The organism is Mycobacterium sp. (assembly GCF_044223235.1).
In the GTDB taxonomy this organism is placed as follows: Bacteria; Actinomycetota; Actinomycetes; order Mycobacteriales; family Mycobacteriaceae; genus Mycobacterium.
This window is the reverse complement of the sequence record NZ_JBGAME010000001.1, coordinates 517,581-573,927: the sequence shown is the minus strand read 5'-3', so window position 1 is coordinate 573,927 and position 56,347 is coordinate 517,581. Positions and strand designations below refer to the sequence as shown.

53 protein-coding genes and 2 pseudogenes (2 of these 55 only partly in view) are annotated in these 56,347 nt (G+C 69.3%); 39 read left to right on the top strand and 16 right to left on the bottom strand.

Translation table 11 applies throughout. The features are described from left to right. Positions 1-563, top strand: partial view of an MmpS family transport accessory protein gene (locus ADBZ6K_RS02545; RefSeq protein ID WP_526344229.1) — the 3' portion only. The gene continues 343 nt to the left of window position 1, outside the view; the window shows 563 of its 906 coding nt (coding positions 344-906); its start codon lies beyond the left edge, outside the window; it ends in the stop codon at positions 561-563. Then, positions 563-1,273, top strand: coding sequence for a DUF2561 family protein (locus ADBZ6K_RS02540; protein WP_526344228.1), 711 nt, complete (start codon positions 563-565; stop codon positions 1,271-1,273). The genes ADBZ6K_RS02545 and ADBZ6K_RS02540 overlap by 1 nt, the downstream gene beginning before the upstream one ends. Before the next feature lie 127 nt (positions 1,274-1,400). Here the strand turns inward: ADBZ6K_RS02540 and qcrB are convergent, their stop codons facing one another. From qcrB to ctaE, 4 genes are read right to left on the bottom strand one after another with little or no spacing between them, the layout of a single operon-like run. After that, entirely contained in the window at positions 1,401-3,044 is a 1,644-nt protein-coding gene (qcrB, locus tag ADBZ6K_RS02535; RefSeq protein WP_526344227.1) for a cytochrome bc1 complex cytochrome b subunit, read from the bottom strand. Beyond that, entirely contained in the window at positions 3,041-4,204 is a 1,164-nt protein-coding gene (gene qcrA / locus ADBZ6K_RS02530; protein ID WP_526344226.1) for a cytochrome bc1 complex Rieske iron-sulfur subunit, read from the bottom strand. The genes qcrB and qcrA overlap by 4 nt, the downstream gene beginning before the upstream one ends. Continuing rightward, positions 4,201-5,022 (bottom strand): cytochrome bc1 complex diheme cytochrome c subunit, encoded by an 822-nt coding sequence (qcrC, locus tag ADBZ6K_RS02525; protein ID WP_526344225.1) that lies wholly within the window; start codon positions 5,020-5,022, stop codon positions 4,201-4,203. The genes qcrA and qcrC overlap by 4 nt, the downstream gene beginning before the upstream one ends. 35 nt (positions 5,023-5,057) lie before the next feature. Next, the gene (gene ctaE / locus ADBZ6K_RS02520) at positions 5,058-5,669 is read right to left on the bottom strand and encodes an aa3-type cytochrome oxidase subunit III (protein WP_526344224.1); all 612 of its coding nucleotides are present in this window, start codon (positions 5,667-5,669) and stop codon (positions 5,058-5,060) included. Between the two features lie 125 nt (positions 5,670-5,794). Between ctaE and trpD the strand changes: the two genes are divergently transcribed. Continuing rightward, entirely contained in the window at positions 5,795-6,880 is a 1,086-nt protein-coding gene (trpD, locus tag ADBZ6K_RS02515; protein ID WP_526344223.1) for an anthranilate phosphoribosyltransferase, read from the top strand. A gap of 879 nt (positions 6,881-7,759) precedes the next feature. On the opposite strand, the pseudogene ADBZ6K_RS02510 reads toward trpD, so the two are convergent. Next, positions 7,760-8,725: pseudogene (locus ADBZ6K_RS02510) on the bottom strand (DEDD exonuclease domain-containing protein); the annotation flags it as partial. Between the two features lie 311 nt (positions 8,726-9,036). Between ADBZ6K_RS02510 and ADBZ6K_RS02505 the strand changes: the two are divergent. From ADBZ6K_RS02505 to ADBZ6K_RS02490, 4 genes are all read left to right on the top strand, one after another. Beyond that, entirely contained in the window at positions 9,037-9,231 is a 195-nt protein-coding gene (locus ADBZ6K_RS02505) for a hypothetical protein (protein ID WP_526344362.1), read from the top strand. Between the two features lie 153 nt (positions 9,232-9,384). Further along, positions 9,385-10,548, top strand: coding sequence for a peptidoglycan hydrolase RipC (gene ripC, locus ADBZ6K_RS02500; protein ID WP_526344222.1), 1,164 nt, complete (start codon positions 9,385-9,387; stop codon positions 10,546-10,548). Continuing rightward, on the top strand, positions 10,517-11,362 hold the full coding sequence (locus ADBZ6K_RS02495) for a peptidase (RefSeq protein WP_526344221.1): 846 nt from the start codon (positions 10,517-10,519) through the stop codon (positions 11,360-11,362). Before ripC ends, ADBZ6K_RS02495 begins: the two co-directional genes overlap by 32 nt. A 4-nt stretch (positions 11,363-11,366) precedes the next feature. After that, positions 11,367-12,521, top strand: coding sequence for a glycosyltransferase family 4 protein (locus ADBZ6K_RS02490; protein WP_526344220.1), 1,155 nt, complete (start codon positions 11,367-11,369; stop codon positions 12,519-12,521). Here ADBZ6K_RS02490 and ADBZ6K_RS02485 read toward each other — a convergent pair. Further along, entirely contained in the window at positions 12,506-14,335 is a 1,830-nt protein-coding gene (locus tag ADBZ6K_RS02485; RefSeq protein WP_526344219.1) for an AMP-dependent synthetase/ligase, read from the bottom strand. The two genes, ADBZ6K_RS02490 and ADBZ6K_RS02485, sit on opposite strands and share 16 nt — an antisense overlap. Positions 14,336-14,432: 97 nt before the next feature. On the opposite strand from ADBZ6K_RS02485, the gene ADBZ6K_RS02480 reads away from it, so the two are divergent. The 5 genes from ADBZ6K_RS02480 to ADBZ6K_RS02460 all read left to right on the top strand — a co-directional run bounded on the left by ADBZ6K_RS02480 (position 14,433) and on the right by ADBZ6K_RS02460 (position 17,937). Beyond that, positions 14,433-14,822 (top strand): polyketide cyclase / dehydrase and lipid transport, encoded by a 390-nt coding sequence (locus ADBZ6K_RS02480; RefSeq protein ID WP_526344218.1) that lies wholly within the window; start codon positions 14,433-14,435, stop codon positions 14,820-14,822. Positions 14,823-14,916: 94 nt separating this feature from the next. Then, positions 14,917-15,354, top strand: a complete 438-nt coding sequence (locus tag ADBZ6K_RS02475) for an SRPBCC family protein (RefSeq protein WP_526344217.1) — start codon at positions 14,917-14,919, stop codon at positions 15,352-15,354. 94 nt (positions 15,355-15,448) lie between these two features. Beyond that, positions 15,449-16,729, top strand: coding sequence for an ArsA family ATPase (locus ADBZ6K_RS02470; protein WP_526344216.1), 1,281 nt, complete (start codon positions 15,449-15,451; stop codon positions 16,727-16,729). After that, on the top strand, positions 16,726-17,076 hold the full coding sequence (locus ADBZ6K_RS02465) for a hypothetical protein (RefSeq protein WP_526344215.1): 351 nt from the start codon (positions 16,726-16,728) through the stop codon (positions 17,074-17,076). Before ADBZ6K_RS02470 ends, ADBZ6K_RS02465 begins: the two co-directional genes overlap by 4 nt. Positions 17,077-17,211: 135 nt before the next feature. Further along, complete coding sequence (locus tag ADBZ6K_RS02460; RefSeq protein WP_526344214.1) at positions 17,212-17,937, top strand: lysophospholipid acyltransferase family protein; 726 nt, start codon at positions 17,212-17,214, stop codon at positions 17,935-17,937. A gap of 82 nt (positions 17,938-18,019) precedes the next feature. On the opposite strand, the gene ADBZ6K_RS02455 is transcribed toward ADBZ6K_RS02460, so the two are convergent. Then, positions 18,020-19,375, bottom strand: coding sequence for a glycosyltransferase 87 family protein (locus tag ADBZ6K_RS02455; RefSeq protein ID WP_526344213.1), 1,356 nt, complete (start codon positions 19,373-19,375; stop codon positions 18,020-18,022). Between the two features lie 84 nt (positions 19,376-19,459). Here ADBZ6K_RS02455 and ADBZ6K_RS02450 point away from each other — a divergent pair, with 84 nt between their 5' ends. From ADBZ6K_RS02450 to ADBZ6K_RS02440, 3 genes are read left to right on the top strand one after another with little or no spacing between them, the layout of a single operon-like run. Further along, positions 19,460-20,350 carry a hypothetical protein gene (locus ADBZ6K_RS02450; protein WP_526344212.1) on the top strand — a complete coding sequence of 297 codons (891 nt, stop codon included), beginning with the start codon at positions 19,460-19,462 and terminating at the stop codon, positions 20,348-20,350. A gap of 8 nt (positions 20,351-20,358) precedes the next feature. Next, complete coding sequence (locus tag ADBZ6K_RS02445; protein ID WP_526344211.1) at positions 20,359-20,865, top strand: polyadenylate-specific 3'-exoribonuclease AS; 507 nt, start codon at positions 20,359-20,361, stop codon at positions 20,863-20,865. A 51-nt stretch (positions 20,866-20,916) separates the two neighbouring features. Beyond that, complete coding sequence (locus tag ADBZ6K_RS02440) at positions 20,917-22,314, top strand: class II 3-deoxy-7-phosphoheptulonate synthase (RefSeq protein WP_526344210.1); 1,398 nt, start codon at positions 20,917-20,919, stop codon at positions 22,312-22,314. Positions 22,315-22,336: 22 nt separating this feature from the next. Here ADBZ6K_RS02440 and ADBZ6K_RS02435 read toward each other — a convergent pair whose 3' ends face one another. Beyond that, positions 22,337-23,554, bottom strand: a complete 1,218-nt coding sequence (locus ADBZ6K_RS02435; RefSeq protein ID WP_526344209.1) for a protein kinase domain-containing protein — start codon at positions 23,552-23,554, stop codon at positions 22,337-22,339. A 75-nt stretch (positions 23,555-23,629) separates the two neighbouring features. Here ADBZ6K_RS02435 and ADBZ6K_RS02430 point away from each other — a divergent pair, with 75 nt between their 5' ends. Next, entirely contained in the window at positions 23,630-24,034 is a 405-nt protein-coding gene (locus ADBZ6K_RS02430; protein ID WP_526344208.1) for an Rv2175c family DNA-binding protein, read from the top strand. A gap of 105 nt (positions 24,035-24,139) precedes the next feature. Here ADBZ6K_RS02430 and ADBZ6K_RS02425 read toward each other — a convergent pair whose 3' ends face one another. Both ADBZ6K_RS02425 and idsA2 read right to left on the bottom strand, forming a co-directional pair. After that, complete coding sequence (locus ADBZ6K_RS02425; RefSeq protein WP_526344207.1) at positions 24,140-25,639, bottom strand: alpha-(1->6)-mannopyranosyltransferase A; 1,500 nt, start codon at positions 25,637-25,639, stop codon at positions 24,140-24,142. Between the two features lie 5 nt (positions 25,640-25,644). After that, a complete protein-coding gene (idsA2, locus tag ADBZ6K_RS02420; RefSeq protein ID WP_526344206.1) occupies positions 25,645-26,733 on the bottom strand; it encodes a bifunctional (2E,6E)-farnesyl/geranyl diphosphate synthase in 1,089 nt (362 codons plus the stop codon). Between the two features lie 192 nt (positions 26,734-26,925). Here idsA2 and ADBZ6K_RS02415 point away from each other — a divergent pair, with 192 nt between their 5' ends. Next, a complete protein-coding gene (locus ADBZ6K_RS02415; RefSeq protein ID WP_526344205.1) occupies positions 26,926-27,885 on the top strand; it encodes a methylenetetrahydrofolate reductase in 960 nt (319 codons plus the stop codon). A gap of 17 nt (positions 27,886-27,902) precedes the next feature. Here the strand turns inward: ADBZ6K_RS02415 and ADBZ6K_RS02410 are convergent, their stop codons facing one another. Beyond that, a complete protein-coding gene (locus ADBZ6K_RS02410; RefSeq protein WP_526344361.1) occupies positions 27,903-28,553 on the bottom strand; it encodes an LppM family (lipo)protein in 651 nt (216 codons plus the stop codon). A 106-nt stretch (positions 28,554-28,659) separates the two neighbouring features. Continuing rightward, complete coding sequence (locus ADBZ6K_RS02405; protein ID WP_526344360.1) at positions 28,660-29,292, bottom strand: GNAT family N-acetyltransferase; 633 nt, start codon at positions 29,290-29,292, stop codon at positions 28,660-28,662. A 227-nt stretch (positions 29,293-29,519) separates the two neighbouring features. Here ADBZ6K_RS02405 and ADBZ6K_RS02400 point away from each other — a divergent pair, with 227 nt between their 5' ends. The 20 genes from ADBZ6K_RS02400 (at position 29,520) to ADBZ6K_RS02305 (ending at position 51,456) form a co-directional block, all read left to right on the top strand. After that, positions 29,520-29,930 carry an SCO2097 family morphological protein gene (locus ADBZ6K_RS02400; protein WP_526344204.1) on the top strand — a complete coding sequence of 137 codons (411 nt, stop codon included), beginning with the start codon at positions 29,520-29,522 and terminating at the stop codon, positions 29,928-29,930. A gap of 330 nt (positions 29,931-30,260) precedes the next feature. Further along, positions 30,261-30,692 (top strand): division/cell wall cluster transcriptional repressor MraZ, encoded by a 432-nt coding sequence (mraZ, locus tag ADBZ6K_RS02395; RefSeq protein WP_526344203.1) that lies wholly within the window; start codon positions 30,261-30,263, stop codon positions 30,690-30,692. Beyond that, positions 30,667-31,845 carry a 16S rRNA (cytosine(1402)-N(4))-methyltransferase RsmH gene (gene rsmH / locus ADBZ6K_RS02390; RefSeq protein ID WP_526344202.1) on the top strand — a complete coding sequence of 393 codons (1,179 nt, stop codon included), beginning with the start codon at positions 30,667-30,669 and terminating at the stop codon, positions 31,843-31,845. The genes mraZ and rsmH overlap by 26 nt, the downstream gene beginning before the upstream one ends. After that, a complete protein-coding gene (gene ftsL, locus ADBZ6K_RS02385) occupies positions 31,842-32,981 on the top strand; it encodes a cell division protein FtsL (protein ID WP_526344201.1) in 1,140 nt (379 codons plus the stop codon). Before rsmH ends, ftsL begins: the two co-directional genes overlap by 4 nt. Then, on the top strand, positions 32,978-34,894 hold the full coding sequence (locus ADBZ6K_RS02380; protein ID WP_526344200.1) for a peptidoglycan D,D-transpeptidase FtsI family protein: 1,917 nt from the start codon (positions 32,978-32,980) through the stop codon (positions 34,892-34,894). The genes ftsL and ADBZ6K_RS02380 overlap by 4 nt, the downstream gene beginning before the upstream one ends. A gap of 56 nt (positions 34,895-34,950) precedes the next feature. Then, positions 34,951-36,477: a UDP-N-acetylmuramoyl-L-alanyl-D-glutamate--2,6-diaminopimelate ligase gene (locus ADBZ6K_RS02375; protein ID WP_526344199.1), complete on the top strand. Its 1,527-nt coding sequence runs from the start codon at positions 34,951-34,953 to the stop codon at positions 36,475-36,477. Further along, positions 36,474-37,997 (top strand): UDP-N-acetylmuramoyl-tripeptide--D-alanyl-D-alanine ligase, encoded by a 1,524-nt coding sequence (locus tag ADBZ6K_RS02370; protein WP_526344198.1) that lies wholly within the window; start codon positions 36,474-36,476, stop codon positions 37,995-37,997. Before ADBZ6K_RS02375 ends, ADBZ6K_RS02370 begins: the two co-directional genes overlap by 4 nt. Then, positions 37,994-39,073, top strand: coding sequence for a phospho-N-acetylmuramoyl-pentapeptide-transferase (mraY, locus tag ADBZ6K_RS02365; protein WP_526344197.1), 1,080 nt, complete (start codon positions 37,994-37,996; stop codon positions 39,071-39,073). The genes ADBZ6K_RS02370 and mraY overlap by 4 nt, the downstream gene beginning before the upstream one ends. A 1-nt stretch (position 39,074) precedes the next feature. Then, complete coding sequence (gene murD / locus ADBZ6K_RS02360) at positions 39,075-40,568, top strand: UDP-N-acetylmuramoyl-L-alanine--D-glutamate ligase (RefSeq protein WP_526344196.1); 1,494 nt, start codon at positions 39,075-39,077, stop codon at positions 40,566-40,568. Between the two features lie 4 nt (positions 40,569-40,572). Then, on the top strand, positions 40,573-42,225 hold the full coding sequence (gene ftsW / locus ADBZ6K_RS02355; RefSeq protein WP_526344195.1) for a putative lipid II flippase FtsW: 1,653 nt from the start codon (positions 40,573-40,575) through the stop codon (positions 42,223-42,225). Further along, a complete protein-coding gene (gene murG, locus ADBZ6K_RS02350) occupies positions 42,222-43,379 on the top strand; it encodes an undecaprenyldiphospho-muramoylpentapeptide beta-N-acetylglucosaminyltransferase (protein ID WP_526344194.1) in 1,158 nt (385 codons plus the stop codon). Before ftsW ends, murG begins: the two co-directional genes overlap by 4 nt. A 47-nt stretch (positions 43,380-43,426) precedes the next feature. After that, a complete protein-coding gene (murC, locus tag ADBZ6K_RS02345) occupies positions 43,427-44,857 on the top strand; it encodes a UDP-N-acetylmuramate--L-alanine ligase (RefSeq protein ID WP_526344359.1) in 1,431 nt (476 codons plus the stop codon). After that, positions 44,854-45,801 (top strand): cell division protein FtsQ/DivIB, encoded by a 948-nt coding sequence (locus ADBZ6K_RS02340; RefSeq protein WP_526344193.1) that lies wholly within the window; start codon positions 44,854-44,856, stop codon positions 45,799-45,801. Before murC ends, ADBZ6K_RS02340 begins: the two co-directional genes overlap by 4 nt. 263 nt (positions 45,802-46,064) lie before the next feature. After that, positions 46,065-47,225, top strand: coding sequence for a cell division protein FtsZ (ftsZ, locus tag ADBZ6K_RS02335; RefSeq protein ID WP_526344192.1), 1,161 nt, complete (start codon positions 46,065-46,067; stop codon positions 47,223-47,225). 41 nt (positions 47,226-47,266) lie between these two features. Next, positions 47,267-47,983, top strand: a complete 717-nt coding sequence (gene pgeF, locus ADBZ6K_RS02330; protein WP_526344191.1) for a peptidoglycan editing factor PgeF — start codon at positions 47,267-47,269, stop codon at positions 47,981-47,983. A gap of 7 nt (positions 47,984-47,990) precedes the next feature. Next, entirely contained in the window at positions 47,991-48,743 is a 753-nt protein-coding gene (locus tag ADBZ6K_RS02325) for a YggS family pyridoxal phosphate-dependent enzyme (RefSeq protein WP_526344190.1), read from the top strand. 55 nt (positions 48,744-48,798) lie between these two features. Continuing rightward, positions 48,799-49,443: a cell division protein SepF gene (locus tag ADBZ6K_RS02320; RefSeq protein ID WP_526344189.1), complete on the top strand. Its 645-nt coding sequence runs from the start codon at positions 48,799-48,801 to the stop codon at positions 49,441-49,443. 141 nt (positions 49,444-49,584) lie between these two features. Beyond that, on the top strand, positions 49,585-49,875 hold the full coding sequence (locus ADBZ6K_RS02315; RefSeq protein WP_526344188.1) for a YggT family protein: 291 nt from the start codon (positions 49,585-49,587) through the stop codon (positions 49,873-49,875). A gap of 268 nt (positions 49,876-50,143) precedes the next feature. Continuing rightward, positions 50,144-50,959 carry a DivIVA-like cell division protein Wag31 gene (wag31, locus tag ADBZ6K_RS02310; protein WP_526344187.1) on the top strand — a complete coding sequence of 272 codons (816 nt, stop codon included), beginning with the start codon at positions 50,144-50,146 and terminating at the stop codon, positions 50,957-50,959. 20 nt (positions 50,960-50,979) lie between these two features. Further along, positions 50,980-51,456, top strand: a complete 477-nt coding sequence (locus ADBZ6K_RS02305; protein WP_526344186.1) for a hypothetical protein — start codon at positions 50,980-50,982, stop codon at positions 51,454-51,456. Between the two features lie 30 nt (positions 51,457-51,486). Here ADBZ6K_RS02305 and ADBZ6K_RS02300 read toward each other — a convergent pair whose 3' ends face one another. After that, the gene (locus ADBZ6K_RS02300; RefSeq protein ID WP_526344185.1) at positions 51,487-52,167 is read right to left on the bottom strand and encodes a phosphoribosyltransferase; all 681 of its coding nucleotides are present in this window, start codon (positions 52,165-52,167) and stop codon (positions 51,487-51,489) included. Between the two features lie 150 nt (positions 52,168-52,317). Here ADBZ6K_RS02300 and ADBZ6K_RS02295 point away from each other — a divergent pair, with 150 nt between their 5' ends. Continuing rightward, positions 52,318-53,667 carry a TIGR01777 family oxidoreductase gene (locus ADBZ6K_RS02295; protein WP_526344184.1) on the top strand — a complete coding sequence of 450 codons (1,350 nt, stop codon included), beginning with the start codon at positions 52,318-52,320 and terminating at the stop codon, positions 53,665-53,667. On the opposite strand, the pseudogene ADBZ6K_RS02290 reads toward ADBZ6K_RS02295, so the two are convergent. Together ADBZ6K_RS02290 and ADBZ6K_RS02285 are read right to left on the bottom strand one after the other, a co-directional pair. Continuing rightward, a pseudogene (locus tag ADBZ6K_RS02290) lies at positions 53,649-54,118 on the bottom strand (hypothetical protein). The gene ADBZ6K_RS02295 and the pseudogene ADBZ6K_RS02290 overlap by 19 nt on opposite strands. 67 nt (positions 54,119-54,185) lie before the next feature. Further along, the gene (locus ADBZ6K_RS02285; protein ID WP_526344183.1) at positions 54,186-55,421 is read right to left on the bottom strand and encodes a serine hydrolase domain-containing protein; all 1,236 of its coding nucleotides are present in this window, start codon (positions 55,419-55,421) and stop codon (positions 54,186-54,188) included. A 61-nt stretch (positions 55,422-55,482) separates the two neighbouring features. On the opposite strand from ADBZ6K_RS02285, the gene ADBZ6K_RS02280 reads away from it, so the two are divergent. Further along, a complete protein-coding gene (locus tag ADBZ6K_RS02280) occupies positions 55,483-55,893 on the top strand; it encodes a DUF2784 family protein (protein ID WP_526344182.1) in 411 nt (136 codons plus the stop codon). On the opposite strand, the gene ADBZ6K_RS02275 is transcribed toward ADBZ6K_RS02280, so the two are convergent. Further along, positions 55,875-56,347, bottom strand: the 3' portion of a protein-coding gene (locus ADBZ6K_RS02275) for a response regulator (RefSeq protein ID WP_526344181.1). 199 nt of this gene lie beyond the right edge of the window; only the last 473 of its 672 coding nucleotides appear in the window; its start codon lies beyond the right edge, outside the window; its stop codon occupies positions 55,875-55,877. The genes ADBZ6K_RS02280 and ADBZ6K_RS02275 overlap by 19 nt on opposite strands.

The window sequence follows — 56,347 nt, the reverse complement described above, 5'->3', positions numbered from 1 at the left end:
CTTTGCTGGTGACCAGCCCCGACAGCGACAACCTCGCGACGCCGCAAACCAGCACGACGACGTCCCCGCCGCCGGTTCAGGACGAGATCACCACCACGACTCCGCCCCCCGCGGTGGAGCCGCCGCCACCGCAGCCCCCTCCGCCGACGGAACAGCCGCCGCCACCGCCTCCGCCGGAGACGGTGACGGTGACGCAGGAACCACCCCCACCCCCTCCGCCCCCGCCACCGAGCGAGGAGCCGCCCCCGCCGCCGCCGCCCGCTGAGCCACCGGTGAATCCGGCTCCGGCCGGACCGCGCCAGGTGACGTATTCGGTGACCGGAACGAAGGCGCCCGGCGACATCATCACCATCACCTACGTCGAGCCGTCGGGGCGCAGGCGCACGCTGCGCAACGTCTACATACCGTGGTCATTCACCGTGACCCCGATCTCGCAATCGGACGTCGGTTCGGTGCAGGCGTCCAGCCTGTTTCTGGTGAGCAAACTCAACTGCTCGATAACCGCAAGTGACGGCACTGTGCTGTCCTCCAACACCGCCAACTCCGCACAGACCAGCTGCTGATGGCACCCGACACCGACATCACCTCGGAACGCCCGCGGTCCACCGCCGTCGTCGCGCGCGGCCCGCTGGACAATATGGATAATCTGGACCGCATCCTGCTGGGCGCCTGTGCCGCCGGCTGGTTGGTGGCGCTGGGCGCGGTGGTGGCCGCCACGGTCGCGCTGGTGGACCTGGGCCGCGCGGGGTCCGAGACTCCGCAGACATCGGACACGCCGTGGCTGCTGTACACGGTCATCGCGGTCTCGGCGGTGGTGATCGCCGGCGCGGTCCCTCTGCTGCTGCGTGCGCGACGCTCCGCGATCGCCGAGCCGCCGGCCGTCCAGGCCGCCGCGCCCGCCGCGGATCCGGCGGTTCGCGGGGGAGAGGCGCCCACCGAGAAGCTACAGACGCTGCGGATGAACCAACTTCCCACCGCCCACCGCCCCGGTTACACGCCCGCACCCCGCCGCGCCGGACTCCCCGCCCCGCTGGTGACCGCGATCGACCGCATTTGGCTGCGCTGCGCGCTCGGCATCGGGTGTGCGATGGGCACGGCGATGGTGGCAGTCGGCGTCGGCACCTATCTGATGGCGGTGGACAAGACCATGGCGGCCTGGGTGGTCTACGGGGTCGCAGGAGCCATCATTGTGGGCATGCCAGCCATCCCGTGGTTCCATCTGCGTCAGCTGCGCGACGTGCTGGACGGCGCCAAGACCGAATCGCCTGCCTGATCATCCCGGCGGGATCCGGCCCGGCCGGGCGAGCGGGCCGCCCGCCACACGAATACGACCAACGAAACGGGCCCGCACAGCGTGTGCTGTGCGGGCCCGTTTCGCTTATGCGGAGCGACCGTCGGGATCAGTGATGACCGTTGGTGGTCTTCCCATTGGAGGAGCGGTCCTGATGTTCGCGCAAGGCCGTGACGGCCTTGTGCTCGGCCGCCTGTGCCGACTCGACCAGTGCCTCGTTCTCGATGAGGGGATCGCCGTTGAGGAAGCTGCCGGTGCCCGGCGCGCCCGCCGAACCCAGCTTGTTCATCCGCTTCGGCACGGCCGCGCCCTGGTACTCGAGCGGAATCGCGTGTCCGTGGCCGTCGACCGGCCCCAACGGCTGATGGAGCTCGATGTAGGCACCGTGCGGCAGCCGCTTGATGATGCCGGTCTCGATGCCGTGCTCGAGCACCGCGCGGTCGCTGCGCTGCAGCCCCACCGCCCAGCGGTAGGCGATGACGTAGACGATCGCAGGCAGCACCACCATGCCGATACGGCCGATCCACGTCGTCGCGTTCAGCGAGATGTGGAACTTCAGCGCGATGATGTCGTTCATCGCGGCCAGGGTGAGGATCATGTAGAACGAGATCGCCGCCGCGCCGACGGCGGTGCGCACCGGCACATCCCGGGGCCGCTGCAGCAGGTTGTGGTGGGCGTCGTCGCCGGTGAACTTCTTCTCGATCCACGGCCATGCGATGAGCAGGCCGAACACAATGCCCATGATCAGCGCGACCCAGAACGCCGCGGGAACGGTGTACCGGCCGAACGGGTAGAGCTCCCAGGCCGGGAAGATACGGGCCAGGCCCTCCGTCCACATCATGTAGAAGTCCGGCTGGCTACCCGCCGACACCTGGGACGGTTTGTAGGGGCCCAGCGTCCAGATCGGGTTGATGCTCAACAACCCGCCCATCAGGCCGAGGATGCCGACCGTCACCGCGAAGAACGCACCCGACTTGATCGCGAACACCGGCATGACGCGCACGCCGACGACGTTGGTCTCGGTGCGTCCGGGTCCGGGGAACTGCGTGTGCTTCTGGAACCACACCAGCGCAAGGTGGACGCCGATGAGCGCCAGGATGATGCCGGGGATCAGCAGGATGTGCAGCGCGTAGAGCCGGGGGATCAGGATGTCGCCCGGGAAGTCGCCACCGAACAGTGCCCAGTGCATCCACGTGCCGATCACCGGGACGCTGAGGGTGATCGACGACAGCGCGGCCCGCAGGCCGATGCCCGACAGCAGGTCGTCGGGCAGCGAGTAGCCGAAGTAACCCTCGAACATGGCCAGGATCAACAGCAGTGAGCCGATCACCCAGTTGGCCTCGCGCGGCCGGCGGAACGCGCCCGTGAAGAAGATCCGGGCCAGGTGCACCATGATCGCCGCGGCGAACATCAGGGCCGCCCAGTGATGCACCTGGCGGACGAACAGCCCGCCGCGCACCTCGAAGCTGATGTTCAGCGCAGTCTCGTAGGCGCGTGACATCTGCACCCCGCGCAGCGGCTGGTAGACGCCGTCGTAGGTGACGTGGGCCATCGACGGGTCGAAGAAGAGCGTCAGCCAGACGCCGGTGAGCAGCAGCACGATGAAGCTGTACAACGCGATCTCACCCAGCAGGAACGACCAGTGGGTGGGGAACACCTTGTTCAGCTGGCGTCGCACCGCAGCCGACGGGTGGTAGCGCGAATCAATGGCGTCGCCCTGTTTGGCAAGCCGCTCAGCAGATTTCGAACTCATGAACGCCGCTCCCAGAATGCCGGTCCGACAGGCTCGATGAAGTTTCCGTTGGCGACCAGATAGCCGTCCTTGTCAATCGTGATCGGCAGCTGCGCGAGCGCACGGGCGGCCGGACCGAAGATCGGCTTGGCGAAGTGCAGCGCGTCGAACTGCGACTGGTGGCACGGGCACAGGATGCGGTAGGTCTGCTGTTCGTACAGCGACGACGGGCAGCCCAGATGTGAACACACCTTGGTGAACGCGAACAGTTCACCGAAGTTGAAGCTCTCCTGTCCCTGCCGCTTGACCACCTTGTGCATGTCGGCGGGCTTGATGCGGATCAGCATCACCGGGTTGCGCACGCCCATGGAGATGGCGGTGAGGTGGTGGGCCGATTCGACGGTGGTGCCGTCGCCGTCGGATGCCCGCCACGGGAAGACGGTCTCCATGCCGCCGGCGTCGATATCCTCCGGGCGCATCTTGACCAGCGGTGCGCCGATGGTGTTTCCGGTGGCGCGGGCCAGGTAGATCGTCTCGCCGTGGAACCGCGGGGTCCAGTCCGACGTCCACAGCACGGCCTCGAGGCCATCGGCCGTCGGCACCACCGGCTTCCACGGGTTCTTGATCAGCCCGCCGATGAACGCGACCAGGGTGCCCACGCCGAACGCGCCGAGACTGAGACCGAGGGACAGCCCGATCATCTTGCGCCGCCGCAGCGTTGAGCCCTCCAACGCATCGGTCAGATTCGCCGCGACGGTCTTGCGCTGCAGCTCGGTGGACCGGCCGTCGTGGCGATCCTGGATCGAGATCTCCTCGGGGATGAACTTTTTCTGGAACAGCACCGCGCCGATGCCGATCGACAGGATCGACAGGCCGAACAACAGGCCGTACAGCGGCGTGGCGAGGGTATAGACGAACTCACCGGGCTCGCCGTAGGGCACGTACTCCCACGGCCAGAACAGGAACACCAGCAGCAGCGCCAGGCCCGAAAAGCCGCCGAGCAGAAGCCAGTACGAGACGGTGCGCTCGGCCCGCTTCTCGGCCCTGGTGCCGTGGACCGGCCAGCGCGGCTCCTTATAGATGGTCTCGACGCCATCGAGCTTGCCGCCGAGCTCGACCAGTTCCTCGCGGGACATCTCGGCCAATTGGGCGTCGGTGGGTTCCTTCTGGATGTCGCTCATGCCCTCACTCCGATCCACAGCGCAGCACCGATGATGGCCACCATGCCGATGATCCACATGGCCATACCTTCGGGGGCGGGGCCGAATCCGCCCAGGCCGTACCCGCTTGGGCTGGGGGTCTCGGCGGCCATCCGGACGTAGGCGACGATGTCGCGCTTCTCCTCGGGTGAGAGCTGGCGATCGGAGAACTTCGGCATGTTCTGCGGTCCGGTCAGCATCGCGGTGTAGATCTGCTGCGGGTTGACCTCGCCGAGGTCGGGTGCGTACTTGCCCGACGACAGAGCGCCGCCCTTGCCGGTGAAGTTGTGGCAGGACGCGCAGTTGAGCCGGAATAGGTCACCGCCGCGGGCCACGTCGCTGCCGAGCAGCGATTCCTGGGCGATGGCGCCGTCGGCGTCGCGGACCACTGTCGGGCCGCCGCCGTTGGCCTGCACGTAGGCGCCCAGCGCGTCGATCTGCGCCTCGTCGAAGTTCGGGGGTTTGGTCGGTGCCTGCGCGCCGAGGCTCATCGCAGGCATGCGGCCGGTGGACACCTGGAAGTACACCGCGGCTTCGCCGACACCGATCAGGCTGGGTCCGCGGTCGGGGACGCCCTGCAGGTTCACGCCGTGGCAGCTGACGCACGAGGTGTCGAACAATTGCTGGCCGGTCCGCAGCAGTGCGGACTGGGCTTCGTCGGCGACCGCGACCTGCGGCGCTGGCGTAAGCGTGGCAGCCATTCCGCCCGCGGCCGTCAGCCCGATCAGCAGCAATACCGCTGCCGACAAACGCCTACGAAACCGACGGCGGGACTTGCTGGTCATCGAACCCCTTCTCATCGGCCGAGAATGCTGGGATATCTCTTCTGGGGAACTCATCGAACGAAATAGATCGTGGCGAACAGCGCAATCCAGACGATGTCGACGAAGTGCCAGTAGTACGAGACGACGATCGCCGCGGTGGCCTGCGCCGGGGTGAACTTGCTCATCTTGGTACGGGCGAGCAGCAGGATGAAGGCGACTAGGCCGCCGATGACGTGCAGGCCGTGGAATCCGGTGGCCAGGTAGAAGACCGAGCCGTACGCGCTGCTGGAGATGGTGGTCCCATGCGTGACCAGGTGGTAGTACTCGTAGCCCTGGCCGAGGACGAAGAACAGCCCCATCAGGAAGGTGACGACGTACCAGCGACGCAGCCCGAACACGTCACCACGCTCGGCGGCGAAGACGCCCATCTGACAGGTGAACGACGATGCGATGAGCACCAGCGTCACCGGTACGGCCTGAACCAGATTCAGTTCCGTGGGTGCCGGCGGCCAGTCGCCGCCCGCCTGGGCGCGCGCCGTGAAGTACATCGCGAACAGCCCAGCAAAGAACATTAGTTCACTGGAAAGCCACACGATGGTGCCGACACTGACCATGTTCGGCCGGTTCAGCGAATGTACGCGCGACGTGATGGCGGTTCCCGAGGTACCTACAGCGCTCGTCACACCATGAAGTATGACGCTTTGTAGTTGTCGATCTCCACCCGGGGGCCGCATTTCGTCAGAGTTGTTTTTGCGGCCGGCCGCAACGGTGTCTGTTCTCCGGCCCCGAAACGGCTCCGGGGGGTGTCTTGGGTAGTTCTTCGCGCCATGCGACTATCGGGCGCGTGACTGCCATTTCATGGCCCCAGATACTGGGCCGTCTGACCACCGGACAACCCCTGGAACGCGGCCAGGCCACCTGGGCCATGGACCAGATCATGACCGGTGCCGCGACGCCGGCGCAGATCGCGGGCTTCGCCGTGTCGATGAAGATGAAGCGGCCCACTTCTGGCGAGGTCGCCGAACTCGCTGACGTGATGCTCTCGCACGCACGCCGCGTGCCGACTGACGACATCGGCACCGACGCCGTCGATGTCGTCGGCACGGGCGGCGACGGCTCCAACACCGTCAACCTGTCGACGATGGCCTCGATCGTGGTGGCCGCGTGCGGTGTCCCGGTGATCAAGCACGGCAACCGCGCGGCGTCGTCGCTGTCGGGCGGTGCGGACACACTGGAGGCGCTCGGGGTGCGCATCGACCTCGGGCCGGACGAAGTGGCCAGGAGCGTCGCCGAGGTCGGCATCGGATTCGCGTTTGCTCCGCAATTCCACCCGTCCTACCGGCACGCCTCCGGGGTGCGCCGGGAGATCGGCGTCCCGACGGTCTTCAACCTGCTCGGGCCGCTGACGAATCCGGCGGGGCCGCGGGCCGGCCTGATCGGGTGCGCCTGGGCCGATCTCGCCGAGGTGATGGCCGGAGTGTTCGCCGCCCGGCGGTCCAGCGTGCTCGTGGTGCACGGGGACGACGGCCTCGACGAGCTGACCACCACGACGACCAGTGTCATCTGGCGGGTGCAGGCGGGCACCGTGGAGCGGCTGACGTTCGATCCGGCGGCGTTCGGGTTCCGGCGCGCCGAACTGAGCGAGCTGGTCGGCGGGGACGCCGAGTCCAATGCCGCCGCCGCCAGAGCGGTGTTCGGCGGGGCCAAAGGCCCCGTCCGCGACGCGGTGGTGCTCAACGCCGCGGGCGCGATGGTCGCCCATGCCGGCCTAGCCAGCGACGCCAAATGGGTTCCGGCGTGGGAGTCGGGTCTGGCCCGGGCCGCCGAAGCGCTCGACTCCGGTGCGGCCGAACAGCTGCTCGCGCGATGGGTGCGGTTCACGCAGAGCGTCTGACGCGCCGTCGGCGCCCAGTTCCTGTTCGGCGGCCAGCCGTGCCGACCGGGCCGATGCCGCCCACGCCGCGAACCGTCCTGCGGCCAATGCCGGTGTCGCCCAGCCACATTCGGCGTCTGCCGAGGTACGCACGATGCGTGTCCCCGGCTTGGCGAGCCAGCGTGCGACGAGTCCGGTCTCCTCGACCAGCGCGCCGCCGAGCGGCGCCGATGTCGGCATGATCGTTTGTGCCGCCGCGCAGATGGCGTCGACGACGGGCATCGGCGGCACCCCGCGCCCGGCGTTGCCCGCGCCCGCGAGCTGGCCGTGCCTGATCACCGCCAGATGCCAGCCGCCCGAGCCGTCTGGGCGAGCGGCGACCAGGTCGGGCAACGCGGCCAGGCTGTGCAGGCGCTGGCCGCGCCACAGCGCCTCGATCGCCACTGCGGTGTGGTCGCGCAGCCGGGCGGCGGTTTCATAGCGGTGGGCCTCGGCGAGCGTCGCGATGTGTGCCAGCGCCTGCGCGATCGCGCCGCAGTCGCGGCCGCGGATCAGGTCGAGTGCGCGCAGCGGCGCGCCGGCGTAGGCGGCGGCGTCGATACCCCGCGGCGCAGGGCACGGCGACAGTTCCCGCTCGGGGCAGGCCGGGCCGTGGGTCGCCGAGCGCGCCAGGCGCGCGGTGCAGCTGCGCACCCCGGTGAACCGGGACAGCAGGGCGGCGGTCTGCGCGGCGTCGGATCTGGACCGAAACGGGCCGACGGCCGAATCCGTTCGTGGTGTCCGCACCACGGTGTCTGATCGTGGTGCCCGCACCACGGTGTCTGATCGTGGTGCCCGCACCACGGTGTCTGATCGTGGTGCCCGCACCACGGAAAACCGGGGGAACGGCTCGTCGGTGAGCACCACCCACCACCAGCGGTGCGGGAACTTCGAGCGGCGGTTGTAGGGCGGCGCGTGGGCGGCGAGCAGCCGCAGCTCGCGCACGCCCGCCTCGAGGTCGTGTGCGCACTCGACGTGGTCCACCGCGATGGCCAGCGACGCCATCTCCTTGATGCGGGTGCGCGGGTCGGCGCCGGTGAAGTACTGGCCGACGCGGCGCCGCAGGTCGACGGCCGTCCCGACATAGAGCACCTCACCGGCGGGCCCGCGGAACAGGTACACCCCCGGCCGGTGCGGGAGGTGTGCGGCCAGCACCCGGTTGCGGCGCTGGGCGGGCGTGACGTCGGGCAGATACGACCGCAGGTCGGTGTAGGTGTGCACACCCTGGTTGCCAACCCGTTCGATGAGTCGGTGCAGCACGTCGACGGTGGCGCGCGCATCGTCCAAGGCGCGGTGGGTGGGGGTCGTCGCGGTGCCGAACAGCCGGGCCAGGGCCGCCAGCCGGACGCTGGGCGCCTCGTCGCGGGTCAGCACGCGGCGGGCCAGCCGAACCGTGCACAGCACCGGCGGGCGCGGCCACGCGATATGGCAGCGTTCGGCGGCTGCGCGCAGAAAGCCGATGTCGAAACCGGCGTTATGGGCCACCAGCACCGCCCCGCGGGCGAACTCGAGAAACGCGGGCAGCACCGACTCGATGCGCGGGGCGTCGCACACCATCGCCGTTGTGATCCCCGTCAGAGCGACGATCTGCGGCGGGATGGCCCGGCCCGGATCGACGAGGGTGGCCAGCTCGCCGAGCACCTCCCCGCCGCGGACCTTGACCGCCCCGATCTCGGTGATGGCGTCGTGGTTTTCGCCGCCGGCCCGTCCGCCCGTGGTCTCCAGGTCCACCACGACGAACGTGGTCTCGCGCAGGGAGATCCCCGCGACGTCGAACGCCGACCGCTCTGCCGGGCCGTCGGAGAGGTCGAAGCTGAGCTGACCCATAGGTGGTGACGGTAGGAAACCGGACCGACATCCTGGCCGAGCCACGCAGACGGGCGGGTGCTCGTCAGCGCCGAGATCGACGTTAGCGCGAGAAAGTGCGAGTGAAGGCCGCGCTGGCGTCGATCTCGGTGAACGCCCGCTCCGCGGACCCGGGAAGGCTGTCGGTGGGGCCCGATACCGTGCGGTCACCTGACGGAGAGGACGGACCGATGACGTACGAAGAGGGCGCCCAAGACCCCAACCCCGACCCCAACCCCGACCCCAACCCCAACCCCGACCCCAACCCCGGCACCCGCCCTGCTACCGGCACGGTGGTCATCGATTGCGACGACTGCGCCGTTCGGGGGCCCGGATGCACGGATTGCGTTGTAAGTGTGCTGTTGGGGGTCCCGGATGCTTTGCTCGACGACGAGTGCAGAGCACTGGAAGTGCTTGCCGACGTGGGCCTTGCGCCGCGGCTGCGTTTGGTGCCGATTCACCGGCCGGGACGCTCGGGCGTTGCCTGACGACACGCGGCTATCCGTTGCGTTGAGAAAGATTCCCGCGGGGCTGTTAAATTTGCGTCTCGTGTTGGACAAGGCCGATGCCGTTTCGTAACCTATCTGAGACCTAAACGAGTTCCAGGCGGCACGGAACGCCAGTTTTAAGGACGCACAATCTTGAGGCTCACGCGCGCGCACCGAACGTCACGTTTGGTCAAAGGAACCCTAGTCGGTGCGATTGCGGGACTGACGATTTTCACCGGCGCCCTCGCCACGAGTGTGCACGCCGACCCCGCCAACGACGCCATGGCAAAGCTCAACGAGCTCTCGCGGGAAGCCGAAGAGACCACCGAGGCAATGCATTCGGCGCAGCTGGACCTCAACGCCAAGCTGGCCGCGCAGCAATCCGCCGAAGCCAAGCACATTACCGACGCCGCCGCGCTTGAAACGGCGAAGACTCACCTGGCAACGTTTCAGACCGCGGTGAACAAGCTTGCTGCCGCCGAGTACATGGGTGGGCGCACCGACGGCATGGACGCGATCCTGACCGCCGCCTCTCCGCAGGGGCTGATCGACCAGCTCGCGGTGCAGCGCGTGATGGCCACCGAGATGTCCGCGCAGATGGGCAACTTCCGCGCCGTCAGCGAGCAGGCTGCGCGCGCCGAGGAGGTGTCCGCGAAGTCCGCCGCCGACGCCAAGACCGCCGCCGAACAGGCCGCCGCGGTGCGCGCCGACCTGCAGTCCAAGCAGAGCCGGCTGCAGGTGCAGATCGCAGTCGTGAAGTCGCAGTACGAGGCCCTCACGCCCACACAGCGGGAGGTGCTGGCGGCCGCACCGCCCGCTCCGCCGGTGCCCGCCGCGGTGCCAGCCCCGGATGCGCCGCCGGCCAACGATCCCGCCATCCTGGCCGCCCCGCCCGCTGCCATCCCGCCGGGTGATATGGCGCCGCCGCCGGAGGCCGCGCTGCCTGCGCCGGCACCGATGCCCGCGCCGAACGGATACGCGGCCACCGTGATTCAGGCCGCCCTGAGCCGCATCGGATCCCCGTACGTGTGGGGCGGATCCGGGCCAGGGTCCTTCGACTGTTCCGGCCTTGTCATGTGGTCCTTCCAGCAGGCGGGCATCTCGCTGCCGCACTCCAGCCAGGCCCTGGCCCACGGCGGCCAGCCGGTTTCGGTGGATCAGATGCAGCCCGGCGACTTGGTGACCTACTACTCCGACGCATCCCATGTGGGCATCTACATCGGCGACGGAATGATGGTCCACGCGTCGACCTACGGCACACCGGTGCGGGTCGCCCCGGTGAACAATGCGCCGATCTACAACGTCCGCCGCTACTGATCGCATCCGGCTCGGACTGCTGCTCGCAGTGGAGTTGATCCTTGCGGCAACGCTGATCGGGCGATCGCCCGCCGCACCGCAGCCGTCCGCGCCGTATGCGAATCCTGTAGCGACACAAGCCGTGCCGTCCGCTGCCGCGCCGTCGGAGCCCTACGTACTGGCCGACGGCCGCAGGGCCCGCCTGGTCGGTCTCGGCGGCCCGGTCACCGCACCGTTGCTGAGCCGCATCGCCGAACAGATGGCCGACGCCACCGCCGCGGTGACGGCCTTCTGGGGGCACGACTGGCCACGTGAGATCACGGTTGTCGCCTCTGCCACCGATGAGCAGTTCCACTCCCTGGTCGGCTTCGGACCCGACACCGCCGCCGCCACCACCGACGAGCGGATCGTGTTCGCACCCGGGGCCACCTCGATGAATCCTGCTGCGCTGCGGATTGTGTTGCGCCACGAGCTGTTCCACTACGCGGCCAGGTCGGTGACGGCGGCCGATGCGCCGCGCTGGCTGACCGAAGGCGTCGCCGACTTCGTCGCCAGGCCCGTCGGTCCGCCGCCGGCGCCGCATTCGACGCTGACGCAGTTGCCCACTGACGCCGCGCTGGATGCGGTGGGCCCCGAGCGTTCCCTCGGCTACGACCAGGCCTGGTGGTTCACCAGGTATGTCGCCGATCGCTACGGAACACCCGCACTTCGCGCTCTGTACCGACGGGCCTGTGGGCCCGGGCATCCCGATGTGGCCACGGCCGTGCGAGAAACCCTCGGTGCAGGCCTGCCCGAGGTACTCGACGGGTGGCGGCACTGGCGGGCGCTGGCCTGACGGAATGGCACGGGTCCTGCTGGTTACCAACGACTTTCCGCCGCGCCGCGGCGGCATCCAGTCGTATCTCCACGAGCTGGTGACCCATGTGGTGGCGGCGAACGCACACGCCGTCACGGTCTACGCCCCGCGCTGGAAAGGCGCCGACGACTTCGACGCCGCGGCCGGTGCCGCCGGCTACGAGGTGGTCCGCCATCCGGGCACGCTCATGCTGCCGACACCGAGGGTCGCGTGCCGGATGTCCCGCCTGATCGGCAGCCGCGACATCGACACGGTGTGGTTCGGGGCGGCGGCGCCGCTGGCCCTGCTGGCGCGCCGGGCCCGCCGCGCCGGAGCGTGCCGCGTGGTGGCCAGCACGCATGGACATGAGGTGGGCTGGTCGATGCTGCCGGTCGCACGCTCGGCACTGCGCCGGATCGGCAACGATACCGACGTGGTGACCTTCGTCAGCCACTACACCCGCCACCGGTTCGCCTCCGCGTTCGGGCCCGACGCCGCGCTGGAACATCTCGCGCCGGGAGTGGACACCGAGCGCTTCGCCCCCGACCCCGCCGCGCGCGCCGAGCTGCGCGCCCGCTACCGGCTCGGTGATCGACCGGTGGTGGTGTGCGTATCCCGGCTGGTGCCGCGCAAGGGGCAGGACATGCTGATCCGCGCACTACCCGCGATTCGGCAGCGGGTGCCGGGGACCGCGCTGGTGATCGTGGGTGGCGGACCGCACCGCCAGGCCCTGCAGCGCCTGGCGTACCGCTACGGGGTGGCCGAGCATGTGGTCTTCACCGCGGGCGTCCCCGGTGACGAGCTGCCAGCTCACCACGCCCTTGGCGACGTCTTCGCGATGCCGTGCCGTACCCGCGGCGCGGGACTGGACGTCGAGGGGCTGGGAATCGTGTACCTGGAAGCGTCGGCGACCGGCGTCCCCGTCGTCGCGGGCCGCTCGGGCGGTGCGCCGGAGACCGTGCGCGACGGGGAGACGGGCTTCGTCGTCGACGGGTCGGACACCGCGGCGATCTCCGCGGCGGTCGGTGACCTGCTGGGAGACCCCGACCGGGCGGCGCGGATGGGCGCCGCCGGCCGGCGGTGGGTCGTCGCCGATTGGCAATGGCACACCAAGGCGCAACGCCTGGCCCGATTGCTGGACCCTCAGCCCTTGTCGTAGAGCGATTCGATGTCGGTCGCGAACTTCTGGGCCACCACCGCCCGCTTGACCTTCATCGTCGGGGTGAGTTCTCCGGTGGCCTCGGTGAAGTCGACCGGCAGGATCCGGAACTTGCGGATCGCCTCGGCCTTGGACACCGCTTTGTTGGCCTCCTTGACCGCCACGTCGATCTCGGCCACCAGGTCCGGGTCGGAGGCCAGGTCGGCCACCGACGCGCCGGGATCCTTCTGGTGCCGGCCCTTCCATCCCTCGAACGCTTCGGGGTCGATCGTGATCAGTGCCGCCACAAACGGTTTGGCGTCGCCGACACACATCGCCTGGCTGATCAGCGGATGCGCCCGCAGCTGGTCCTCCATGATCGCGGGCGCGACGTTCTTGCCGCCCGCGGTGACGATGATCTCCTTCTTACGCCCGATGATCGTCAGGAAGCCGTCGTCGTCCACCGCACCCAGATCGCCGGTGTAGAACCAGCCGTCGTGCAGGACGGCCTTCGTCTCCGACTCGTTGTTCCAGTAGCCGTCGAAGACCACGCCGCCCTTGACCAGCACCTCTTTGTCGTCGTTGATGCGCATGCTGTTGCCGGGCAACAGCTTTCCCACCGATCCCACCTTGAGGCCACCGATCCGGTTGACGGTGATCGCCGCGCTGGTCTCGGTCAGCCCGTAACCCTCGTAGATGCTGAGGCCGACGCCGCGGTAGAAATGGCCCAGCCGCGCACCGAGCGGGGCGCCGCCGGAGATCGCGGCGTGGCACTCGCCACCGAGCGCCGCCCGCAGCTTGCCGTAGACCAGCCGGTCGAACAGGGCGTGCTTGGCCTGCAGCAGTACATGCTGCGCGACGCCCATGATCCCGGAGTCGCCTGCCTGGTTGTCCTGGGCTGTGCTCCACTGGATGGCGGTTTCGGCCGCGATCTGGAAGATCTTGCCCTTGCCAGAGTTCTCGGCGTTCTGTTCGGCGGTGTTGTAGACCTTTTCGAACACCCGCGGCACCGACACCACGAGAGTGGGTTTGAACACCCCGAAGGTCGCCACCAGGTTCTTGACGTCGCTGGTGAAGCCGAGCGTCACCTTGTTGGTGAATGCCGCGATGGTGATCGCCCTGGCCAGCACGTGCGCCAGCGGCAGGAAGACGAGCAACCGCTCGCCCTTGGTCAGATGATCGGGGAAGCAGGCCTTGGCCGCGCGGATCTCGTAGAGCAGGTTGGAGTGCGTCAGCTGGCAGCCCTTGGGCCGCCCGGTGGTGCCCGACGTATAGATCAGCGTGGCCGGATCGGCCGAGCGGATCGCCGCGAGGCGCTTGTCGATCTCGCCGGGGTCGACGGCGGCACCCGCATCGGTGAGGACGTCGAGGGCCGCGGGACCGGCTCCGTCGATCCGGAGCACCTTACGCAGCGCGGGCAGCTCCGGGGCGAGCTGTTCGACCATGTCGCCGTGTCCGTCGGTTTCGGCGAACAGCAGGACGGCGCCGGAGTCCGCCAGCACGAAGCGCACCTGCTCGGCAGAGGACGTCTCGTAGATGGGTACGGTCACCGCGCCGATGGACAGGATCGCCATGTCGATGATCGGCCACTCGTACCTGGTCGCGGACAGCACCGCCACCCGGTCGCCGGGCTGCACGCCTTCGGCTATCAAACCCAGTGCCGCGGAACGGATCTGGCCAGCCGCCTGCGAGCAGGTGACATCGGTCCATGCGCCGTCGACCAACCGCCGGAAGATCACGTGGTGCGGATCGTCGCGTTCGTGGGTGAACACGCAGTCGGCGATGTTGTCATGCTCGGCGACGGTGAACGTCGCGGGAACACTGAATTCGGGCACGATTGACAGCCTCCCGGCTTCTGGTAGCGGCGTTGCCAGGACCAGCCTAGTCGGCCCCGTACCTGCGGCGGAGACGCATGTGTGAAGCTTGTTGACGATGAACAGCATCCAGATCGCCGACGAGACGTTCGTTGCCGCCGACCCCGTCGACGTCGGCAGGGCGGTGGCGGACCCGGCGGCGTGGCGGCGATGGTGGCCCGACCTGCGACTGACCGTGATCGAGGACCGCGCCGACAAAGGGCAGCGCTGGACGGTGACCGGAGCGCTGACCGGCACGATGGAGATCTGGCTGGAGCACGAGCTCGACGGCGTCATCCTGCACTATTTCCTGCACGCCGAGCCGTCGGGCGCCTCTGCCTGGCAACTGACCAGGTCAAAGCTGGCCAAGCTGAACCACTCACGACGGGTCGCGGGTAAACGGATGGCTTTCGAGGTCAAGCGGACGTTGGAGGCGGCGCGGCCGGTGGGAGTGTCGAGGCTGGCCTGATACTTCGGCCAGACGGTACGGGGGCAGGTAGATTCTGGTGCGGAGGGTATGAGCAAGCGACCCGGGAAGCGCCAGTGGGCAGGAGGGCAGGCCGGTGGCGGACAAGACGGCGCAAACCATCTACATCGAGGCCGACCCTTCGACGGTGATGGACGTCATCGCGGACATCGGTTCCTACCCGGACTGGGTGGCGGAGTACAAGGAAACCGAGGTGCTCGACGTCGACGACGAGGGCTACCCGAAGACCGCGCGTCTGGTGCTCGATGCGGCGGTGCTCAAGGACACCATGGTGCTGTCGTACACGTGGCCGCCCGACCGCGCGTCGGTATCGTGGACGCTGGTGTCCAGTTCGCTGCTCAAATCCCTCGACGGCGCATATCGTCTGTCGCCAAAGGGTTCTGGCACCGAGGTCACCTATGAGCTGTCCGTCGACTTGGTGATCCCGATGATCGGGCTGCTCAAGCGCAAGGCGGAGCGCAGACTGACCGACACCGCGCTGAAGGACCTCAAGAAGCGGGCCGAGGCTGAGTGAACTCCGGTGATCCCCAGGCACCGCGGACGCGAGGAGCGAAAGAAGCACCGCGGACGCGAGGAGCGAAAGTAGCACCGCGGACGCGAGGAGCGATATGACAGCCTCGCATGCGAGCGAATCGGTACGCGCCCGGATCAGTCTGTTCGTCGGTAAGGGTGGCGTCGGGAAGTCGACGCTGGCGACGGCCACGGCCGTGCGCTCCGCCCGCGCCGGCCTGCGGGTGCTGATCGTCTCCACCGACCAGGCGCATTCGACCGGCGACGTGCTGGGCACCACCATCACCCCTACCGGCCAGCGGGACCCGACGCGGGTGCTGGCCGAACTGGACGCAGGCGGAGCGTCGGGCAGTGGCGGATCGCTGGACGCGCTTGCGCTGGATACCCTGGCGCTGCTGGAAACGCGGTGGCGCGAGATCGCAGCCACCATCACCGCCCGCTTTCCCAACTCGGATCTGGGAGATATTGCGCCGGAGGAGCTCTCGGCGTTTCCCGGCATCCAGGAGGTCCTCGGCCTGCACGAGGTCGCCGAGCTGGCCGATTCGGGACTGTGGGATTACGTCGTCGTGGACTGCGCATCGACCGCCGATGCGTTGCGGATGTTGACGCTGCCCGCCACGTTCGGCCTGTACCTGGAGCGGGCCTGGCCGCGCCATCGGCGGTTGACCGGTCGGCCCGACGACATGACGACGTTGGCGCTGGTCTCCTTGCTGGAACGGATCGATGCCGCCACCAAGACGCTGGGCTCGTTGATCACCGACGCATCGCGGGTGGATGCGCATCTGGTGATGACGGCCGAGCGGGTGGTCGCCGCCGAGGCCGTCCGCACCCTGGGGTCGCTTGCGCTGATGGGTGTGCGGGTCGACGAATTGATCGTCAATCAGATTCTCATTCAAGATGATTCCTACGAGTATCGGAACCTGCCCGACCACCCGGCCTTCGACTGGTATGCGGAGCGGATCTCCGAACAGCGCAGTGTGCTCGATGAACTCGACACCACCATCGGCGATGTCGGGTTGGTGCTGGTCCCACACCTCGCGGGCGAGCCGATCGGGCCCAAGGCGCTCGGTGAATTACTGGACAGTGCGCGTCGGCGCGGTGGCTCGCCTCCTCCCGGCCCGCTTCGGCCGATCGTCGATCGTGAGTCGGGATCCGGAGTCGATGCGATCTACCGATTGCGGTTAGAGTTGCCCCAGGTCGACGCAGGCACGCTGGCGCTGGGTCGCGTCGACGACGACCTGATCATCGGCGCTGGCGGCATGCGCCGCCGCGTCCGTCTAGCGTCCGTACTGCGGCGATGCACCGTGGTGGACGCGCAACTGAGGGGCAGCGAACTCACTGTGCGTTTCCGACCAAAACCGGAGGTGTGGCCGGCGTGAAGGCCCCGCACGCCGACCTTGGACCCGAGTTGCGCCAGCTCGCCCAAGCGATCCTGGACCGCCTCGAGCCTGCGGTTTGGGCGGCGGCCGCCGCTGCGGCGGGTCAGGAACCGGGGCAGTGCCAGCAGGTGTGGTGCCCGGTGTGCGCGCTGGCGGCACTCGTCAAGGGCGAACAGCATCCGCTTCTGAGCATGATCGGCGAGCACAGTGCCGCATTACTCGCGGTGATCCGGGCAATGGTCGCGGAGTCGCAGACCGCCCCGGGTTCCGACGAGCCCCCGCCGGACGAGCCGCCGCCACCCTCGCCGGGGCGCTACGAGCACATACCGGTCACCGTCGAGGAGTGATTTCCGTCTCGTCGCGCGGGCGCCGACTGCGCGGTATGTGGTCAGCATCGACGGGGCGTGGGTAGAGTTGTCGCCGAGCATCTCGTCGGAGTGCCATACGGTTGTCTGACGTCAGATGCCCAATGGGGAGGGTCCATGTGGTACTGGCTTTTCAAGTTCGTCTTGATGGGGCCCCTGTTGTCCCTGCTGGGCCGCCCGAAAGTCGTAGGGCTGGATAATATTCCGTCCTCCGGCCCGGCGATCCTCGCGAGTAACCACCTGGCCGTCGCAGACAGCTTCTATCTGCCGCTCGTGGTTCGGCGCAGGATCACGTTCCTGGCCAAGGCCGAGTACTTCACAGGCACCGGGATCAAGGGGTGGTTCACCCGGTGGTTCTACACCGTGGCCGGACAGGTACCCATCGACCGCACTGATGCCGGTTCCGCGCAGAACGCGCTGAACACCGCAGAACGGCTGCTCGCTGAGGGCAAGCTGCTCGGCATGTATCCGGAGGGCACCCGCTCGCCCGACGCGCGGCTCTACAAGGGCAAGACGGGCTTGGCCCGGCTGGCGCTGCAGACCGGGGTACCGGTGGTTCCGGTCGCGATGGTCGGGACCGACGTGGTCAACCCGCCGGGGAGCAAGATGTGGCGCTTCGGCCGGGTCGAGGTCAGATTCGGCAAGCCGATGGACTTCAGCCGGTTCGAAGGATTGGCAGGCAATCGGTTCATCGAGCGCGCTGTCATCGACGAGGTGATGTACGAGCTGATGCAGCTCTCCGGGCAGGAATACGTCGACCTTTATGCCGCCGACGTCAAGGCCGGCAAGAGTGGTGCGACGGGGTCTGCGTCGGCACGCGTCCCGGAGACAGCCGCCGGCTGAGCCGGCAGTCCAGCAGAAGCCGGCTGAGCCGGCAGTCCAGCAGAAGCCGGCTGAGCCGGCAGTCCAGCAGAAGCCGGCTGAGTCAGCTGGCCGCGGGTACCGGGGACGCGCCGAGCGGCGGGCGGCTGCGTTCGGCGGCATGTGCCGCCGCTGCGCCGCCCACTACGATCATCGCGATCGCCCACCATGCGTAGGAACCGCCGGCGAGCTGGCGCACCACGGATGCGGTGGTCTCGCGATGCTCGGGTAACAGGGTGATGGGCGTCCACACCATGAGCGCGACACCGGCGACGGTGACCAGGCCGAGCAGCGCGTTGCGTTGCCGGTAGGCCACGATGGTCGCCGCCAGCACAGCCGGCAGCGTCCACACCCAGTGGTGTGACCACGACACCGGCGAAACCACCAGCCCGAAGAGGGCGACGCAGATCAGCGCGAGGACCGCTTCGTCCCCCTCCGGGACCCGGGCTGCCGCGACGCGTAGCAGGCGCCGCACCGACCAGATCGTCAGCGCCAGCACCGCGAAGCATGCGAGGGTCCACAGCACGAACCGCGGTCCTTCACCAAGGCCCAGCCTTGCCAGCGCACCCGAGATGTTCTGGTTGGTGTTCAGCGTCGCGGTGCCGATCCGATCGGTGTTGCGTACGGTGGTCGTCCAGTACTCCCACGAATCGCTCCATGCCAGGGCGAACCCGACGGCGGTGGCCACCACCACCGATGCGGCCGTGACCAGCAGGGCGCGCACGTCGCGGCGCAGCAGGAAGTACAGCAGGAAGACGGCGGGGGTGAGCTTGAGGGCGATCGCCAAGCCGAGCAGCAGCCCGCGCGGCCACGGCGTCCGGCGCGGCACGCAATCGGCGATCACGAGGGTCATCAGCACGACGTTGATCTGCCCGAACTCGAAGTTGGCCTGGATCGGCTCCAGGTGGATCACCGCGGGCACCACGATCGCTGCGGCCAGCCAGCCGCGGCGCAGCCACGCCGGTTCGGAGGTGGCCGAGGTGTGCGGCCACACGTTCAGCCTGCTCAGCACGATCGTCGTCGAGACGACGAGCAGCACCAGCGTGGCCGCGGTGATCGCGGCGCTGGCCACCGGCAGCGAAACCAGGGCGAACGGCGAGAACGCGACGGCCGCGAGCGGGGGATAGGTGAAGGGCAGGTCGATGCCCGCGCCGGTGTGGAACGTGGACCCCTGCGCATACAGCGGCCGACCGTCGAGCCAGGCCTGACCGCCCATCCGATACACGTCGATATCGATCCGGTAGGGCGTGTGGCCCAGGAGCCGCCAGCCCACCCAGACCAGGCCGGCAACGGTGGCCAGCTGGAACAGTCGCCAGCCCACAGCCGGCAACGGTCCGGCCTCCAGGCGTGCGCGCCAGCGCGCGGCGTCGGCGAACCGCCCGCGCATCCCAGCCCAGTGAGGCGAGTGCCGAATACTCATACCATCGAACAGACTATCGGTGCGCGGCGGTGCGCCGACGGGTATCCCGGGCGCGACGTGCGCAGGTCGGCGTAAGTTTTCTGCGTGAACGCGACCTTCCAGCTCGACTTCGTCACCCGTGACCGGTTGCCGTTGGTGTGTTGCCTGATCGCGTTCATCCTGACCTTCTTCGTGACGCGTACCATCGTGCGTTACATCCGACGGCATGCGGACAGCGACGCGCCCCGCAAATGGTGGCAGCCCCGCAATATCGGGCACGGGTCGCTGCACATCCACCACGTGGTGATCGGTGTGATCTTGGTCATGGTCTCCGGCATATCGATGGTGACGCTGGCGGTCAGCGGGGGAGTACCCGAATTCACGGTCGCGTCAATCTTTTTCGGGATCGGTGCCGCGCTGGTGCTCGACGAGTTCGCGCTGATCCTGCACCTGTCCGACGTGTACTGGGCGGAGGACGGCCGCACGTCGGTGGATGCCGTATTCGCCGCGGTGGCGGTGGCGGGCCTGCTGATCCTCGGTTTCAACCCGCTGTCGTTCTTCGACGTCGGTATCTGGCGAGGCGACCCGTCGGTTATCGTCCGTGCGACGGTGGTGGTCGTGGCCGTCCTGACATTGATGCTGGCGGTGGTCGTGCTGCTCAAGGGCAAGGTGTGGACGGGACTGGTGGGCATGTTCATCACGCCGTTGCTGGTGATCGGCGCGATCCGGTTGTCGCGCCCGCACGCCCCGTGGGCGCGCTGGCGCTACACCACCCGGCCGCGCAAGATGCACCGGGCACTGGAACGTGAGCGATGGCTGCGGCGTCCGATCGTGCAGGCGAAACTGTGGCTGCAGGATGCCATCGCCGGGATGCCGAAGTTCCCCGACGACGCGGCGGTGGACGAAGAACTGGACCGCGAGATCCATGCCGCGCCCGCACCCCGGGACCGCGCCCCCCACGACGGCCCTCCACGAGATCAGGAAGCCGCGGCGTAGGGCCGGTCATGCGCTACTTCTACGACACCGAGTTCATCGACGACGGCAGCACCATCGACTTGATATCGATCGGAGTGGCGGCCGAGGACGGGCGCGAGTACTACGCCATCTCCACCGAGTTCAATCCCGACCGGGCGGGCAGCTGGGTGCGCAAACACGTGCTGACGAAACTGCCATCGCCCGCGTCGCCGCTGTGGCGGTCACGACGCCAGATCCGCTCGGAGCTGGAGGACTTCTTCGGCATCGACGGTGACGAACCGATCGAACTCTGGGCGTGGGTCGGCGCCTACGACCATGTGGTGCTGTGCCAGCTGTGGGGACCGATGACGCACCTGCCACCCGCGATACCCCGGTTCACCCGGGAATTGCGCCAGTTCTGGGAGGACCACCGCTGTCCGCGGATGCCGCCGCGTCCGCGTGACACCCACGACGCCCTCGTCGATGCCAAGCACAACCTGCTGCGCTACCGGATCATGACCGGCACCGCGACCGCCGCGCCTGAGCGCCGGGGCTGACCTGCAGGTCCGGCGTCAAAATCGGATGTCCGTGCCAGTTACCATGAACGGGTGAACTGGACCGTCGATATCCCCATCGACCAACTCCCATCGCTTCCGCCGCTGCCGGACGACCTGCGCCACCGGCTCGACACCGCGCTGGCCAAGCCGGCCGCCCAGCAACCCAGCTGGCCGGCCGATCAGGCCAAGGCGATGCGCACGGTTCTGGAAAGTGTTCCGCCGGTGACGGTGCCGTCGGAGATCGAGAAGCTCAAGGCACAGCTGGCCGCCGTGGCGCGGGGCGAGGCCTTCCTGCTGCAGGGCGGCGACTGCGCCGAGACGTTCGTCGACAACACCGAGCCGCACATCCGGGCCAACATCCGCACCTTGCTGCAGATGGCGGTGGTCCTCACCTACGGCGCCAGCATGCCGGTGGTCAAGCTGGCCCGCATCGCCGGTCAGTACGCCAAGCCGCGGTCGTCCGACATCGACGCACTCGGCCTGAAGTCCTACCGCGGCGACATGATCAACGGGTTCGCACCCGATCCCGCCGTGCGTGACCACGACGCGTCCCGCCTGGTGCGGGCCTATGCCAACGCCAGCGCTGCGATGAACCTGGTCCGCGCCCTGACCTCGTCGGGCCTCGCGTCGCTGCACCAGGTGCACGACTGGAACCGGGAGTTCGTCCGCACATCGCCCGCCGGTGCGCGCTACGAGGCGCTGGCCGCCGAGATCGATCGCGGCTTGTCGTTCATGAGCGCGTGCGGGGTCAACGACCGCAATCTGGACACCGCCGAGATCTACGCCAGCCACGAGGCACTGGTGCTCGATTACGAGCGGGCGATGCTGCGGTTGTCCAACGACTTCCCGGTCGACGCGCCGGAACCGCGGCTTTACGATCTGTCGGCGCACTACGTGTGGGTGGGTGAACGCACCCGGCAGCTCGAAGGTGCGCATGTGGCGTTCGCCGAGGTGATCGCCAACCCCATCGGGGTCAAGATCGGGCCGACGATGTCACCGGAGGCCGCCGTGGAGTACGTGGAGCGCCTCGATCCGCACAACCAGCCGGGCCGGTTGACCATCGTGAGCCGGCTGGGCAACAACAAGGTGCGCGATCTGCTGCCGCCGATCATCGAGAAGGTTCAGGCAACCGGCCATCAGGTGATCTGGCAGTGCGACCCGATGCACGGCAACACCCACGAGTCCTCGACCGGGTACAAGACGCGCCACTTCGACCGCATCGTCGACGAGGTCCAGGGCTTCTTCGAGGTGCACCGCGCGCTGGGCACCCATCCCGGCGGCATCCACGTCGAGATCACCGGCGAGAACGTCACCGAATGCCTCGGCGGGGCCCAGGACATCTCCGACACGGACCTGGCCGGGCGCTATGAGACCGCGTGCGATCCGCGGCTGAACACCCAGCAGAGCCTGGAGCTGGCGTTCCTGGTCGCCGAGATGCTGCGGGACTGAACGGCTCCGGATACTCGGCGGGTCACAACATCGCGCTGACGTTGCTGCCGAGGATCCACGCGCCCGCGGCGACCAGACCGGTGAGGGTGAGGATCGCGACGACCCAGAACAGCAGCGCCCGCCTGGCTCGCTGCTGAGCCCAGTGGAACTCGTCGATGTCGATGCCGGCAAATCGCACCGCGGCGGGCCGGACGGGATCCCGGTGTGGTTGCCAGTCCTCGGGTCCGCGGGTGAGCCGCCTGGTGTGCTGGCGCGGCGCGGGTTGTGCGGCCAGGTTCGCGGGCTGGCCACTCACCTCGGTGGTGGCGTCCCGGGCAAACCCGCTGTGGTAGCGCGCCGCCGACGCATGCTGAGCGGACTCGCGCGGCGCAGGCACCCGGAAGTCGGGCAGTCCCAGTTCGTCGACGATCGCGTCGAGGTCGTCGGCCATATCCTGCGCGTCGGCGTAGCGTTCGGCGGGGTCGCGCGCCGTCGCCCGCATCACCAGCTCATCGAATTGTGGTGGCACACCGGCGATCACGGTGCTCGGAGGGGCGACATCCTGGTCCAGCCGCTGGTAGGCGATGGCCAGCGCGCTGTCGCCGTTGAACGGGGTGAGGCCGGTGAGTAGTTCGTAGGCGAGGATGCCGAGGCCGTAGACGTCGCTGCGCGGCCCGGCATCACCGGTACTGACCTGCTCCGGTGACAGGTAGGCCGCCGTGCCGAGGATCACGCTGGTCGAGGTGATCTTCGCGTCGGCGACGGCGCGGACCAGACCGAAGTCCGCCAGCTTGACCTCGCCATCGTCGGAGATCAGCACGTTCTCGGGTTTGATGTCGCGATGCACCAGCCCGGCCCGGTGTGCGGCCGCGAGCCCGCCGAGCACGGGACCCAGAACGGCCGCCGCCGCATGGGGCGGCATCGGGCCGCGCTCGCGCAGCAGTTCGCGCAGGGTGCCGCCGTCGATGAGTTCCATCACCAGGAACGGATGCTGACCGTCGATGCCCTGGTCGTACACGGCAACCACACCTGCGTCCTTCAGACGCGCCACCGCGCGCGCCTCGCGCTGGAAGCGGGCCAGGAATTCCCGATCGCCGGAGTAGCGGGAGTCCATGACCTTCACCGCCACCGGGCGATCGAGCCGAAGGTCGAGTCCGCGGTACACCGTGGACATGCCACCGGTGGCGATAGGGGCGTCGACTCGGTACCGCTCGTCCAGCACAGCGCCGACGAGCGGTACAGGTTGCTCGTTTGCCGCCATCGAACACATCGTACGTAGCCGGTCTTGGCGCCAACGGCACCACGCAGACCGCTCCGGCATTCTAGAATCTGTGTGGTGAGCAGCATTCCGGCCGCTGATGATGTGTTGGAAGCCGACGAGGACGTATTCGACCTGCCCGCAGTCGCCGGCATGCTCGGTGTCCCGGTGACGAAGGTGCATCAACAGCTTCGTGAGGGTCATCTCGTTGCGGTGCGCCGAAACGGATCGGTGGTTGTGCCCAAGGTCTTCTTCGACGACACCGGCCATGTGGTCAAAGCCCTGCCCGGCCTGCTTGTGGTGTTGCACGACGGTGGATACCGCGACACCGAGATCGTGCGCTGGCTCTTCACGCCCGATCCGTCGTTGACGATCCGGCGGGACGGGTCCGCAGAGCGGCGGGCCAACGCGCGCCCCGTCGACGCGCTGCACTCCCACCAGGCGCGCGAGGTACTGCGCCGCGCCCAGGCGATGGCGTACTGACCCACCCTGCGCGTCGTCCCCCTTCCGGCGAGGGTGCGTGTTTGTGCACCGACACGCCGCTCGGGCCGTACAAATGCGCACGCTCGCCGGGGTGTGGCAGCCCTTTTACGGCGGACCGGGCGCCCGGTACAGCGAATACCATGCCGCCGCAGCGCATACCGTGGCCAGCAGCACGTGAACCCACGAGTACATGCCATGCGCGCCATCGGGTTTCCAGATCACGGTGATCCACGTCGAGAACCCGGCGACCGCGGCGACGGACCGTCGAGACTGCGCCACCGCCGCAGCCACCGCCAGCGGCCACGTGTAGTACCAGGGCAGCGCCGCCGGTACGAACAGCACCACCACGAGCATCGCCAGCGCCGTCCCGATCAACGCTTCCCGGTCGGTGTGCCGGAACCGCAGCCAGAGCATTGGCAGCGAGATGGCGATGATCGCGATGCCGGTGATCCGCGCGATCTCCAGCACGGCGTAGAAGTTGACCGGCAGCACCAAGCCGACCAGCGCGTTGACCAGATTGGACACCGCAGTCGGAATCGTCAGCCAGTTGATGATCTTCACGGATCCAGCCAGCGCCGTCAGCCAGCCCAGCCCGACACCGGCGAGCCAGGTGAGCACACCGAAGACGGCCACGAAGATCACGATCGACGCGGCGGTCGCCGTCGCGAAGGCCCGCACCGGTTTCATGCCGCGCCGGTCGCGCAGTTGCCGCATCCACACCCACACCATGAACGGAAAGGCAAGTCCTGCGGTCGCTTTCACCGCGACAGCGGTGGCGATGAGGCCGACGCCCCAGGCGGGGTGCCGCTGGAAGGTCAGCGCGATCGCGGCCATCATCAGACCGACCATCAACATCTCGTTGTGGACGCCACCCATCAGATGGATGATCACCAACGGATTGAGGGCGCAGATCCACAGCGCGGCGGCCGGGTTGCCACCGACGTGACGGGCGATCCGCGGCGCGGCCCAGATCAGCAATACCAGCCCGGGGAGCATGCACAGCCGCAGCAGCATGGTCCCGGCGACCACATCGTTGCCCACCCACATCGTGACGAACTTCGCGACCAGGATGAAGGCGGGGCCATACGGTGCCGTCGTCGTAGTCCAGATCGGACTCACGTTGTCCAGCAACGGGTTCGGGTTTTCCACCGGACCGACGAGATACGGGTCGAAGCCGTCACGCAGGAGCGCGCCCTGCGCAAGGTAGGAGTAGGTGTCGCGGCTGAACACCGGCGCGGAGAGCAGCAGCGGCGCCAGCCAGAAGCCGGTGGTGGCCACCATGGTGTATTCGCTCGCCGTCCGGTCGATCACCCGCCGGCCCAGCCACAGCCATGCGATCAGCATCAGCGCGACGCCGGCCCACAGCAAGAGCGAGGACAACACCAGCCCGTGGCCGAAGCGCAGCCACGACAGGTGCAGCGACTCCAGCAGCGGGTCGTGCAGCCGGGTGCTGCCCGCCCCGAGTCCGCCCGCGGTGATCAGAGCCGCCCCCAGGCAGCCCAGCCGGGCAGGGCGTGCCTCCGGCGACGAGGCAAACGTGACGAGCCGCGAGATATGCAGGGCCAGTCCGGTTTTCCCGGCCTGGGTGGGCGTCGGGTGTGTCATGCGCCTCAGGCGGACCGGTTGGCGGCCAATCTGGCGAGCTCGGACAAGCCCGCTTTGGCTTTTTCGTCGATCGGCATGGTGACGAGAACCTCCAGCGCCCGGCGGGTCAGCATGTCGATGTGGTCCTCCACCGCCGAGAGGGCGCCGACCGACTCGATGACCAGGCACAGTTCCCGCACCTGCGCGTCGTTCAGATCGGTGCCGATCGAGGTGCGCAGCAACTTGGCTGCAACGGGGTCGCTCGTGTCGGCCAGCTCGACGGCCTCGGCCAGCAACACCGTCCGTTTGCCGGAGCGCAGATCGTCACCCGAGGGCTTGCCGGTGACCGCGGGATCACCGAACACGCCGAGCACGTCGTCACGCAGCTGGAAGGCCACGCCCAGATCGGTGCCGATCTCATGGAAGGCGGCCAGCACATCCGGCCGGTCGGCGGCCGCCGCGGCGCCCATCTGCAGGGGACGCGACACCGTATAGGACGCGGTCTTGTAGGTGTTTACCGTCATCGCGGACGCGACCGATTCCGCGCCGCTGGACTCGGCGACGATGTCGAGGTACTGCCCCCCGAGCACCTCGGTGCGGATATCGGCCCATACCCGCTGCACGCGCCGGTGCGCGTCGACGGGCAGATCCGCCGTCGCGACGATGTCGTCGGCCCAGACCAGGGCGAGGTCGCCGAGCAGGATGGCCGCGGACAGCCCGAACTGCTCGGACGATCCGTGCCATTGGCGATCGCGGTGGGCGTCGGCGAACAGCCGGTGCACGGTGGGCAGGCCGCGACGGGTGGCGGACGCGTCGATGACGTCGTCGTGAACCAGCGCGCACGCGTGTAGCAGCTCAAGGGCGGCAAACAGGCGAAGCGCACCCGATTCGACCGGGTCAAGGGAGGGCGGAGCCACCGCGCGCCAACCCCAGTAGGCGAACGCGGGCCTCAGCCGTTTGCCTCCGCGCAGCACGAACTCCTCGAGGGCGGCGGTCAGGTCCGCGTAATCGAGGCCGATATACGCGCAGCCGCTCCGGCGCTCACGGAGATAGTCCTTCAGCTCGTCGGTGACGGCGCGGGTCAACTCGACGGCTGACGGTGCCGCTGCATCCACGCTCAGCGGGCGCCCCTTTCTGTACGATTCAGGCCTTCACAGTGCCCCCGCGGTGCATTCAGAGTAGAGCGTCGCGGGGGATCTGTAGCAAGTGACGCCGCCAGGGCGCGCCGAGGGCGCAGCGTCAGGCCTGAGGCATCCGGCGGTTCAGTCCGCCCAGCGGGCGGTTCCAGCCCGAGCACCTATGCTGTCGTGGTGACAAGCACACGTGCTGGCGGGGGTCAAGGAGCCAGCCACACCAACTCCGTGGTGGACCGAATTGAGGCCATCGGCAAAGACCGGGTGCCGTTCTCTGTGGAGTTCTTCCCGCCGAAGGACGAGGCGGCCGAGGCCCAGCTGTGGCGCGCGGCGCGGGTGTTCGAACGGATGGCGCCTGCCTTCGTTTCGGTAACCTACGGCGCCGGCGGGTCGACGCGGGACCGCACCATCCGCATCGTGCGCGAACTGGCCCGCGACACCACGTTGCTGCCGGTCGCACACCTGACCGCGGTGGGCCACAGCGTGGCCGAGCTGCGCGCGATGATCGGTTCCTACGCCGACTGCGGCATCAGCAATGTGCTCGCGCTGCGCGGCGATCCGCAGGGCGGCGTCCACGCGGAGTGGATCCGGCATCCCGAGGGGCTGGAATACGCCGTCGACATGGTGCGACTGGTGCGGGGGCTGGGCGACTTCCACGTCGGGGTCGCGTCCTTCCCCGAGGGTCATCCGCGGGCCATCGACCTCGAGCACGACACGGCCAACCTGGTCGGTAAGTTGCGTGCGGGCGCCGAGTACTCGATCACGCAGATGTTCTTCGACGTCGACGACTACCTGCGGCTGCGCGACCGGGTGTTCAGCGCCGATCCCGAACAGGGCGCCAAGCCGCTCATTCCCGGGCTGATGCCGATCACCTCGCTGAAGACGGTCCAGCGGATGGTCGAGCTGTCCGGATCGCAATTCCCCGAAGCCGTGTTGGCGCGCTTGACCCGCGCCGCGGGCGACGGCGCCGAGGAGAACCGCGACGCGGTCCGCAAGGTGGGCATCGAGATCGCCACCGAGATGAGCGCGCGGCTCATCGCCGAGGGCGCGCCGTCTCTGCACTTCTGCACGCTGAACTTCGCCAAGGCCACCAGCGAGGTGCTGGCCAACCTGGGCATCAGCGTTCCTGCCTGAGCGGCCCCCGAGCGGCCTCAGCGGCCGGGCGGATAGGGTTCGGCCGGCTTGGGCGAGCGGTCCCGGTTGGTCCACGCCAGCCCGCCGACGATCCCGGCGACCACCAACGACGCCACCGCGAGCCAGATCGCGGCGCTGGTGAAGGAGCGGGCGCTCGGGTCGGTATAGCGGGCCTGGGCGTTCATCGTCGTCACCACGCCGGGCCGAAGCTTCCACTCCACGACCGAAGTACTGACCTGGTCGCCGTTGGTGGAGGTCACCTCGCCGGGGAACGACACGCTCAGCGACACGTCCGCCTGGGGGTCGGTCACCGAGGTCAGGTCGACGCGGCCCTCGAGTATCACCAGGTTGCCAGCACGCCGCAGCGAGATGTCGACTCCGGCGGCGTCCCTGTTCATATTCGCCAGTTGGGGCACTTCGGCGAAGGTCAGATCGGAGAACACGGCCTGCGAGCCGACGAACCCGTCACGGTTGTACTCCGAGATCGCGACCTTGGTGGCGAACGGAAGATTGTTGAGGAACTGAGGCCCCTTGTCATTGCCGTCATCGCCGTCGCGTGGTTGTGCCGCCGCGATGATCTGACCGGATACCCGATCGTCCGGGGAAACGGTGATCGAGGCCCTGACCCGCACACAGCCCACGACCATGGGGATGAGCAGCAGCAACATCACCAAGGCGACCAGTCGGGTTCTGGCCCGGGATGCGGGCGGGCGGGCGTGCACGTCGTCATCGTGCCAGACGAGGGCAGAGGCTGTTCGTTCCGACGCCGGTCCGTCACGGATTCTCGAGAGGCAGTGCCCGCCCCAGAATGGCAAATGCGCGCGGATCGCCTGCGAAGTGGTAACCCCTGATGACGTCGGTGAATCCCAGCCGGCGGTAGAGCCGCCACGCACGGTTCCGCTCCCCATTGATCTCCGGGGTGGACAGCAGCACGTGGGTTTCCGGGCGGCCGGCCAGCAGTCGCCGCGCCAGGGCCTCGCCCAGGCCGCGACCCTGTGCGCGTGGATCGATATGCAGCTCGGTCAGTTCGAAGTAGTCGGCCATCAGCTCGGCGATGTGGGCCGGGTCCGTGCCCACCCGCTGTAGGCCCTGGATGACCTGCTGCTGCCACCATTGGTCGGGGGCGCCGCAGTAGCCGTAGGCCACGCCCAGCAGATGCGCCGCCTGCACGTCGTCATCCGTCGGAATCCACTGACCCCGTTCGGCCTCAGTGACGCCCCCTGAGCCACACCCGTCCACCGCGGCGACCGCGCGCCAGCCCTTGCGCCCGGTGTGCTCCAGCCACATCGACGCGCGTTGCTCCTCGGTACCCCTCGGATAGCGCATCGCGTCGACGTAGATGCGCAACGCCTCGGGGAGGCGGCGCCGCATATCGCTGGGCGACAAGTCGATCAGGAATGTCGCCAAATGGCTGCCCTTCTCAGTGCTCGATATGGTCGGATCCGCCAACGTCATTATGGGATGGCCCAGGTGGCGGGGGCGCACCGCGGCGAACGTCATACAATCGGCGGTCGAAGTAGGTGGTACGGCTCAGATTGACCTCGTATCATGGCTATTAGCCGCTCGTAAACCCGTGCGGACAAGACTTTCATCACTCAGACGGCCGTGTCGGCTGTGTCGGCAAGGAGGGACGAATGCCACTCTCCGATCATGAGCAGCGCATGCTCGATCAGATCGAGAGCGCGCTTTATGCCGAGGATCCCAAGTTCGCATCGAGCGTTCGTGGCGGGACTCTGCGCGCTCCGTCGGCACGCCGCAGGATTCAAGGCGCCGCACTCTTCCTACTGGGCCTGGCGATGCTGGTTGCCGGAGTCGCCTTCAAGGCCACGATGATCGGAAGTTTTCCGATTTTGTCGGTCATCGGCTTCGTGGTGATGTTCGGCGGCGTGGTGTACGCCATCACCGGATCCAAGGGCGCCCGCGGTGCGGCCCGTGATCGGCAGGCCGGCGAGCCGGGAGCACCGCGGCAGAAGCGCGCCAAGGGCTCCGGCGGATCGTTCACCAGCCGGATGGAGGATCGCTTCCGCCGCCGCTTCGACGAGTAGATCCGGGTCGGATCGCAGGGGTGGCCCCGTAACGGGGCTGCCCCTTTTTTTGCGTGGAGTCACACGCCATCCCCCACAACGCCCCACCGGCCAGTGAATTGCTGGTGACGTGCCGTTTTGCGTTCGATCGGGGCGTGGCGCCGCATGCTCTCTGCCCGAATGCCGCACGACCGGGGCGATGAGTGGGGATGTTGGCCCAACTGACGCCATCAAATGGAGCAAAGTGGGGGATTGTGGGGTAATGTGGCGTTCGACGGAGAGACCGGAGCTCCGTTCGGAGGGCAGTAGCAAAGCGACTCGGGAGGACACCCGGGTGGTGGGAGGTGGCCGATGTTTCTCGGCACCTACACGCCGAAGCTCGACGACAAGGGGCGGCTCACGCTTCCCGCGAAGTTCCGCGACGCACTGGCAGGAGGTTTGATGGTCACCAAGAGCCAAGACCACAGCCTCGCCGTCTATCCGCGAGCGGAGTTCGAGAAACTGGCCAGGCGCGCCTCGCAGGCGTCGCGGAGCAATCCGGAGGCACGCGCGTTCCTGCGCAACCTGGCCGCAGCCACCGACGAACAACATCCCGACGCACAAGGCCGGATCACCCTGTCGGCCGACCACCGCCGCTACGCGAACCTGTCCAAGGACTGCGTGGTGATCGGCTCGGTCGACTACCTGGAGATCTGGGACGCCCAAGCCTGGCAGGAGTACCAGCAGACCCACGAAGAGAATTTCTCCGCGGCGACTGATGAAACTCTGCGCGACATCATCTGACTCGGCGGTTGATCCGGCACCTGGACCAGACGTTGCCCGTGCATCGTGGCCTCTGCCCGAACCGGCCCTGGCGTACTTCCCCGACGCCAGGTCCGTGCTCTCGGACAGGGACCTCGATGCAGGGGCGCCCGACCACCGGAATCGGTTCGGAGGGGTTGCGATGGCCACAAACGGCCCGGCGGGGACTCACGGGCACGTCCCGGTGCTGCTCAATCGCTGCGTCGAACTGCTCACCCCCGCGCTGACCCGCAGCAACCTCGACGGGACGGGCGCCGTCCTGGTGGATGCCACGCTCGGCGCCGGTGGACACGCGGAGCGCTTTCTGGCCGGCCTGCCCGGGCTGCGGCTCATCGGACTCGATCGGGACCCCGACGCACTGGCCATCGCGGGCGACCGGCTCGCCCCGTTCTCGGACCGTCTCACGCTGGTGCGCACCCGCTATGACGGGCTGACAGGCGCGCTTTCGGATGCGGGAGTCGACGAGGTCGACGGCGTCCTGTTCGACCTGGGCGTGTCGTCGATGCAGCTCGATCGGGCCGAACGCGGATTCTCCTACTCCGCCGACGCCCCGCTGGATATGCGGATGGATCCCGACGCGGCGCTGACCGCGGCCGAAGTGCTCAATACGTTCGACGAGAAGGCGCTGGCGCGGGCGCTGCGCGAGTACGGCGAGGAGAGGTTCGCCGGCCGCATCGCCGCGCAGATCGTGCGCCGCCGCGCCCGCAGTCCGTTCAGCACCACGGGCGAGCTGGTGGAGCTGCTCTACGAGGCCATACCGGCGCCGGCCAGGCGCACCGGAGGACATCCGGCCAAGCGCACGTTCCAGGCGTTGCGCATCGTCGTCAACGCCGAACTCGATTCACTGCGTGACGCGCTGCCCGCGGCGCTTTCGGCATTGGCGGCCAAGGGGCGAATCGTCGTGATGGCCTACCAGTCGTTGGAGGACCGGATCGTCAAGAGCCAGTTCGCGGCCGTTACCGCTTCGCGTACCCCACCGGGCTTGCCCGTCGAGCTACCGGGCCACGGACCCGAGTTCGTGGCACTGACCCGCGGCGCCGAGCGCGCCGGCCCTGAGGAGATCGATCGCAATCCACGTAGCGCTCCGGTGCGGTTGCGAGCCCTGGAGAAGGTTGCCAGAAGGGATGCGTCATGAAGACAAAGCGATCCGCGCCGGTCCGTGGGAACGACGAGCGCAGGCGACGGTCGCAGCCACCGGGCCGCACCTCGCAGCGCGGCTCGGGAGAGGCTCCGCCCCGTCGGCCCGGGCCGAGCACGGAGCAGCGTGCGCTGCGCACTCCGCCGCAGACGGGGCCGATCCAGCGTCCGATCACGGGGCCCGCCCGGCCCAAGACCGCGAGCCAGGCCAAGGCACGTGCGAAGGCGCGGAAGGCAAAGGCGCCCAAGGTCATCCGGCCGCCGCTTCGCCAGAGAATCCTGCTCAAGCTTGCATCGATCGAGCTGAACCCGCGCACGCTGATCGCCAGGGTGCCGTTCGTCGTGCTGGTGATCGGGGCGCTCGGCTTCGGCCTGGCGATGACGCTGTGGCTGTCGACGGGCGCCGCCGAGCGGTCGTATCAGCTCGGTCATGCCAGGCAGACCAATCAGGGCCTGCTGCAGCAGAAGGAGGCACTCGAGCGTGACGTGCTCGAGGCGCAGGCCGCCCCCGCGCTCGCCGAGGCCGCACGCAACCTCGGCATGATCCCGTCGCGGGACACCGCGCACCTGGTCCAGGACCCGTCGGGCAACTGGATTGTCGTAGGCTCCCCCAAGCCGGCCGAGGGTGTCCCCCCGCCACCGCTGAACACGCCGCTGCCCGATGAGCGGCCCACTCCACCGCCCCCGCCCGCGCCGCGTGTCGTCGATCCGCGCGAACTCGCGGTCCGGATGCCGCCCACCCAGCCTGGCCAGCCGCTGCCGCCCGGCCAACTGCTCCCGCCCGGTCTGCCCGGGCAGCCGGCCCAACCGCTGGCCGCGCCCGGTGCACCGGAGGTTCCGCACGCCGCCGTCGGCCAGGCGCCCGCACCGGGCCCCACCGACCCCACCGACCCCGCAGCCCCGGCTGCCATTCCGGTGCCCGCTCCCGTGCCCGCCGACCCCGCCGCCGTGCCGCCCGCTGTCGCCGCGGTAGCGCCTGCGCCCGCCGACGTGCCCCCGGTCGTTCCCCCCGCGTCTGCGCCGCTGGACACCGGACCCCAGCACCTGCCCTCGACGCAGGCACCCGCACTGCCCGGCCCGGTTGCCGGAACCGAACAGTTCGGCCCCGCGGCAGCGCCGGGTGCGGGGGCATGAGTCCCCGCCGTCCCGCCGGACCTGAGCCGCGCAAGCGTAAGGAGCAGGGCGGCCAGGGCCGCTCAGCGCGGCTGCGGCGCACCCGCGCACCGATGGCCGACACCGGGTTGCGCAGTACGTCCTTCGTGTTCCGGCACCGGGCCGGAAACGCGGTCATCTTCGTGTTGCTGCTGGTCGCGGGGGCCCAGCTGTTCAACCTGCAGGTACCCCGGGCCGCCGGGCTGCGGGCGGAAGCCGCCAGCCAGCTCAAGGTCACCGACGCCCAGAAGGCAGTGCGTGGCAGCATCGTCGACCGCAACGACGACAAGCTGGCATTCACCATCGAGGCGCGCGCCCTGACCTTCCAGCCGGTGCGGGTGCGCAAGCAACTGGCAGAGGCCAGGGAGAAGTCGCCGGAGGCGCCCGATCCGGAACTGCGGCTGCGCGACATCGCCGCCGGGGTGGCGTCGCGGCTCGACAACAAACCCGACGCCAAGACGGTGCTCAAGAAGCTCAAGAGCAGCGACACGTTCGTCTACCTGGCACGATCGGTCGATCCGGCGATCGCCGACGCGATCACCACCGAATTTCCCGAGGTCGGCGCCGAGCGGCAGGACATCCGCCAGTACCCGGGCGGATCGCTGGCGGCCAACATCGTCGGCGGCATCGACTGGGACGGCCACGGCCTCCTGGGCCTCGAGGATTCGCTGGACTCCGTGCTTGCGGGTACCGACGGGTCGATCACCTACGACCGCGGCTCCGATGGCGTGGTCATCCCGGGCAGCTATCGCAACCGCCACGACGCGGTGGACGGTTCGACGGTCATGCTGACCATCGACGACGACATCCAGTTCTACGTCCAGCAGCAGGTCCAGCAGGCCAAGAACCTGTCGGGCGCCAAGAACGTCTCCGCCGTGGTGCTCGACGCCAAGACCGGGGAGGTGCTGGCGATGTCGAACGACAATACGTTCGACCCCTCCCAGAACATCGGCAGGCAGGGCGACCGGCAGATGGGCAACCTGGCCGTGTCGTCTCCGTTCGAGCCGGGATCGGTCAACAAGATCGTCACCGCGGCCACCGCGATCGAGTTGGGCCTGACCAACCCCGACGAGGTGCTACAGGTGCCGGGCTCGATCAACATGGGCGGCGTCAACGTCAAGGACGCCTGGAACCATGGCGTGATGCCGTACACCACCACGGGTGTGTTCGGGAAGTCCTCCAACGTCGGGACGCTCATGCTGGCCCAGCGGATCGGTCCGGAACGCTTCGCGGACATGCTGCGCAAGTTCGGCCTCGGCCAACGCACCGACGTCGGACTGCCCGGTGAAAGCGCGGGCCTGGTCCCGCCGATGCCCCAGTGGTCGGGCAGCACGTTCTCGAATCTTCCTATCGGCCAAGGCCTTTCGATGACACTGCTGCAGATGGCAGGTATGTACCAGGCCATCGCCAACGACGGTGTGCGCATCCCGCCGAGGATCCTGAAGGCCACCATCGCTCCGGATGGCACCCGCACCGACGAGCCGAGGCCCGAGGGCGTGCAGGTGGTCTCCCCGGAGACGGCCAAGGCGGTCCGCAACATGATGCGTGCGGTGGTGCAGCGCGATCCCACCGGTGTACAGCAGGGCACCGGCCCGGCGGCCGCCGTCGAGGGGTATCAGATCGCGGGTAAGACCGGCACCGCTCAGCAGATCAACCCCGCGTGCGGCTGCTATTACGACGACGTCTACTGGATCACGTTCGCCGGCATGGCCACCGTCGACGACCCCAGGTACGTCATCGGAATCATGATCGACGCGCCGCACCGGGCGGCCGACGGCACCCCAGGAACGTCGGCGGCTCCGCTGTTCCACAACATCGCATCGTGGCTGCTGCAGCGGGAGAACGTGCCGCTATCGCCGGACCCGGGACCGCCGCTGACCTTGCAGGCCGGCTGACCACACGAGTCGCTCGGCGCGGCACCGGGCACTCGGGTCGGTACTGTGTCATGGCCATGAATCAGCGTCCCAGCCATCCCGCAGGCGTCGGCCTCACCCGGCTCGCCGAGCAGGTGGGGGCCGTGCCGCCCGCGGGTGTCGCGGTGCCCGACGTCCTGGTCACCGGGGTGACCCTGCGGGGCCAGGACGCGGTCGCCGGCGATCTGTTCGCCGCGCTGCCCGGCGCCGCGTCGCACGGGTGGCGCTACGCCGGCGACGCGGTGAGCCGCGGCGCGGTGGCGGTGCTCACCGACGCCGACGGGGCGACCGCACTCGGCCCCGACGCCGCCGTTCCTGTGCTGATTCATCCGGCGCCGCGCTCGGTGCTCGGAGACGTCGCGGCGACGGTGTACGGCCACCCGTCGCGCCGGCTGCGGGTCATCGGGGTCACCGGGACGTCGGGAAAGACCACGACGACATACCTGGTCGAGGCGGGTCTGCGGGCCGCGGGTCGGGTCGCCGGGCTGATCGGGACCGTCGGCATCCGCATCGACGGCCGCGAACAGTCGAGCTCGCTGACGACGCCCGAGGCACCCGAGCTGCAGGCCCTGCTGGCGGTCATGGTGGAGCAGGGGGTGGACACCGTGGTCATGGAGGTCTCCAGTCACGCGCTGACCCTCGGTCGGGTCGACGGCATCCGGTTCGCCGTCGGCGGATTCACCAACCTCTCGCGGGATCACCTCGACTTCCACGCCACCATGGCGGAGTACTTCGACGCCAAGGCGCGGCTGTTCGACCCGGCATCGCCGACGCATGCCGACATCTCGGTCATCTGCGTGGATGACGAGGCGGGCCGCGCCATGGCGGCTGTCGCGGCGGATCCGGTGACCGTGAGTGCGACGGGAACCGATGCGCATTGGCGGGCCGAGGCCATCCACCCCGCAGACCAGGGTGCCCAGGAGTTCGTCGCCGTCGACGGCGCGGGCGTGCACCACGGCCTGCGAATCGGCCTGCCCGGGCGCTACAACGTGGCGAACTGCCTACTGGCGGTGGCGCTGCTCGACGCGATCGGGGTGTCGCCAGAGCAGGCGGCGCCCGGGTTGCGGACCGCGGCGGTGCCCGGCCGGCTGGAGATCGTCGACCGCGGCCAGGGCTTTCTCGCCCTTGTCGACTACGCGCACAAGCCGGGGGCGCTGCGCGCGGTGCTCGAGACGCTGCGCTCCCAGCCCGGCGTGGCGCGCCTGGCGGTGGTGTTCGGGGCGGGCGGAGACCGCGATCCGGGCAAACGGGAGCCGATGGGCCGGGTGGCCGCCGAACTGGCCGACCTGGTGGTGGTCACCGACGACAACCCGCGCGACGAGGACCCGGCCGACATCCGCGCCGCGATCCTGGCCGGAACCGCCGGCTGCCCCGCACGGGTGGTGGAGATCGGCGACCGGGGCGAGGCGATCGATCACGCCGTTGCGTGGGCGAGGGCGGGTGACGTCGTGCTGATCGCGGGTAAGGGCCACGAGGCGGGCCAGACAAGCCACGGGCGCACCCGCCCGTTCGATGACCGCCGCGAGCTGGCCCGCTCGCTCGAGGCACGGGGAGCGGGACTGTGATCGACCTCACGATTGCCCAGATCGCCGCCATCGTCGGGGGTGAACTGGCCGGCATCACACTCGAGGAAGCGGCGGCCACCCGGGTGACGGGGACCGTCGAATTCGACTCCCGGGCGGTCACTCCGGGCGGGCTGTTCCTGGCGCTGCCCGGGGCCCGCTCCGACGGGCACGACTTCGCCGCGGCGGCCTTCGGCGCGGGCGCCGTCGCCGTGCTGGCGGCGCGGCCGGTCGGGGTGCCGGCGATCGTCGTGACCCCGCAGGCCGCGCCGGCCGACGGCGCTGCCGATGCCGGCGTGCTCGAGTACGACACCGACGGTTCTGGCGCCGCGGTGCTGGCCGCGCTGGCGCGGCTGGCGCGAGCCGTCGCCGACACGCTGGTCGCCGGCGGCCTGACCATTGTCGGGGTGACAGGTTCATCCGGTAAGACATCGACGAAAGACCTTATGGCTGCGGTGCTTTCGCCGCTCGGGTCGGTGGTGGCGCCACCTGGTTCGTTCAACAACGAACTCGGTCATCCGTGGACGGTGCTGCGCGCCGACGAGTCGACCGATTACCTGATCCTGGAGATGTCGGCGCGCCATCCCGGCAACATCGCCGCGCTCGCCGCGATCGCCCCGCCCTCGATCGCGGTGGTGCTCAACGTCGGGACCGCCCACCTCGGCGAGTTCGGCTCCCGCGATGCCATCGCCGCGACGAAAGCCGAACTGCCGCAGGCGGTTCCGTCCTCAGGGGTGGTGATCCTCAACGTCGACGACAGTGCGGTGGCGGCGATGGCGGATCTCACCGCCGCCCGCGTGGTGCGGGTGGGCCGCTCGGACGGCGCCGACGTCTGGGCCGGTCCGGTAGCGCTGGACGAACTGGCCCGCCCGCGGTTCACGCTGCACACTGCAGGCGGGCAGGTCGAGGTCGCACTGGCCGTGCATGGCGACCATCAGGTGTCCAATGCGTTGTGCGCGGCCGCGGTGGCGCTGGAGTGCGGGGCGACGCTGGATCAGGTGGCGGCGGCGCTGTCGGCCGCGGCGCCGGTCTCCGCGCGCCGCATGCAGGTCAGCACCCGTGCCGACGGCGTGACGGTCGTCAACGACGCCTACAACGCCAACCCTGACTCGATGCGGGCCGGTCTGCAGGCGCTGGTGTGGATGGCGCGATCCGGGCAGGACCGAAACGAACGGCGCCGTAGCTGGGCTGTCTTGGGCGAGATGGCCGAACTCGGCGACGACGCGATAACCGAGCATGACCGCATCGGACGGCTCGTGGTGCGATTAGATGTCTCTCGACTCGTCGTCGTGGGATCAGGGAGGTCGTTGAGCGCCATGCACTACGGGGCCGTCATGGAGGGGTCGTGGGGTGCGGAGGCCACCATCGTCGCCGACAGTGACGCCGCGCTCGCATTGCTGCGATCCGAATTGCGCCCCGGCGACGTGGTGTTGGTGAAGGCATCCAACTCCGCAGGGTTGGGCGCCATGGCCGACGCGCTGGCGGCGGGCGACCCCGCCGCGGACGGGGACGCCGCCCGATGAGGCAGATCCTCATCGCCGTCGGCATCGCGCTGGCGGTGTCGATCCTGCTGACACCGCTGCTGATCCGGCTGTTCACCCGGCAGGGGCTGGGCCACGAGATCCGCGAGGACGGTCCGCCCAGCCACCACAAGAAGCGCGGCACCCCGTCGATGGGCGGCGTCGCCATCCTCGCCGGCATCTGGGCCGGTTACCTCGGGACGCACATGGTCGGGGTGGCGCTGGACGGAAGAGGTCCGTCGGCGTCGGGGCTGCTGGTCCTGGGCCTGGCCACGGCGCTGGGGGCCGTCGGTTTCATCGACGATCTGATCAAGATCAGGCGCTCGCGCAACCTCGGCCTGAACAAGACGGCCAAGACGGTGGGCCAGCTCGTCGCCGCGGTCCTGTTCGGTGTGCTCGTCCTGCAGTTCCGCAACGCCGACGGACTCACCCCTGGCATCCCCGAGCTGTCGTACGTGCGGGAGATCGCAACGGTGACGCTGGCGCCCGCGGTCTTCGTATTGTTCTGTGTGGTGATCGTGGCCGCGTGGTCCAACGCGGTCAACTTCACCGACGGCCTCGACGGGCTGGCGGCGGGGGCGATGGCGATGGTGTGCGCCGCCTACGTGCTGATCACCTTCTGGCAGTTCCGCAATGCCTGCGCGACCAGCCCGGGGCTCGGCTGTTACAACGTGCGCGACCCGCTGGATCTGGCGCTGATCGCCGCGGCGACGGCCGGGGCGTGCGTCGGATTCCTGTGGTGGAACGCCGCACCCGCCAAGATCTTCATGGGTGACACCGGCTCGCTGGCGCTGGGCGGCATCATCGCCGGGATCTCGGTCACCAGCCGCACCGAGATGCTCGCGGTCGTCCTCGGTGCGCTGTTCGTCGCCGAGGTGACCTCGGTGGTGGTGCAGATCCTGGCGTTTCGCACCACCGGGCGCCGGGTGTTCCGGATGGCGCCGTTCCATCACCACTTCGAACTCGTCGGTTGGGCCGAGACCCAGGTCATCATCCGGTTCTGGCTGCTCACCGCCATCGCCTGCGGGCTGGGGGTGGCGCTGTTCTACAGCGAGTGGCTGACCGCCGTCGGGGCCTGAGGTGAACCGACCCGGCACCGGCGCGGACGACGTGGCGCCCCTTCATCCCGGAGCCAGGGTGCTGGTCACCGGGGCTGGGGTCACCGGCAGGGCGGTGCTGTCCGCCCTGGCGCCGCTGGAGGTGGCCACGACCTTGTGCGACGACAACGCGGCCGCCATGCGGTCCTATGCCGACGACGGAGTTACGGTGCTCGAACCTGCGGGGGCGATCGCGGACATCGCGGGCTTCGAGCTGGTCGTCACCAGTCCCGGCTACCCGCCCACCGCGCCGGTGCTCGCCGCAGCGGCCGCCGCCGGGGTGCCCGTCTGGGGTGACGTCGAGCTGGCGTGGCGCCTCGACGCGGCGGGCCGGTACGGTCCGCCCCGGCGCTGGCTGGTGGTGACGGGCACCAACGGCAAGACCACCACCACCTCGATGCTGCACGAGATGCTCACCGCGGCCGGGCTGCGCAGCCTGCTGTGCGGCAACATCGGCAGCCCGGTGCTCGACGTGCTCGCCGCACCTTCCGAGTTCCTTGCAGTCGAGCTGTCCAGCTTCCAGCTGCATTGGGCGCCGTCGCTGCGGCCGGAGGCCGGGGTGGTGCTCAACGTCGCCGAGGACCACCTGGACTGGCACGGCTCGATGGCGGCGTACGCGGCTGACAAGGCCAGGGTGCTCGACGGCCGGGTGGCCATCGCCGGGCTGGACGACCCGGTCGCGGCCGGGCTGCTCACCGGAGCCGCCGCACCGGTGCGGGTGGGCTTCCGGCTCGGCGAGCCCGCCGCGGGTGAGCTGGGCGTACGCGACGGCGTGCTGGTGGACCGGGCGTTCGGCCCGTCCGGCGGGGACGGCGTCGGGCTCGCCGCCGTCAGCCACATCCCGGTGGCCGGGCCGGTCGGCGTGCTCGACGCCCTCGCCGCGGCGGCTCTGGCCCGTGCCGCCGGTGTCGTGCCCGAGGCGGTCGACCGCGCGCTGACGGGCTTCCGGGTAGGGCGCCACCGGGCCGAGGTGGTCGCGTCGGCCGGCGGCATCACCTACATCGACGACTCGAAGGCCACCAATCCGCACGCCGCTCAGGCGTCCATCACCGCATACCCGCGCGTCGTGTGGGTCGCGGGCGGCTTGCTGAAGGGCGCATCGGTCGATGACCTGGTGCTCGGCGTGGCGAACCGGCTGGCCGGCGCCGTGCTCATCGGCCGGGATCGCCTGTTGATTGCCGACGCGTTGGCGCGACACGCCCCCGATGTCCCCGTGGTCGACCTTGTGACGGGGGAGGATTCTGGGGTGCAAGGGGCAATTGGGTCAACTGTGAGTCATGTGACTCGTGTGGTCGAGACGGCCGGACGGCCCGTCCCGGACGCCGTGATGGCCGCGGTCGTCGAGGCGGCCAGGGGGCTGGCGCGGCCGGGCGACACCGTGCTGCTGGCCCCCGCAGGCGCTTCGTTCGACCAGTTCAGCGGCTACGGCCAGCGCGGAGACGCGTTTGCCGCCGCCGTGCGAGCCGCAACCGCCTGACGCCGTGAGCAACGTCCTGGCGCGGCTGCGGCTGCGGCGAAGCGGCCCCGCGGTCGCCGGCGCCACAGAGACAGGTCAGACAGGTCAAACCGCCGCCGGGTCGTCGCGCACCCGCTTCGGGGCCTGGCTCGGCCGGCCGATGACCTCGTTTCACCTGATCATCGCCGTCGCGGCGCTGCTGATGACGCTGGGCCTGACCATGGTGCTCTCGGCCTCCGGGGTGTACTCCTACGACCAGGACGGGTCACCCTGGATCGTCTTCGCCAAGCAGGTGCTGTGGACGCTGGTCGGTCTGGTCGCCTTCTACGTGGCGCTGCGCACGCCGGTGAACATGATGCGCAGGCTGGCATTCTCCGGCTTCGCGCTGACCATCATCATGCTGGTCCTGGTGCTCATACCGGGCATCGGCAAGGTGGCCAACGGCTCGCGCGGATGGTTCGTGGTCGCGGGGTTCTCGATGCAACCCTCGGAACTCGCCAAGATCGCATTCGCGATCTGGGGTGCGCATCTGCTGGCCGCGCGGCGCATGGAACAGGCAACCCTGCGCGAGATGCTCATCCCGCTGGTGCCCGCCGCGGTCATCGCGCTGGCGCTCATCGTTGCGCAGCCCGACCTGGGCCAGACGGTGTCGCTCGGCATCATCCTGCTCGCGCTGCTGTGGTACGCGGGTCTGCCGCTGCGCGTATTCCTCAGCTCGCTGCTCGCGGTTATGGTGTCGGCCGCGGTGCTGGCCATGGCCGAGGGCTACCGTTCCGCCCGGGTCCAGTCCTGGCTGGATCCGTCCGCCGATGCCCAGGGCTCCGGCTATCAGGCCCGCCAGGCCAGGTTCGCCCTGGCCAACGGCGGTGTCTTCGGCGACGGGCTCGGCCAGGGCACCGCCAAATGGAACTACCTGCCCAACGCCCACAACGACTTCATCTTCGCGATCATCGGCGAGGAGCTCGGCTTCGTCGGCGCCGCCGGCCTGCTGTGCCTGTTCGGGCTGTTCGCCTACACCGGGATGCGGATCGCGCGCCGGTCGGCCGATCCGTTCCTGCGGCTGCTCACCGCGACCGCCACCACGTGGGTGCTGGGCCAGGTGTTCATCAACGTGGGCTACGTGGTCGGCCTGCTGCCGGTGACCGGTCTGCAGCTGCCGCTGATCTCCGCGGGCGGAACCTCGACGGCGACGACGCTGTTCATGCTCGGCCTGATCACCAACGCGGCCCGCCACGAACCCGAGGCGGTGGCAGCGCTGCGCGCCGGGCGCGACGACCGGGTCAACCGGCTGTTGCGGCTGCCGCTGCCCGAACCGTACGTGCCGACCCGGCTGGACGCGGCGCGGGACCGGCTGCGCTCCCGCACGGGCCGCAAGGGTTCGGGTCAGGGTGCCGGCCCGGGTACCAATGCCAAGCGGCAGCGGAAGACACCGCCGCCGCCCGCGCGCAAGGCCGCGCGTGCTTCCGCCGGTGAGACTCGCCGCAAAACCCACGCGGATGATCGGGTGGCGCGCCGCGCAGGGCATCATGTAGGCGGTCGGCGCGCCGGCGAGCCGGGAGCAGTTCCCGTCCGCGGGGGACAGCGCGGCGACTCTGCGGGCCGGTCCGGCGACGACCGGGCGGGCCTGAGCCGCCAGGGCCAGCGGGCCCGCACACTGGAAGGTCAGCGTTACGGGTGAACGACACGAGGCGCCCAGGGGGCATCTCCGTGGTTCTCGCCGGTGGAGGCACCGCGGGGCACGTCGAACCGGCGATGGCCGTCGCCGACGCCCTGGCCGCACTCGACCCCGCGGTGCGGATCACGGCGCTGGGCACCCGACGCGGGCTGGAGACCCGCCTGGTACCCGAGCGCGGGTATCGCCTCGAACTGATCACCCCCGTCCCGTTGCCGCGTAAACCCTCGGGCGATCTGCTCCGCCTGCCGCTGCGGGTTCGCGAGGCGGTGCGCCAGACCCGGTCGGTGCTCGACGGCGTCGACGCCGACGTCGTCATCGGCTTCGGTGGTTACGTAGCGCTGCCCGCCTACCTGGCGGCCAGGGGTGGGCGGGCCCTGTTGGGCAGGCGCAAGCGGCGGGTGCCCGTCGTTGTCCACGAAGCCAACGCCAGCGCGGGCTGGGCCAACCGGGTGGGGGCCCGCTCGGCGCAGCGGGTGCTCGCCGCGGTGGAGGACCCGGGGTTGCGGCACGCCGAGGTGGTCGGCGTGCCGGTTCGCGCGGCGATCACCTCGCTGGATCGGGCGGCCCTGCGCGCCGAGGCGCGGGCGCGCTTCGGGTTCTCCGACACCGCACGGGTGCTGCTGGTCTTCGGCGGCTCGCAGGGTGCCCAATCGCTCAACCGGGCCGTCTCCGCATCCGCCAAACAGCTTGCCGCCGCGGGGATTTCGGTGCTGCACGGCTACGGCGCCAAGAACACCCTCGATCTTCCCGAACCGGCGGCGGGTGATCCGCCCTACGTCGCGCTGCCGTACCTGGACCGAATGGATCTCGCGTACGCCGCCGCCGACCTGGTCGTCTGCCGCTCGGGCGCGATGACCGTCGCGGAGGTGACGGCCGTCGGCCTGCCCGCGGTGTACGTGCCGCTGCCCATCGGCAACGGTGAGCAGCGGCTCAACGCGCTGCCGGTCGTGCAGGCGGGTGGCGGGATCGTCGTCGACGACGCCGACCTCACGGGCGACTTCGTCGCCGAGACGGTGACCGGTCTGCTGACCGACCCGGCACGGCTGGCGTCGATGACGAGCGCCGCGGCGCTGTCCGGCCATCGCGATGCGGCGCGCCGGGTGGCCGAGATAGCACTGGATGTGGCGCGCCGCGCCAGAGCGGGGGAGGCGCGGTGAGCGTGGGGAGACATCGTGGGCTGCCCGCCGAACTGGAGCGGGTGCACATGGTCGGCATCGGTGGCGCCGGCATGTCGGGGGTGGCGCGCATCCTGCTGGACCGCGGCGCGCTGGTGTCGGGTTCGGACGCCAAGGAGTCCCGCGGAGTGGTCGCGCTGCGGGCCCGGGGCGCGTTGATCCGCATCGGCCACGACGCATCGTCGCTCGACCTGCTGCCCGGGGGCCCGACGGCGGTCGTCACCACGCACGCGGCCATCCCCAAGACCAATCCCGAACTCGTCGAGGCGCGTAAACGGGGTATCCCGGTGATCCTGCGCCCCGCCGTGCTGGCGAAGTTGATGTCCGGATACACCACGGTGATGGTGACCGGGACGGCCGGTAAGACCACCACGACGTCGATGGTGATCGTGGCGTTGCAGCACAGCGGTTTCGACCCGTCGTTCGCGGTAGGAGGCGACCTCGGCGAGGCCGGCACCAACGCGCACCACGGGAGCGGCACCTGTTTCGTCGCTGAGGCCGACGAGAGTGACGGCTCGTTGGTGCAGTACCGGCCCGATATCGCCGTGGTGACCAATATCGACGCCGACCACCTCGACTTCTTCGGCAGTGAACAGGCATACGTCGACGTGTTCGACGCGTTCATCGAGCGTCTGGAACCCGGTGGCGTGGCAGTGGTTTGCGTCGATGATCCGGGGGCCGCTGCCTTCGCCGAACGCACTGCCGCACTCGGGATCCGGGTGCTTCGCTATGGCAGCGTCGAGGGAACCGGCGAGCCTCCCGATCTGGCAGGCGCGCTGCTGGACTGGCGGCAGCACGGCACCAGCGCCGTAGCCACGGTGCAGTTGGCGGGGGAGTTCGTTCCCCGGACCATGCGACTTGCGGTGCCCGGCCGACACATGGCCCTCAACGCACTGGCGGCGCTGCTGGCGGCGGTCCAGGTCGGCGCAGAACCGGATGTCGTGCTCGAGGCCTTGGCCGCGTTCGACGGTGTGCGGCGCCGGTTCGAGTTGGTCGGCAGCGCGGCGGGTGTCCGTGTTTTCGATGACTACGCCCATCACCCGACGAAGGTCGCGGCCGCGCTCACGGCCGTGAGTGCGATTGCGAAGGAATCGGGCGGCCGCGCCATCGTGGTCTTCCAGCCCCATCTGTATTCGCGGACACAGACTTTCGCCGCACAATTCGGAGCGGCGCTGGACATCGCCGACCTCGTCTTCGTGCTGGATGTGTACGCAGCTCGTGAGCAGCCGATCGCCGGGGTGAGCGGTGCGACGATCGCGGAAGCGGTCTCGGCGCCGGTCACCTACGTCCCGGACTTCTCGGCGGTGGCCGGGCGGGTGGCCGTGGTCGCCGAACCCGGCGATGTCGTCGTCACGATGGGTGCGGGCGACGTCACCATGCTCGGCAAGGAGATCCTGTCCGAGCTGCAGGTCAAGGCGAATCGCAGCGCACCGGGCCGCTCCGGGGCGGGGTCGCAGTGAACGGGCCGGCGCCGGTGCCGGGTGACGAGTTGGGCACGGATGCGCAGCCGGCCGCCGGAACCGACACCCCGACGCCGGCGGCAGCCGAGGGCTCCGACCCCGCCGCCGAGACCGCCGCGCCGGGCGACGTCGAGGGTCCGCGGCGCCGCGCCCGCCGCGAACGCGAGGAGCGGCGGGCCGCCAAGGCCAGGGCGATGGCCATCGAGGAGGCGCGCAGGGAGGCCAAGCGGCGCGCCGCACTGATCCAGGGCCGCGAATCCGCCGCCTCGACCCGCCGGGTGGTCCGGGGCCTGAAGGTGCTGATGTGGTCGGCGCTGGCCAGTGTGGTGGCCGTCGCGTTGGGCCTCGTCCTCTATTTCACGCCGATCATGTCCGCGCGCGGCGTCGTGGTCACCGGTCTCGCGGCGATACCCCAGGATGAGGTCGTCGCGGCCGCCGCGGTCACGCCTGGTACGCCGCTGCTGCAGATCGACACCGACGCGGTCGCCGAACGGGTGGCCACGATCCGGCGCGTCGCCAGTGCCCGAGTGCAACGCGATTATCCGTCGGCGGTGCGGATCACCGTTGTTGAGCGCGTCCCGGTGGTGGTCAAGGACTATCCCGACGGCCCGCACCTGTTCGACCGCGACGGGGTGGACTTCGCGACCGAGCCGCCGCCGCCCACGCTGCCGTACCTGGATGCCGACAACCCGGGTCCGAGCGACCCGCCGACCAAGGCCGCGCTGCAGGTGATGACGGCGCTGCCGCCGGACGTGGCCGCGCAGATCGGCAGGATCGCCGCCCCCTCGGTGGCCTCGATCACGCTGACCATGACCGACGGCAGGGTCGTGGTGTGGGGGACCACCGATCGCACCCCGGAGAAGGCGCTGAAACTGGCGGCGCTGCTGACCCAGCCGGGGCGCACCTACGACGTGTCGAGCCCGGATTTGCCGACCGTCAAGTAGCGCGGCGCAGGCGGATGCCGGAAACCCGGCGAAACTCTCAAAATTTCTTCGCGCCGACGTCGGCGCGCCTGCCTGGATACGCCGTGGGATCGCCCTACCGTTCTGGTTGCGCGGAACTACTTGACATAACTCTAAGCCTGTGGTTGAGGTTGAGAGTTTGCAGGGGTTCTAGGGCCATCAGGGTCAGGGGTTTCGCGTCACGACTGGCAACCCGTGCAGAAGGCGACCGCTGAATGAGCACCCAGCGCGAAGAAGGGACGATCATGACCCCCCCGCATAACTACCTCGCCGTGATCAAGGTGGTCGGCATCGGCGGCGGCGGCGTCAATGCCGTCAACCGGATGATCGAGCAGGGCCTCAAGGGCGTGGAGTTCATCGCCATCAACACCGACGCGCAGGCGCTGTTGATGAGCGATGCCGATGTCAAGCTCGACGTCGGGCGCGACTCCACCCGCGGCCTCGGCGCAGGTGCCGACCCCGAGGTCGGCCGCAAGGCCGCCGAGGACGCCAAGGACGACATCGAGGAGCTGCTCCGCGGCGCCGACATGGTGTTCGTCACCGCCGGTGAGGGCGGCGGCACCGGCACCGGCGGCGCGCCGGTGGTGGCGTCGATCGCCCGCAAGCTCGGCGCGCTGACCGTCGGCGTGGTGACGCGCCCGTTCTCCTTCGAGGGCAAACGGCGCGGCAATCAGGCGGAGGCGGGCATCCAGGCGCTGCGCGAGAGCTGCGACACGCTGATCGTCATCCCCAACGACCGGCTGCTGCAGATGGGCGACGCCGCGGTGTCGCTGATGGACGCGTTCCGCAGCGCCGACGAGGTGCTGCTCAACGGTGTGCAGGGCATCACCGACCTGATCACCACGCCCGGCCTGATCAACGTCGACTTCGCCGATGTCAAGGGCATCATGAGCGGAGCGGGTACGGCGCTGATGGGTATCGGCGCCGCGCGCGGTGACGGCCGGGCGCTCAAGGCCGCCGAGATCGCGATCAACTCGCCGCTGCTGGAGGCGTCGATGGAAGGTGCGCAGGGCGTGCTGATGTCGATCGCCGGCGGCAGCGACCTCGGCCTGTTCGAGATCAACGAGGCCGCGTCGCTCGTGCAGGACTCCGCGCACCCCGAGGCCAACATCATCTTCGGTACGGTCATCGACGACTCGCTGGGCGACGAGGTGCGGGTGACGGTGATCGCCGCGGGCTTCGACTCGGCTGGGCCGAACCGCAAACCGGTGACCAACTCCCCGAGCAGCAGCCACACCCAGCCGATCGCGCCCGCTCGCGCAGGACGGGTGACGACGTCGCTGTTCGATCCGGCCGACGCCGCCAGCGTGCCCGTGCACACCAACGGGGCGACGGTCAGCATCGGCGGCGATGACGGCGGTATCTCCGACGATGATGTGGATGTGCCGCCGTTCATGAGGCACTGAGCCCACGTCGCCGCGGCGATACCGGCCCGGATACTGGGACCGTGAGCATTCGTGTGCGGCGCGTGAGCACCACGCGCGCCGGCGGTGTGTCCGCGCCGCCGTTCGACACCTTCAATCTCGGCGACCACGTCGGCGACGATCCCGCTGCCGTCGCGGCGAACCGTAAGCGGCTCGCCGCGGCGCTCGGCCTGCCCGATGACGGCGTCGTCTGGATGAATCAGGTCCACGGCAACCGGGTGGCGGTGGTCGACGAAACCGACGGGGCCGCCCGGGAACCCGTGGACGGCGCCGACGGTCTGGTCACCACCTCGCGCCGCCTCGCGCTCGCGGTGGTGACCGCCGACTGCGTGCCTGTGCTGCTGGCCGATGCCCGTGCCGGGGTGGTCGCGGCGGTGCACGCCGGGCGGGTTGGTGCGCAGAACGGGGTGGTGCTGCGCGCGGTCGAGACGATGCTCGGCGTCGGCGCCCATGCCGCCGACATCTCGGTGCTGCTCGGCCCGGCCGTCAGCGGACGCAACTACGAGGTGCCCGAGGCGATGGCCGCCGAGGTGGAGGCTGCCCTGCCCGGCAGCCGCACCACGACGTCGCGGGGCAGCGCCGGCCTTGATCTGCGGGCCGGGATCGCCAGGCAGCTCACGGGATTGGGGATCACGGCCATCGACGTCGACCCGCGGTGCACGGTCGCCGACCGCAACCTGTTCAGCCACCGCCGCGATGCCCCGACCGGGCGCCTGGCGTCGCTGGTGTGGATGGAGTGACCCGCCTATGTCGACGGTCAGGGAGGCGGAACTCGCGGAGGCCCTCTCCGCGGTGCGGGGCAGGCTTGTCGCGGCCGCCGATGCGGCAGGCCGTGACGTGGACGACGTCCAGCTGCTGCCGATCACGAAGTTCTTTCCCGCCACCGACGTCGTCGTGCTGCACCGCCTCGGATGTCGGGATTTCGGCGAATCCCGGGAGCAGGAAGCGTCGAAGAAGGTGGCCGACGTCGGTGCGGCGCTGGGATCCGCGGCGCGTGAGGCGGCCATTCGCTGGCATATGGTCGGTCGGATCCAGCGCAACAAGGCCCGCGCGATCGCGCGCTGGGCGTATGCCGCGCACTCGGTGGACAGCGCCAAGGTGGTGACCGCCCTCGACCGTGCCGCCGTTCACGCCATCGCAGACGGTTCGCGTGCCCAACCACTGCTCGTTTACATCCAGGTCAGCCTAGACGGCGACGTGGAACGCGGCGGCGTCGATGTGGCCAGGCCGGACCTGGTCGACAAGCTGTGCGCGGCCGTCGACGGCGCCGAGGGGCTGCAGTTGGCCGGGTTGATGGGGATTCCGCCGCGGGGCGCCGATCCCGACGAGGCCTTCGCGCGTTTGCAGGACGAGCAGCACCGGGTACAGCGGGACTATCAGCAGCGGCTCGGGTTGTCGGCCGGAATGTCCGGTGACCTCGAGGCGGCGGTGAAACACGGTTCCACATGTGTGCGTGTCGGTACCGCTCTATTGGGACAGCGCCCGCTAACGTCACCCTGAGTAGTCACTCCAGTCACATCTTCATCACAGACACCAAGCTTGAGAGGGTCCAGCGATGAGCACATTGCACAAGGTCAAGGCCTACTTCGGTATGGCGCCGATGGAGGACTACGACGACGAGTATTACGAGGACGAGGACCGCGGCACCGCCCGCAGCGGCTATCCGCGTCGTCAGCGCGAGGAGCGCTTCGAGGAGGACGGCTACCCCGATCGGGGCACCCGCGGCTACGAGGCGCGTGAGTACGAAGACCAGTCCACCTACCGCGCCGGCTACCACGATGAGCCGCGATACGACCGGATGCGGCCGAGCCGCGACTTCGACCGCGCCGCTCCGCGGCTGGGTGCGCTGCGCGGCTCGACGCGCGGGGCCCTGGCGATGGATCCGCGGCGGATGGCGATGTTGTTCGAGGAGGGCAGTCCACTGTCGAAGATCACTACGCTGCGTCCCAAGGATTACAGCGAGGCGCGCACCATCGGCGAGCGGTTCCGCGACGGCACCCCGGTCATCATGGACCTGGTGTCGATGGACAACGCGGACGCCAAGCGGCTGGTGGACTTCGCCGCGGGGCTTGCGTTCGCGCTGCGCGGCTCGTTCGACAAGGTGGCGACGAAGGTGTTCCTGCTGTCGCCGGCCGACGTCGACGTCACCGCCGAGGAGCGCAGGCGCATCGCCGAGGCCGGCTTCCACGCCTATCAATAGGGCCGGATCGGCGGCGCAGCCACTCCCACGCCGGGCCAGGTAGGCTGACGGCGTCGCGGCGCGGGCCGGCTCGGCTCCGGCGACGCCCGGCGTCTGTCTGTATGGAATGTCACACATCTGCCCGTAGTGAGGTCGGCTCAGTTGGCCCTGTTCTTCGAGATCCTGGGTTTCGCGCTGTTCGTGTTCTGGCTGCTGTTGATCGCACGAGTCGTGGTCGAGTTCATTCGATCCTTCAGCCGTGAGTGGCGCCCCAAGGGTGTGACGGTGGTGATCCTGGAGATCATCATGACGGTGACCGATCCGCCCGTGAAGCTGCTGCGGCGGATCATTCCGCAGCTCACGATAGGCGCGGTGCGGCTGGATCTGTCCATCATGGTGCTCCTTCTGCTCGCGTTCATCGGGATGCAGCTGGCATTCAGCGCCGCCGTCTGATCGCCGGCATCCGGTCGCTGAGCAGGCGCGGAGATCCTGATTTCGACACCCGGGTTGCCGGGGCGGGGGATGGCGGGCACTTGGCCGGCGAACGCCCGGGAACGCTGCTGAACACCGGAGAACCGAGGCAACAGCTCGAAATTGGGCCTATATTTCGCCCTCGACTGCAACCGCCGGGTCTGGTGTGACAGGATGGGCGCCAGTTGCGTTCCTGCAAGGCTCTACACTTTGAGATCGGTTGACGGTCCAGACTCCAAGGGGGCAGACGATGCCGCTCACACCAGCCGACGTCCACAATGTCGCGTTCAGCAAGCCGCCCATCGGCAAGCGGGGCTACAACGAGGACGAGGTCGACGCCTTCCTCGATTTGGTTGAGAACGAGCTGACCCGGCTCATCGAAGAGAACACCGATCTGCGCCAGCGCGTTGCCGAGTTGGATCAAGAGCTCGGCGGGACTGGAGTCGCCCAGCCGACGCAGACCCTTCCTCGCTATGAGGCAGAGGACGAAGTAGAAGAAGAGCACGAGGAAGCCGAGCCGGCGCAACCCGTATATGAGGCGCCCGCCGCACCCGCAGTGTCCAGCCAGGACCAGGCGATGCGGGCGGCCAAGGTGCTCAGCCTGGCCCAGGACACCGCCGACAGGTTGACCAATACCGCCAAGGCCGACTCGGAGAAATTGCTGGCCGACGCCCGCGCCCAGGCCGACGCCTTGGTGACCGAGGCCCGCAAGACCGCGGAGACCACGGTCGCCGACGCCCGCGAGCGCGCGGACGCGATGCTGTCGGATGCGCAGTCGCGCTCCGAGGCGCAGTTGCGTCAGGCGCAGGAGAAGGCCGACGCCCTCCAGGCGGATGCCGAACGCAAGCACTCCGAGATCATGGGAACCATCAACCAGCAGCGCACGGTGCTCGAGGGCCGGTTGGAGCAGCTGCGCACCTTCGAGCGGGAATACCGCACCCGGCTCAAGACCTACCTGGAATCGCAGCTCGAGGAACTCGGTCAGCGCGGCTCGGCCGCCCCGGTCGATTCCAGCGCCAACAGCGACAGTGGCGGGTTCAACCAGTTCAACCGCGGGAACAACTGACCCGAGCCAGGTTCTGACCCATGCTGATCGTCGCGCTCGTCCTGGCCGTGATCGGTTTGGCGGCTCTGGTGACCGCCGTCGTCACCAGCAACGAGGTGGTCGCGTGGGTGTGCATCGCCGCCAGCGTGATCGGGGTTCTGCTGCTGATCGTCGACGCATTGCGTGAGCGAGCCAGGCGGGACGCTGCCGGGGCAACCGGGGTAATAGCCGCGGCCGACCCCGGTGAGATACACGCCACGACAGACGCCACGACCGACGAGCCGGCGGATGAGTTTGAGTCCGACGAGCAGTTCGACGAGAACTATCCCGACGAGGAACCCGCCACCGAGCAGTCCCCCGAGGACATCGCGCCTGAGGCCGAGGCCCAGATTCAGGCCGAGACTAAGACCGAGGCCGAGGCTAAGACCGAGGCCGAGACCGAGGGCCAGGCTGACGCCGGCGAAGAGCCTGAGGCCGAAACCGGCGACGAACCGGCCGGCGAGACCAGCAACCGCTGAAATCCGTTCCGCACCAACAGTATCGGGGGGTCATTCCACCGTGGGTGCCTCCAGGAGTGCACGCACCTCGTCGTCGCTGACCTGATGGAAGTCGGCGAACACCTGACCGACGGCGTCGAAGCCGGCGGGCATCGAGACACACACCACGTCGTCGGCCTCGGCGGCAAGCTGGCGACACGCCGTCGGCGGTCCCACCGGCACCGCGACGACAATCCTCGCCGGACCGCCGGCCCGGATCGCGCGGATGGCCGCCAGCATGCTGGCGCCGGTGGCCACACCGTCGTCGACGAGGATCACCGTTCTACCCGCGACGGCGACGGGCGCGCGGTCGCCTCGGTAGGCGCGCTCGCGCCTGTCCAGTTCGGCGGTTTCACGTTCGATCGCGGCGCGCAGATCCTCTGCGGACAGGCCGAGGTTGGAGACAAGGCGATCGTTGACGACCACGCCGCCGCCGGTCGCCAGCGCGCCCATCGCCAACTCCTCCCACTGCGGCACGCCCAACTTGCGGACCAGAAACACCTCGAGTGGTGCGCCGAGCGCGGCCGCGACCTCCCAACCGACCGGAACACCGCCCCTGGCCAGCCCGAGCACCAACAGACCGTCGGTACCCCGGTAGCTCGCGAGGTGCTCAGCAAGTACCCGACCGGCCTCCCGCCGGTCGGCGAACGTGCGCCGGACGCTTCGCCGCGCCAATCCGCTCCATCCGCTCATCGCAATCGATTCCCAGCATCGGGGATTCCCAGCGTACGACCCAGGGTTATCCCGCAGCGGCCGATCCGGTCATCTCGGGCGGTTGAGCCCACACAGTGGGTACCCCCATAACCCGGAGGCAATCCAGCAGGTCATCACAGGAGGGAACCAGTGGGTATCGAGTATGAGAGCGTGGTTGATCACCCCCTGTCGGAGGTGTGGGCGTGGCACGCCAGGCCGGGGGCGCTGACCCGGTTGCTGCCGCCGTGGCAGCCGATGACGGTGGTGTCGGAATCGACGTCGCTGGCCGATGGACGCGCGGTGCTTGGGCTTCCGGGCGGGCTGCGCTGGGTCGCGCGCCACGACCCCGCCGGCTACCGTCCGCCACACCGATTCGTCGACGCGCTCGCGCCCGCGGGGCCGCTGGGCCGGGTCCTGACGTCGGTCGGAGGATGGCGGCACACCCACGACTTCACCGACGAGGGGCCGCGCACCCGGGTGGGCGATCACGTCGACACCGCGGTGCCCGCCGCGGCGCTGACCTCGACGTTCAACTACCGTCACCGCCAGCTTGCCGACGACCTGGCGGCCCATCGCGACGCCGCCGCCGCAGGCGCGATGCCCATGACGGTTGCCCTCACCGGAGCCTCCGGGTTGGTCGGCACCGCGCTGAGCGCGTTCCTGACCACCGGTGGACACCGGGTGATCAGGCTGGTACGCCGGCCCGGGCAAACTCCCGACGAGCGGCAGTGGGATCCCGACGACCCGGCGCCGGACCTGTTCGACGGTGTCGACGCGGTGGTGCATCTTGCCGGTGCGTCGATCGCGGGCCGGTTCACCGACGGGCACAAGGCCGCGATCCGTGACAGCCGGATCGGTCCGACGCGGCGGATGGCCGAGGTCCTCGCCGCGGCGGGGGATGGGCCCCGCACGTTCGTCTGCGCGTCGGCGATCGGCTTTTACGGATTCGACCGCCCCGACCCGCCGCTGGACGAGGACGCCGGCCGCGGCGACGGATTCCTGGCCGACGTGGTGGCCGACTGGGAAGCGGCGACCGCTCCGGCCGCCGATGCCGGGCTGCGGGTGGTCAACGTCCGTACCGGGATCGTGCAGGCCGCGGCGGGCGGCACCTTGCGGTTGTTTCGACCTCTGTTCAGTGTCGGGCTGGGCGGCCGGCTCGGCAGCGGGCGGCAGTGGCTGTCCTGGATCGGAGTCGACGACCTGGTCGACATCTACCATCGCGCGCTGTGGGACAGCCGGCTGACGGGCCCGGTGAACGCGGTCGCACCCGAACCGGTGCGCAACGCCGACTACACGGCGGTGCTGGCGCGGGTGCTGCATCGGCCCGCGCTGCTTCCGGTGCCGTCGCTGGGTCCCCGGCTGCTACTCGGAGATCAGGGTGCGCGTGAGCTGGCCGAGGCCGACCAGCGGGTGATCCCGGCCCGGCTGGCCACGGTAGGACACCGATTCCGCCATCCCCGCATCGACGATGCGCTGGCCCATCAGCTCGGCCGCGGCTGACGGGCAACGTGGTCGAGGAACCCACGCACCAGAGCGCGCCGCGCTGTCGCGGAGTTCGTCTGTCCGGGAACGTCATTCATCGTGGTGCAGGACCGCGCCCGCCGCCTCGCCGTCGCGGTCCTCGGCCAGCCACAGCTCCAGCAGCTCGCGGTCGACCTCGGGGTGGAACTGCAGTCCCATGGTGCGGCCGAGGACGAACGCCTGTGACGCGTTGCTGGTCCTGGCGAGTTCGAAGCACACACCGAGCAGCCCGACACCGGCCTGGGCCGCGTCGCGCATCATCTGCATCTCGGCGTGCCAACCAGCTGCGGCGCAGCGCGTCGTCGTACACCGCCCAGCGCGCCCCGAGCGGAACGATCACGTCATCGCGGGCCGGGCCGGGAAACGTCACGTCGAGCAGCACCTCCGTCGCGAGATGCTCGTTGTAGACGAACAACACCCTGGGCGCCACCGGACTCCTTCGCACCGCTTCTCTTCGAGGGCCTGGCCGGCCGCACCCGACGTTACGTCAGCGGCAGTTACTTCGCCGGCGGCTCCGGCGGGGCATCGTCGGGGACGAGTTCGCGCCCGATCGCGCGGAACAGCGCCTCGGACCGGTTGGTGTAACCGCCCTCGGTGTCGAAGGCCTCCGGTGCGAAGGTGACCGCGACGGCGATCGCGAGCTTCTTGGCGGGCAGGTACGCTTCGGTCGCCGCGTAGCCGGCGAACATCGGGTTCTGCAACAACCAGTTCCCGGAGATCACGATCCCCAGCCCGTAGGTATAGCCCAGCCCCTGGGGTGCGCAGGTGGGGCAGCCGGGCTGGGCGTGCGTCTTACCGCGCAGGTCGGTGGACACCATCTTCCGGTAGGAGTCCGGCGAGAGCAGCTTGCCCGAACCGATCCCCACCGCGGTGGCCTCCAAATCGTAGATGTTCGACGTCTGGATGGCGCCGTGCGTGATGGTCCACGACGGGTTCCAGAAGCTGGATTCCTCGTAGAACGGGGTGTCCCTGGGAATCCCGAGGAACGCGCGGCGTTCGGAGGTGAACGCGTGCAGCGCCGGCCCGGGAATCGCCGCGGTCAGCGACGCGGCCGTATTCGTCAGCCCGAGGGGCCGCAACACCTTGTCGGACAACAACTTCGATATGTCCTGGCCGGTCGCCTGCTCGATCGCCAGCCCGAGGAGCAGGTAGTTGGTGTGGGCGTAGTTCCAGTTGGTGCCGGGCTCGTAGAGCAGTTGTTCGGGCGTCGCGTAGCGCAGCAGCTCGTCGGTTGTCCACGCGCGGAACGGATCCGCGTTGACGGCGTCGGCGAACGCGTCATTGCCGATCACGTAGTCGCGGTATCCCGAGGTCATCTGGGCCAGCTGGCCGAGCGTGACCCGGTCGGCGTTGGGGAAGTCGGGCAACCACGTCGACAGTGTGTCGTCCAGCCGTAGCTTGTTCTCCTGGGCCAGGATCAGTAGCAGCGTCGCCACGTAGGAGATCGCGACGGCGCCGTTGCGGAAGTGCATGCCGGTGGTGGCGGGCACGCCGGTCATGGAGTCACCGACGGCCTCGGTGACCACCTCGGTGCCGTCCTCGGTGACCCGCACGATCACCGATCGCAGGTGATCCCCGGCCATCGCGTCGTGCACGATGGTCATCACCTTCTCCGCGCGCGGATCGGGCGCTTGCTGGGTGGGTGATTCCGGTGCCACGGCGGCCGGAACACAGCCCGTCACCACGCACGCGACGGCGACGACGAGTGCCGCAATGTGCCTGGCCGTGGTCATGGTTGATCTTGGCAGAGCTGCGCGCCGGGGGTGAGCGGCTTGACTAGGATGGCAACCGAGCATGCACGATCCGGTCCTCATCGCCTACGTGTTCACCGTCGGCATCGCCGTGGCGGCGCATTTCGCATTCCTCGGCTATCTGGTGGCGGGCGGGTTTCTCGCGTGGCGCTGGCCGCGCACCTTCTGGATGCACCTGATCGCGGTGTCGTGGGGAATCGCCGGTATCGCCATGACTCTGCCCTGCCCGCTCACGTCGCTGGAGCGGTGGGCCCGCGCGGGCGCGGGAATGCCTCCGCTGCCCGCCGACGGATTCATCGCGCACTACCTCACCGGCGTGTTCTACCCGGCTCATCTCGCCGTGGCCGTTCAGGTCGTCGTGTTCGCGCTCGTGCTGGTGTCGTGGGCCGTGGCCGCGCGGCGAGCCGCGGACCGACACGGCGGTGCCGTCAGGGCTCAGCGCGCCGAGCGGTAGCGGCGTTCGGGTCTGCCCACCCCGTACTGCAGCCGCAGTTCCAGCGCGCCCGTCTGCAGGTAGTGCTCGAGGTAGCGGCGCGCGCTCACCCGGGAAATGCCGACCAGGTCGGCACATTCGGCGGCCGACACCTCCCCGGCGCCGCGGACCGCGTCGAGCACCAGCTGGCCCGTCTCGGCGCCGAGCCCCTTCGGCAGCACCTGCCTGCGTGGCGCGCCCGCCCCCGGCGCGCCGAACAGTGAGTCGATCAGCGACTGGTCGGCGCCCCGATCGGACAGCAGCGCCTCGGCCCTGGCGGCGAAGGCCTCGAGTTTGGCCCGCAGCTGGGGGAACTCGAACGGTTTGATGAGATAGTCGGCGGCGCCGCCGTGCAGCGCGCCGCTGACGGTGTCCAGTTCGCGGGCCGCGGTGATCATGATGACCCCGACGGCCTCACCCGCCGATCGCAGCCGGC

Excerpts from the sequence above, each read along its gene's own strand:
- ADBZ6K_RS02540 (WP_526344228.1), top strand. The coding sequence starts at position 563 with ATGGCACCCGACACCGACATCACCTCGGAACGCCCGCGGTCCACCGCC.
- qcrB (WP_526344227.1), bottom strand. The coding sequence starts at position 3,044 with ATGAGTTCGAAATCTGCTGAGCGGCTTGCCAAACAGGGCGACGCCATT.
- qcrA (WP_526344226.1), bottom strand. The coding sequence starts at position 4,204 with ATGAGCGACATCCAGAAGGAACCCACCGACGCCCAATTGGCCGAGATG.
- qcrC (WP_526344225.1), bottom strand. The coding sequence starts at position 5,022 with ATGAGAAGGGGTTCGATGACCAGCAAGTCCCGCCGTCGGTTTCGTAGG.
- ADBZ6K_RS02495 (WP_526344221.1), top strand. The coding sequence starts at position 10,517 with ATGCGCCGATCTACAACGTCCGCCGCTACTGATCGCATCCGGCTCGGA.
- ADBZ6K_RS02490 (WP_526344220.1), top strand. The coding sequence starts at position 11,367 with ATGGCACGGGTCCTGCTGGTTACCAACGACTTTCCGCCGCGCCGCGGC.
- ADBZ6K_RS02480 (WP_526344218.1), top strand. The coding sequence starts at position 14,433 with ATGAACAGCATCCAGATCGCCGACGAGACGTTCGTTGCCGCCGACCCC.
- ADBZ6K_RS02470 (WP_526344216.1), top strand. The coding sequence starts at position 15,449 with ATGACAGCCTCGCATGCGAGCGAATCGGTACGCGCCCGGATCAGTCTG.
- ADBZ6K_RS02460 (WP_526344214.1), top strand. The coding sequence starts at position 17,212 with ATGTGGTACTGGCTTTTCAAGTTCGTCTTGATGGGGCCCCTGTTGTCC.
- ADBZ6K_RS02455 (WP_526344213.1), bottom strand. The coding sequence starts at position 19,375 with ATGAGTATTCGGCACTCGCCTCACTGGGCTGGGATGCGCGGGCGGTTC.
- ADBZ6K_RS02445 (WP_526344211.1), top strand. The coding sequence starts at position 20,359 with ATGCGCTACTTCTACGACACCGAGTTCATCGACGACGGCAGCACCATC.
- ADBZ6K_RS02435 (WP_526344209.1), bottom strand. The coding sequence starts at position 23,554 with ATGGCGGCAAACGAGCAACCTGTACCGCTCGTCGGCGCTGTGCTGGAC.
- ADBZ6K_RS02425 (WP_526344207.1), bottom strand. The coding sequence starts at position 25,639 with ATGACACACCCGACGCCCACCCAGGCCGGGAAAACCGGACTGGCCCTG.
- ADBZ6K_RS02410 (WP_526344361.1), bottom strand. The coding sequence starts at position 28,553 with ATGTTGCTGCTGCTCATCCCCATGGTCGTGGGCTGTGTGCGGGTCAGG.
- ADBZ6K_RS02400 (WP_526344204.1), top strand. The coding sequence starts at position 29,520 with ATGCCACTCTCCGATCATGAGCAGCGCATGCTCGATCAGATCGAGAGC.
- mraZ (WP_526344203.1), top strand. The coding sequence starts at position 30,261 with ATGTTTCTCGGCACCTACACGCCGAAGCTCGACGACAAGGGGCGGCTC.
- rsmH (WP_526344202.1), top strand. The coding sequence starts at position 30,667 with ATGAAACTCTGCGCGACATCATCTGACTCGGCGGTTGATCCGGCACCT.
- ftsL (WP_526344201.1), top strand. The coding sequence starts at position 31,842 with ATGAAGACAAAGCGATCCGCGCCGGTCCGTGGGAACGACGAGCGCAGG.
- ADBZ6K_RS02380 (WP_526344200.1), top strand. The coding sequence starts at position 32,978 with ATGAGTCCCCGCCGTCCCGCCGGACCTGAGCCGCGCAAGCGTAAGGAG.
- ADBZ6K_RS02375 (WP_526344199.1), top strand. The coding sequence starts at position 34,951 with ATGAATCAGCGTCCCAGCCATCCCGCAGGCGTCGGCCTCACCCGGCTC.
- mraY (WP_526344197.1), top strand. The coding sequence starts at position 37,994 with ATGAGGCAGATCCTCATCGCCGTCGGCATCGCGCTGGCGGTGTCGATC.
- murC (WP_526344359.1), top strand. The coding sequence starts at position 43,427 with ATGGTCGGCATCGGTGGCGCCGGCATGTCGGGGGTGGCGCGCATCCTG.
- ftsZ (WP_526344192.1), top strand. The coding sequence starts at position 46,065 with ATGACCCCCCCGCATAACTACCTCGCCGTGATCAAGGTGGTCGGCATC.
- ADBZ6K_RS02325 (WP_526344190.1), top strand. The coding sequence starts at position 47,991 with ATGTCGACGGTCAGGGAGGCGGAACTCGCGGAGGCCCTCTCCGCGGTG.
- ADBZ6K_RS02320 (WP_526344189.1), top strand. The coding sequence starts at position 48,799 with ATGAGCACATTGCACAAGGTCAAGGCCTACTTCGGTATGGCGCCGATG.
- wag31 (WP_526344187.1), top strand. The coding sequence starts at position 50,144 with ATGCCGCTCACACCAGCCGACGTCCACAATGTCGCGTTCAGCAAGCCG.
- ADBZ6K_RS02305 (WP_526344186.1), top strand. The coding sequence starts at position 50,980 with ATGCTGATCGTCGCGCTCGTCCTGGCCGTGATCGGTTTGGCGGCTCTG.
- ADBZ6K_RS02300 (WP_526344185.1), bottom strand. The coding sequence starts at position 52,167 with ATGAGCGGATGGAGCGGATTGGCGCGGCGAAGCGTCCGGCGCACGTTC.
- ADBZ6K_RS02285 (WP_526344183.1), bottom strand. The coding sequence starts at position 55,421 with ATGACCACGGCCAGGCACATTGCGGCACTCGTCGTCGCCGTCGCGTGC.
- ADBZ6K_RS02280 (WP_526344182.1), top strand. The coding sequence starts at position 55,483 with ATGCACGATCCGGTCCTCATCGCCTACGTGTTCACCGTCGGCATCGCC.